The organism is Frankia sp. AgB1.9 (genome assembly GCF_016786355.1).
Classification (GTDB): Bacteria; Actinomycetota; Actinomycetes; order Frankiales; family Frankiaceae; genus Pseudofrankia.
In genome coordinates this window covers 1-45616 of record NZ_JADWYX010000073.1, presented here as the reverse complement: position 1 = coordinate 45616, position 45616 = coordinate 1, and the positions used below count along the sequence as shown (strand labels likewise).

The 45616-nt window shown below is 72.5% G+C and carries 40 protein-coding genes and 1 pseudogene; 29 read left to right on the top strand and 12 right to left on the bottom strand.

The window, feature by feature from the left end; all coding sequences use genetic code 11:
- Positions 1 to 1019, bottom strand: a 1019-nt coding sequence (locus tag I6A60_RS26025; protein ID WP_305038814.1) for a BTAD domain-containing putative transcriptional regulator, incomplete at its 3' end; no start/stop codon positions are given.
- A 388-nt stretch (positions 1020 to 1407) separates the two neighbouring features.
- Between I6A60_RS26025 and I6A60_RS26020 the strand changes: the two genes are divergently transcribed.
- Both I6A60_RS26020 and I6A60_RS26015 read left to right on the top strand, forming a co-directional pair.
- Positions 1408 to 1809, top strand: coding sequence for a VOC family protein (locus tag I6A60_RS26020; RefSeq protein WP_203021242.1), 402 nt, complete (start codon positions 1408 to 1410; stop codon positions 1807 to 1809).
- A 143-nt stretch (positions 1810 to 1952) separates the two neighbouring features.
- Positions 1953 to 2384: a heme-binding protein gene (locus I6A60_RS26015; RefSeq protein WP_374113399.1), complete on the top strand. Its 432-nt coding sequence runs from the start codon at positions 1953 to 1955 to the stop codon at positions 2382 to 2384.
- A gap of 63 nt (positions 2385 to 2447) precedes the next feature.
- Here I6A60_RS26015 and I6A60_RS26010 read toward each other — a convergent pair whose 3' ends face one another.
- Positions 2448 to 3794: an amidohydrolase gene (locus tag I6A60_RS26010; protein ID WP_203055719.1), complete on the bottom strand. Its 1347-nt coding sequence runs from the start codon at positions 3792 to 3794 to the stop codon at positions 2448 to 2450.
- Between the two features lie 111 nt (positions 3795 to 3905).
- Between I6A60_RS26010 and I6A60_RS26005 the strand changes: the two genes are divergently transcribed.
- The 3 genes from I6A60_RS26005 to I6A60_RS42020 all read left to right on the top strand — a co-directional run bounded on the left by I6A60_RS26005 (position 3906) and on the right by I6A60_RS42020 (position 6403).
- The gene (locus I6A60_RS26005) at positions 3906 to 4397 is read left to right on the top strand and encodes a hypothetical protein (protein ID WP_203023831.1); all 492 of its coding nucleotides are present in this window, start codon (positions 3906 to 3908) and stop codon (positions 4395 to 4397) included.
- Between the two features lie 89 nt (positions 4398 to 4486).
- Positions 4487 to 6064: an ATP-binding protein gene (locus I6A60_RS26000; RefSeq protein ID WP_203023830.1), complete on the top strand. Its 1578-nt coding sequence runs from the start codon at positions 4487 to 4489 to the stop codon at positions 6062 to 6064.
- Between the two features lie 57 nt (positions 6065 to 6121).
- Positions 6122 to 6403, top strand: coding sequence for a hypothetical protein (locus tag I6A60_RS42020; RefSeq protein ID WP_238436256.1), 282 nt, complete (start codon positions 6122 to 6124; stop codon positions 6401 to 6403).
- Between the two features lie 33 nt (positions 6404 to 6436).
- Here the strand turns inward: I6A60_RS42020 and I6A60_RS25995 are convergent.
- Positions 6437 to 7426, bottom strand: a pseudogene (locus I6A60_RS25995) (DUF222 domain-containing protein); the annotation flags it as partial.
- A gap of 514 nt (positions 7427 to 7940) precedes the next feature.
- On the opposite strand from I6A60_RS25995, the gene I6A60_RS25990 reads away from it, so the two are divergent.
- From I6A60_RS25990 to I6A60_RS25945, 10 genes are all read left to right on the top strand, one after another.
- A complete protein-coding gene (locus tag I6A60_RS25990) occupies positions 7941 to 8237 on the top strand; it encodes a hypothetical protein (RefSeq protein ID WP_203023829.1) in 297 nt (98 codons plus the stop codon).
- A gap of 1 nt (position 8238) precedes the next feature.
- Complete coding sequence (locus I6A60_RS25985) at positions 8239 to 9318, top strand: FAD:protein FMN transferase (RefSeq protein WP_203042438.1); 1080 nt, start codon at positions 8239 to 8241, stop codon at positions 9316 to 9318.
- Positions 9315 to 9977, top strand: coding sequence for a ferric reductase-like transmembrane domain-containing protein (locus tag I6A60_RS25980; protein WP_203023827.1), 663 nt, complete (start codon positions 9315 to 9317; stop codon positions 9975 to 9977). The genes I6A60_RS25985 and I6A60_RS25980 overlap by 4 nt, the downstream gene beginning before the upstream one ends.
- On the top strand, positions 9974 to 11302 hold the full coding sequence (locus I6A60_RS25975; RefSeq protein WP_203055718.1) for an NADH-ubiquinone oxidoreductase-F iron-sulfur binding region domain-containing protein: 1329 nt from the start codon (positions 9974 to 9976) through the stop codon (positions 11300 to 11302). Before I6A60_RS25980 ends, I6A60_RS25975 begins: the two co-directional genes overlap by 4 nt.
- Positions 11303 to 11328: 26 nt before the next feature.
- Complete coding sequence (locus I6A60_RS25970; RefSeq protein WP_203024425.1) at positions 11329 to 11640, top strand: ferredoxin; 312 nt, start codon at positions 11329 to 11331, stop codon at positions 11638 to 11640.
- A 213-nt stretch (positions 11641 to 11853) separates the two neighbouring features.
- Positions 11854 to 12657: a PadR family transcriptional regulator gene (locus tag I6A60_RS25965; protein WP_203024424.1), complete on the top strand. Its 804-nt coding sequence runs from the start codon at positions 11854 to 11856 to the stop codon at positions 12655 to 12657.
- An 89-nt stretch (positions 12658 to 12746) separates the two neighbouring features.
- Positions 12747 to 13484 (top strand): NeuD/PglB/VioB family sugar acetyltransferase, encoded by a 738-nt coding sequence (locus tag I6A60_RS25960; RefSeq protein ID WP_203024423.1) that lies wholly within the window; start codon positions 12747 to 12749, stop codon positions 13482 to 13484.
- A gap of 244 nt (positions 13485 to 13728) precedes the next feature.
- Positions 13729 to 15954, top strand: a complete 2226-nt coding sequence (locus I6A60_RS25955) for a serine/threonine-protein kinase (protein WP_307873875.1) — start codon at positions 13729 to 13731, stop codon at positions 15952 to 15954.
- Positions 15955 to 16005: 51 nt separating this feature from the next.
- Positions 16006 to 17847 carry a glycosyltransferase family 2 protein gene (locus I6A60_RS25950; RefSeq protein WP_307873874.1) on the top strand — a complete coding sequence of 614 codons (1842 nt, stop codon included), beginning with the start codon at positions 16006 to 16008 and terminating at the stop codon, positions 17845 to 17847.
- Positions 17844 to 18944, top strand: coding sequence for a glycosyl hydrolase (locus I6A60_RS25945; RefSeq protein ID WP_203024420.1), 1101 nt, complete (start codon positions 17844 to 17846; stop codon positions 18942 to 18944). Before I6A60_RS25950 ends, I6A60_RS25945 begins: the two co-directional genes overlap by 4 nt.
- Before the next feature lie 139 nt (positions 18945 to 19083).
- Here the strand turns inward: I6A60_RS25945 and lon are convergent, their stop codons facing one another.
- The 4 genes from lon to I6A60_RS25925 form a co-directional block, all read right to left on the bottom strand.
- Positions 19084 to 21540: an endopeptidase La gene (gene lon, locus I6A60_RS25940; protein ID WP_203024419.1), complete on the bottom strand. Its 2457-nt coding sequence runs from the start codon at positions 21538 to 21540 to the stop codon at positions 19084 to 19086.
- A gap of 139 nt (positions 21541 to 21679) precedes the next feature.
- Positions 21680 to 22723, bottom strand: coding sequence for an NAD(P)-dependent alcohol dehydrogenase (locus I6A60_RS25935; RefSeq protein WP_203024418.1), 1044 nt, complete (start codon positions 22721 to 22723; stop codon positions 21680 to 21682).
- 25 nt (positions 22724 to 22748) lie between these two features.
- Positions 22749 to 23546: a hypothetical protein gene (locus I6A60_RS25930; protein WP_203024417.1), complete on the bottom strand. Its 798-nt coding sequence runs from the start codon at positions 23544 to 23546 to the stop codon at positions 22749 to 22751.
- Positions 23543 to 24922: a M20/M25/M40 family metallo-hydrolase gene (locus I6A60_RS25925; RefSeq protein WP_238436254.1), complete on the bottom strand. Its 1380-nt coding sequence runs from the start codon at positions 24920 to 24922 to the stop codon at positions 23543 to 23545. Before I6A60_RS25925 ends, I6A60_RS25930 begins: the two co-directional genes overlap by 4 nt.
- A 177-nt stretch (positions 24923 to 25099) precedes the next feature.
- On the opposite strand from I6A60_RS25925, the gene I6A60_RS25920 reads away from it, so the two are divergent.
- Positions 25100 to 25405, top strand: coding sequence for a hypothetical protein (locus tag I6A60_RS25920; RefSeq protein WP_203024416.1), 306 nt, complete (start codon positions 25100 to 25102; stop codon positions 25403 to 25405).
- Positions 25406 to 25593: 188 nt separating this feature from the next.
- Positions 25594 to 25926, top strand: a complete 333-nt coding sequence (locus I6A60_RS25915; protein ID WP_013425727.1) for a metalloregulator ArsR/SmtB family transcription factor — start codon at positions 25594 to 25596, stop codon at positions 25924 to 25926.
- 97 nt (positions 25927 to 26023) lie between these two features.
- On the opposite strand, the gene I6A60_RS25910 is transcribed toward I6A60_RS25915, so the two are convergent.
- The gene (locus I6A60_RS25910; protein ID WP_013425728.1) at positions 26024 to 26236 is read right to left on the bottom strand and encodes a DUF3073 domain-containing protein; all 213 of its coding nucleotides are present in this window, start codon (positions 26234 to 26236) and stop codon (positions 26024 to 26026) included.
- Positions 26237 to 26538: 302 nt separating this feature from the next.
- On the opposite strand from I6A60_RS25910, the gene I6A60_RS25905 reads away from it, so the two are divergent.
- Positions 26539 to 26931, top strand: a complete 393-nt coding sequence (locus tag I6A60_RS25905; RefSeq protein ID WP_203024415.1) for a DUF2237 family protein — start codon at positions 26539 to 26541, stop codon at positions 26929 to 26931.
- 31 nt (positions 26932 to 26962) lie between these two features.
- Here the strand turns inward: I6A60_RS25905 and I6A60_RS25900 are convergent, their stop codons facing one another.
- Positions 26963 to 27391, bottom strand: a complete 429-nt coding sequence (locus I6A60_RS25900) for a cold shock domain-containing protein (RefSeq protein WP_203024414.1) — start codon at positions 27389 to 27391, stop codon at positions 26963 to 26965.
- A 188-nt stretch (positions 27392 to 27579) separates the two neighbouring features.
- Here I6A60_RS25900 and I6A60_RS43685 point away from each other — a divergent pair, with 188 nt between their 5' ends.
- The gene (locus I6A60_RS43685; RefSeq protein WP_203024413.1) at positions 27580 to 29775 is read left to right on the top strand and encodes a diguanylate cyclase domain-containing protein; all 2196 of its coding nucleotides are present in this window, start codon (positions 27580 to 27582) and stop codon (positions 29773 to 29775) included.
- 16 nt (positions 29776 to 29791) lie between these two features.
- Here the strand turns inward: I6A60_RS43685 and I6A60_RS25890 are convergent, their stop codons facing one another.
- Positions 29792 to 31372 carry a carboxylesterase/lipase family protein gene (locus I6A60_RS25890; RefSeq protein ID WP_203024412.1) on the bottom strand — a complete coding sequence of 527 codons (1581 nt, stop codon included), beginning with the start codon at positions 31370 to 31372 and terminating at the stop codon, positions 29792 to 29794.
- Positions 31373 to 31484: 112 nt separating this feature from the next.
- Here I6A60_RS25890 and I6A60_RS25885 point away from each other — a divergent pair, with 112 nt between their 5' ends.
- From I6A60_RS25885 to I6A60_RS25845, 9 genes are all read left to right on the top strand, one after another.
- Positions 31485 to 32471: a malate dehydrogenase gene (locus I6A60_RS25885; protein ID WP_203024411.1), complete on the top strand. Its 987-nt coding sequence runs from the start codon at positions 31485 to 31487 to the stop codon at positions 32469 to 32471.
- Between the two features lie 158 nt (positions 32472 to 32629).
- Positions 32630 to 34255, top strand: coding sequence for an L-glutamate gamma-semialdehyde dehydrogenase (gene pruA, locus I6A60_RS25880; protein WP_203024410.1), 1626 nt, complete (start codon positions 32630 to 32632; stop codon positions 34253 to 34255).
- Positions 34256 to 34456: 201 nt separating this feature from the next.
- Positions 34457 to 35611: a methylenetetrahydrofolate reductase gene (locus I6A60_RS25875; protein ID WP_238436252.1), complete on the top strand. Its 1155-nt coding sequence runs from the start codon at positions 34457 to 34459 to the stop codon at positions 35609 to 35611.
- A 125-nt stretch (positions 35612 to 35736) separates the two neighbouring features.
- The gene (locus I6A60_RS25870; RefSeq protein WP_203042404.1) at positions 35737 to 37014 is read left to right on the top strand and encodes an amidohydrolase family protein; all 1278 of its coding nucleotides are present in this window, start codon (positions 35737 to 35739) and stop codon (positions 37012 to 37014) included.
- A gap of 3 nt (positions 37015 to 37017) precedes the next feature.
- Positions 37018 to 37776, top strand: coding sequence for an ABC transporter ATP-binding protein (locus I6A60_RS25865; protein WP_203025293.1), 759 nt, complete (start codon positions 37018 to 37020; stop codon positions 37774 to 37776).
- Positions 37777 to 37781: 5 nt separating this feature from the next.
- Entirely contained in the window at positions 37782 to 38711 is a 930-nt protein-coding gene (locus tag I6A60_RS25860; protein WP_203025292.1) for an ABC transporter permease, read from the top strand.
- Between the two features lie 122 nt (positions 38712 to 38833).
- Entirely contained in the window at positions 38834 to 40063 is a 1230-nt protein-coding gene (locus I6A60_RS25855) for an ABC transporter substrate-binding protein (protein WP_203025291.1), read from the top strand.
- A gap of 120 nt (positions 40064 to 40183) precedes the next feature.
- Positions 40184 to 41548 (top strand): FAD-binding oxidoreductase, encoded by a 1365-nt coding sequence (locus tag I6A60_RS25850; RefSeq protein ID WP_203025290.1) that lies wholly within the window; start codon positions 40184 to 40186, stop codon positions 41546 to 41548.
- A 128-nt stretch (positions 41549 to 41676) separates the two neighbouring features.
- On the top strand, positions 41677 to 42981 hold the full coding sequence (locus I6A60_RS25845) for a serpin family protein (protein ID WP_203025289.1): 1305 nt from the start codon (positions 41677 to 41679) through the stop codon (positions 42979 to 42981).
- A 61-nt stretch (positions 42982 to 43042) separates the two neighbouring features.
- Here the strand turns inward: I6A60_RS25845 and I6A60_RS25840 are convergent, their stop codons facing one another.
- Both I6A60_RS25840 and I6A60_RS25835 read right to left on the bottom strand, forming a co-directional pair.
- Positions 43043 to 43507 (bottom strand): NUDIX hydrolase, encoded by a 465-nt coding sequence (locus I6A60_RS25840; protein ID WP_203025288.1) that lies wholly within the window; start codon positions 43505 to 43507, stop codon positions 43043 to 43045.
- Entirely contained in the window at positions 43500 to 44249 is a 750-nt protein-coding gene (locus I6A60_RS25835) for a GntR family transcriptional regulator (RefSeq protein ID WP_203025287.1), read from the bottom strand. The genes I6A60_RS25840 and I6A60_RS25835 overlap by 8 nt, the downstream gene beginning before the upstream one ends.
- Before the next feature lie 542 nt (positions 44250 to 44791).
- On the opposite strand from I6A60_RS25835, the gene I6A60_RS25830 reads away from it, so the two are divergent.
- Positions 44792 to 45616: adenosylhomocysteinase (locus I6A60_RS25830; protein ID WP_238436251.1), on the top strand; the 825-nt coding region annotated here is incomplete at its 3' end.

Genomic DNA, 45616 nt, shown 5'->3' with positions numbered 1-45616 from the left:
GGGCGGGGGGGCGCGGCGAGGTGTATAAGAGACAGGAGCAGCGCCGACTTGCCGACGCCGGCCACGCCGCTGACCAGGACCACGCCGGCCTCCAGCGCCGAACCGCCGGCGGACGGGTCGTCCGCCACGCCACGGGCCGCGCAACGGGCCAGCAGCTCCGCCAGGAGACCCAGCTCCTCGTCGCGGCCGACGAGACCGTCGTCCAGCGGTTGGCCCGACTCGGCCCTGCCCAGCTCGGCCCGGACCGGCGCGTCCGGTGGCCGGGCCAGGATCTCAGCTCGCAGCGCGAGCGCCTCGGGGCTGGGGCCGACGCCCAGCTCGCGGCGCAGCGCCCGGTCCATCCGCTCGAACTCGCGCAGCGCCGCGTGCCGCTCGCCCCGGCCGGCCTGGCCGCGGATCAGCGCCAGGTACGCCTCCTCGTCGGCCGGGTCCTCGGCGAGCAGCTCCTCCCAGCGGCCGGCGGCGCGCAGCAGCCGGGCGTACAGCAGCCGCAGCCGGTCCCGCTCATCCTGCGTCCACTGCTCGTACAGGTCGTCGGGCAGCAGCTGGCCACCGTAGGCGTCGGCGGCCGTGGCGGCTCCCAGCGGGTCTGCGGCCGGTTGCGCCGTCTCGTCACCGCCGTCCTGGCGCAGGGCCCGTTCGGCGAGGTCACGGAAGGCCCGGGCGTCGACGGTCACGTCCCGGTCGGGGCACAGCGCGAAGGTGTCGCCGCGCAGCTGGATCGCGTCCGGGCCGCCCAGTGCCCGGCGGGCGTAGTGGGTCGCCTTGTGCAGCCGGGGCGCCGCCTCGTCGACCGGGAGGCCTGGCCACAGCGTCGCCAGGACCTGCTCGCGGTGCAGCCGCCGGTCGGGCGCCAGGGCGAGCAGCTTCACCAGCGCGGCCGCGTGCCGGCGCCGCCATGCCTGCGCGGGAACGGGCACGCAGGCGGCGGGTTCCGGCTGGCGCGGCCCACCCGCCTTCGCGGCCCGGCCGGGGGCGACGGGCGGGCGGCAGAGCAGTACCTGAAAGCCGCCGAGCATCCGAATCCGAACCGCCGGGGGTGCGACGGCAACCGAACCCGAAGCCGAAATCGCCCGAGCCAACTCCATGACTTGATTGTCGGCGGTCCTCCCTGCCTTCGACCCGCGCCGAAGGGGCGGGCCCAGTCGCCTTCGCGACATCAACTGCCCAGGTCAGCGCCGCGGCGCCGCGGGCCCGGGCGGCCGGCGCCGGGTCGCGCGGCCGTCGTGGCCAGCACTTTTCCAAGGCGTCTTCCCCAGGTCTTCCCCGGCCGGCGCCGTGGCCTTCCCGGGGCAGGCCGGGCGCCAGCCCGCACGAGGAAGTGCGCGGGAAGTGCCGGTTCCTAGCGTCTGCGCCGTGCCGCTTCGCCAGTAGGGCCGGAGCGAACCCGAACGAGAGGCCACGTCCATGACGTCCTTTCCCACCGTCAACCACGTCGCCGTCACGGTGAGCGACCTCGCGACCAGCGTTCCCTGGTACAGCCGGCTGTTCGGCACCGACCCGGTGCTCGACGAGGACACGGGGCCGTTTCACCACGTCGTCTTCGCCCTGGCCGGCGGTCAGCAGCTGTTCGGGCTGCACTACTTCCCGGGCAACGCCTGGGCGGGCGAGTTCAGCCCGCGGCGGGTCGGCCTCGACCACGTCTCCTTCGGCTGTCTCAACCGCGCCGAGCTGACCGCCTGTCGGGACCGCCTCGACGGGCTGGACATCAAGCACGGCGAGATCGTCGACTCGCACTACGGATCAGGCCTGGCGTTCAAGGACCCGGACGGCATCGCGCTGGAGTTCTTCGCCCCGCCGTCGGCGTAACCGGGCAGCAGCGGACAGGTGGGCCACGTGGCGCGCGCGAGTTCGGCGCGTCGGCGGACCTAGCGTCGTGAGCTGGGCATTCCGCCCGGACACGTCGACGCCGCCGGGGGCCAGGCCGCCGGTGGCTGCTAGGGGGGACCGTGATCTTGTCACTGGCCGACGCGCGGCGGGTCATCGCGGCGGGCGAGCGGCGGGCGCACCAGCTCGGCCAGCCGATGAACATCGCCGTCGTCGACCGGGACGGCAACCTGGTCTCCCACGTGCGCATGGACGGGGCGTGGACCGGCAGCGTCGACGTGTCCATCCGCAAGGCCGTCGACGCGTGCCGGACCGTGCCTCGGGTAGCCAGTGGCCGGGTGTTCGACCTCGCGGCCACCGGCGCTCGCTGGGACTCCCCCAACGGTGGCCCGCGCCAGGACGACGCCCGGCCTGGTGCCAGGCGGGACGGCGGTCCGCCCGCGGCCGGCGGCGTCCCGCTGCTGCGCGACGACGCCGTCGTCGGCGCCGTCGGCGTCAGCGGCGGCTCGCCCACCCAGGACCATGCCGTCGCCCAGGCCGCCGTCGCCGCGCTGTGACCCGCCGCCGGCGCCGCACCTGACCTGCCGCCGGCGCCGCACCTGACCTGCTGGCTCCCTGGCTCAGGTCAGCGCGGCGCGGCGGGCGAACAGTTCCTCGGCGGCGGCCTGGGCACGGGAGCGGATCGCGGCCTCGTCGGCCGTGAGGAGCCTCCCGCCGGCGAGCAGCCGGCGGCCGGCGGCCCAGACGCTGTCGACGTCCTGGCCCGACGAGGAGAAGACGAGGTGCGCGGCCACGTTGGCGTCGGCACCCGACAGCAGCGGCGTCGTGTGCAGCTTGCGCAGGTCGACCATGATGACGTCGGCGCGCTTGCCGGGTTCGAGGCTGCCGGTGAGCTCGCCGAGGCCGAGGCACCGGGCGCCCTCGATCGTCGCCATCGCGAGGATGTCCCACGGGTCGCCCGCGGTTGGGTCGAGCCCGACCAGCTTCTGCAGCAGCGACGCGATCTTCGCCTCCTCCAGGATGTCGAGGTTGTTGTTTTCCTTTTCCCCGTCGCTGCCGATGCCGACGGTGACACCGGCGGCCCACAGCTTCGGCACCGGCGCCGGCCCGGACGCGAGCTTCATGTTCGACGCGGGGCAGTGCGCGACCCGGGTGCCGGTCGCGGCGAGCAGGTCGATCTCGGCGTCGTCGAGCCAGACACAGTGCGCGACGACGGCACGGCCGCCGTCCAGCGCGCCGCGTCGGGCGATCTCCGCCAGCGGCCGGTGCCCGTACCGGCGCAGCGACTCCTCGACCTCCCAGCGGCTCTCGCTGGAATGCACATGCAGGCCTGTGTCGTACTCGGCGGCGAGCGCGGACGCGTCGGCGAAGGCGCGCTCGGTGCAGTAGAAGAGGTGCTCCAGCCCGACCCAGGAGCGGACCCGGCCGTCGTAAGACTCCCGGTGCTTCGCCAGCAGCGCGCGGGTCGAGTCGATCGACTCGAAGTAGTCGTAACCGGTCTCGTCGGCCACGTACGGGACAAGAGTCGCCCGGATGCCGAGCTCGCCGGCCACCCGCGCCGAGCCGTCCAGGAACCGCCACATGTCCATGACCGACGTCGTGCCCGACCGCAGCGCCTCGGCGTAGCACAGCCAGCTCGCGGCCTCGGCGATCTCGGGGGTGAGCGCCCGGTGCGCGGGATCGACGTAGGTCTGCAACCAGTCGAAGAGGGCGAGCCCTTCCGCGGTCCCGCGCAGCAGGCCGGAGTGCAGATGGCAGTTGTGCAGGCCTGGGAGCACCGCGAAGCCGGTCGCGTCGATCACCTCGACGTCCGGGCCGGCGGCCCGCGGGTCGGCGTCGAGCTCCTCCACGGTCCCGACGGCGACGATCTCGACCCCGTCGAACAGCACCGACCCGGGCTGCAACAGCCGCCGCCGACGCTCCGGCGCCATCGGCAGCACAACCCCGCCCCGCAGCAACGTCCCCATGACGCCTCATTCAGCCGAGCCGGCGGGGCCCCGGCAAGCCCTCGGGGGCCTACTGCGTCGAACGCCACCCCCGCGACCTGCCCGGAAACGTCCCTTGGAGAGGATTGCCGGATGACCTCGAACCGGCGGGCCGCACGGATACACCGATCCGCCCTCCTGCTGGCCGCGTCCGCCGTGCTGAGCGTCGCGACCGCGGGCTGCGGCTCCTCCGGCCCGGCACCCCAGGCCGTCGCGCCCTGCCCGCTGCTCACCCCCGCGGAGATCAGCGCCGCCGTGGGCTCGACCTTCGGTCCCGGCAAGGCACAGGTCTCCGTCAGCAACTCGAAGACCCTCGGCTGCTGGTTCACCTCGCCGAAGGGCTACGCCAGTCTGTGGAGCTGGCGCGGCGCCGGGCCGGGCGCGAGGTCGGCCCCCAGCTGCGACAGAAAGCTCGAACAGGCCGACGGCACCGGGTATCGCGCCCTCGTCTGCACGAACGGCGCGAACATCCAGACCGTCTACGTCTACAAGGGCAACTACTACCTGAGCCTGGAGATCGGCGCCGACGCCCGACCGGGCGCGGCCCGGACCCTCGGCAGGCTGGCCGCGACTCGCCTGCCCTGACGCACCGGCGGGCCGATGATCCGTAGTCTGTGATGATCCGTAGTCTGTGGGGAAACGGTCCCTGACCGCGAGCGTGAAGGGGGCAGGTCGTGACACGCCGGTTCAACACGTCGGGGCCGTGCCTGCCCGACCTGCATTACATGATCCCGGCTCTCACCCGCCTGCCAGCGGCTCCGGCACTGGTGGACGAGTCCGAGTACTTCGTCGTCCACGCGCCCCGGCAGACGGGCAAGACAACCGCACTGCGAGCGCTCGCCACCGAGCTGACGGCGAGCGGCAGGTACGCGGCGCTGCACTTCTCCTGCGAACTGGCGGAAAGCACGGGAGACGACTATGCGGCGGCGCAGCGCGCGATCCTTTCTGAGATCGAGGAACGCTCCGACACCGCGTTGCCACTCGAACTGAAGCCGCCGCGCTGGCCCGATGGTCCCGACGAGAGCATGCTGCGCCGCGGGCTCACCGCGTGGGCCAAGGCCTGTCCGCGTCCGTTGGTGCTGTTCTTCGATGAGATCGATGCCATCCAGGGGCAAAGCCTGATCAACGTGCTCCGCCAGCTTCGCGCGGGTTTCACCGAAAGGCCGAACGCTTTCCCCGCCTCAGTAATCCTCTGTGGCCTACGGGACGTCCGCGACTATAAAGCCGCCTCCGGCGGCGACCCGAGCCGGCTCGGCACCGCCAGCCCGTTCAACGTCAAGGTGGAGTCGCTGCGGCTGGGCGACTTCACCGAGGACGAGGTGCACAGCCTTTATGGCCAGCACACCGCGGACACCGGCCAGGAGTTCACCCCCGATGCCCTGAGCCGGGCCTTCGAGCTGACCGCCGGACAGCCCTGGCTGGTCAACGCGCTGGCCCGGGAGGTCGTCCGCAACATGGCCGTGCCGGTGGACGTGCCCATCACCACCGCCCATCTGGACCGGGCCAAGGAACGGCTCATCCTGGCGCGGGCGACCCATCTGGACTCGCTCGTCGACAAGCTCACGGAGCCCCGGGTCCGCCGGGTCATCGAGCCGATGCTCGCCGGTGAGCTGACGAAGGTCGATCCGTACGACGACGATCTCAGCTATGTCCGCGACCTCGGCCTGATCAAACAGACCGACCCCGTCCAGGTCGCGAACCCGATCTACCGGGAAGTCATTCCACGGGTGCTCGCCGCCGGGGTGCAGGCGAATGTGACGGCGAGCCCGAGCTCGTTCGTCCGGGCCGACGGCCGGCTCGACTTTCGCGCGATCCTCGAGTCGTTCGCCGGCTTCTGGCGCGAGAACGGCGACATGCTCGCCGCGGCCCAGCTGTACCGCGAGGCCGCTCCCCACCTGATCCTGATGGCCTTCCTGCAGCGGGTCGTGAATGGCGGGGGCTATGTGGACCGCGAGTACGGCGTCGGCCGCGGCCGGGTAGACCTGCTCGTGCGCTGGCCCTACACCGACGCCGACCGCAACGCGGCCCTGCAGCGCGAGGCCCTGGAGATCAAGGTTCACCGCCCCGACAAGGGTGACCCCACCCGCGACGGCATCGGCCAGCTCGACGCCTACCTCGACGCCCTCGGCCTCGACACCGGCACCCTCGTCATCTTCGACCGCCGCCCAACCGCCGCCCCCATCGCCCAGCGCACCCAGTTCGGCATCGTCACCACTCCCCGGGGCCGCCCCGTCACGCTGCTGCGCGCCTGATTGCGTCCCCCGCGACCGGCCCACGACGTCCGGAGGCTCCCAACTCCCGGTGTAAAGATGGTCGAGATCGCGGTGGAGCGGATTTCGGCGGGGCTGGCGTACCGGATCGACGAAATACGGCGGCACAAAGCTCGGATGACCGTCGGAGCCCATCACCACGACCCATTCACCCCGATGGACCACCCTGTGATGGAAAGGGCACAACAGCACGGTGTTACCGAGGTTGGTATCACCGCGAGCAGCCCATGGAACGATGTGATGGGCGTCCGCCCAGGCCGCAGGCTTCGGGCATTGCGGGAAGGCACACCCGCCATCCCGCGCGACCAGCGCTCGGCGTAGCCAGGGCGGCACGATGCGACGGGTGCGGCCAAGCTCCAGAGGCATACCTTCCTTGGAGAGCAGGATGTGGGTCAGGTCCGCGTCGCAGCCGAGCCGTTCGAGCGCGGCACGGGAAAGCGGCATCCCGTAGCCCGTAGCGGCCGGCGCGCCGCCCGGCCGGCCCAGCAACCCGTCGACCGTCGTGATGACAGTGAGATGCGGACGGGTCCCCCGAGACAGCGGCAGCGTGCCCGTGGCCAGGACTCGATCGATGATCTCGACCAGGGCGTCCGCTCGCAGCTGGGGAACCGTCCGGCGGTCCTCCGGGCTCTCGCCGAGCGGGCGAGGCTTGGCGAGTGGTTCAAGCGCGGCGCGCATCGCCGCCGCGGCTTCGGCGTCCAGCGTTCCGGTGACGCGGGTGGTTCCGTCGGGCTGGTCGGTGAGGTGCAGTTCGCGGCGGCGGGCCTGGTCGCCGTCGTCTCCGGGGTCGCTGCCTGGAGGGTGAAGCTCGTCGCGGATGCGGGCACGAATGGTCTTGCCGAGAATGGCGAGCTGACCCGCGTCGAGAACCTCGGCCTGGGCCAATAGGAAAGTCTCGACCCAGTCGCGCTGTTCGGTCGGGGTGTCGGGAGGCAGGGAGTTCAGCGCGGCGACGATGGCGTCCGCCTGGCCATGGCTGATCACGGCGCTGGTCAGGGCGGCGCCGACCCGGGGATACGTCGTGTCGAGGTCGCGGGCCAGGCCAACGGTGCGGCGAGCCTCCGCGGCCCGCAGCTTCAGTTGCTGGCGCAGGAGATCCTCGACGGTGGGCAGATACTCGTCGCCGAACACCGGGCGCAGGTCTCGCCCGTGTATCTCGCGGACCGCGGCCAGTTTTAACGCGGCCAGCAGCCGTGAGGCCCGTTCGGCGCTGTCCAGGACCGCCAGCACCTCGCTTTCAGTCAACGCCCACAGGTTCGCGCCGGTCAGTTTCTCCAGAGCGACACCCACGTCATCCAACTCGGCGAGCGTGTGGTGTCGCGGACTCCTCGCTCCTATCGACATGCCCCAACGAAATCACGGTGTCGAACAACCGTCCAACCCGCGTTACCCACAACTCCCTGGACACTATTTGACGAATCCCGAGAAAGATGCCTCGTCGGATCGGCAGATTACGACAGCCATGAGAAAGCAATCTTTCTGGCAAGCGGTAAGCACCAGGATTCAGAGAACCGACCTCCAGAGCCGGAAGACGGCGCATCACAGCCCACCTGAACGCCACGCAGACCCCATCACGGCAAGCCCTGCGCGCCCGGGGCGCGGACAGGCGTGCGCCACCGCCACCCCACGCACCAGCGGCACCAGCACAGGCAGGCACCCGCACTGGCACTGGCACTGGCACTGGCACTGGCGAGCCTGATCGCCTCCGCACAGAGATTTCTCAGCCATCTCCAAGGGTTGAGGCTCACCCTGGAGAGGTAGGCAACCGTTGCACGCGCACCGATGCCCGACAGGCCCGACTGGGCCCGGCGGGCCTGGGGCGGGGACGGTCCGCGAGCAGCCGACGGAGGGACAGTCCATGGCATCGCGCGACGCGGCGGCCCGGCCGTCCCGGGAGGACGGCCTGCGCCGGACGGGACGAGTGACGACCGGCGTGGTCGTCGCCAGTGCCGCCGCCGTGGTCACGTTCGGTCTCCTCGCCCACGAGCACAGTGCCGCCGCAGCCAGCACCTCCAGCAGCGACGACCAGACGGGCAGCGGAACCGGGACGACGTCCCAGGACGGGACGCTCCTCGACAACAGCGGCGGCTCCGGCCTGGTCTCGGGCGACAACGGCTCCGGCGGCGCCTTTCACGGCCAGACGGGCGGCAGCTGACATGCCCGACCGAACGCCGCGCCCCGCCCCGGTCGAGGTCGACCCTGAGCCCAGGCTCCAGCCCGAGCCGGCCTCGGCCGAGTGGTCGGTCTGGAGCACGAAGGCCCGCCTCGTCGTCACCGACCCGGCGACGCTCGACGAGGCGCACCGGATCGTCGTCGACCAGCTCGCGGCGGTGGACGCGGCCGCCAGCCGGTTCCGGGACGACTCGGAGGTCAGCCGGCTCGCGGCGGCCGGCGGTGAGCCGCGCCGGGTCAGCCCGGTGCTCGCCGAGCTGATCGGCGTCGCACTGACCGCGGCCGCGTCGACCAACGGGGATGTCGACCCGACGCTCGGCGGCCCGCTCGCCGCGCTCGGCTACGACCGGGACATCGCCCTGATCCCCGTCGACCGCCGCCGCCCGGCCCATCGCCGCCGCCGGGACCACCCAGACGAGCCGGGCGAGAGCGCGACAGCCGGCCTGGCGGTCCGGCGCGGGCCGGCGTGGCGGCGGATCACGCTCGACGGTGACCAGGTCACCGTCCCGGCGGGCATCCAGCTGGACCTGGGCGCGACCGCGAAGGCACACACCGCCGACCGCTGCGCCGCCCTCGTCGCCGACCGGCTCGGCACCGGCGCGTTGGTCAGCCTGGGGGGCGACCTGGCTACCGCGGGGGCGCCGCCCGCCGGTGGGTGGCGGGTGCACGTCCAGGACCGGCCGGGCGAGCCGGCCGGCTCGGTGACGCTCGCCGCCGGCGGCGCGCTGGCCACGTCGAGCACGATCGGCCGGCGCTGGCGGCGTGAGGGCCGCGTCCTGCACCACATCCTCGACCCGCGTACCTGCCGGCCCGCGCCGGTCGTCTGGCGGACGGTCACCGTCGCCGCGACCAGCTGCCTGGCCGCGAACACGGCGACGACCGCCGCGCTGGTCCGGGGCCGGGGCGCCGTCGGCTGGCTGACCGCGCTCGGCCTGCCGGCCCGGCTGGTCGGCGCGGACGGCGCGGTCGTCACCGTCAACGGCTGGCCCGACGACGACCCGACGCCGACCGACTGGCTGCGCACCGGCCCGCTGGCGCTGTCGCGCTCCGAGGCGGCCCGATGAGCCAGAACGTCCTCTGGTACACCGCTCGCGGTACCGGGCTGACGCTCCTGCTGGTGCTGACGTTGACGCTCGTGCTCGGGATCGTGGCCAGGAAGGGTCAGCCGGCGGCGGGGCTGCCGGGCTTCGCGCTCGCGGCCGTGCACCGCAACGCGAGCCTGCTGGCGCTGGCCCTGCTGGTGATCCACGTGACCACGCTGGTGCTCGACCCGCTGGCCCACATCGCGGTGATCGACACGGTGGTGCCCTTCGCCGCCGGGTACCGGCCGCTGTGGGTCGGGCTCGGGACCTGCGCCGCCGACCTGCTGCTCGCGGTGGTCATCAGCAGCCTGCTGCGCCAGCGGATCGGCGTGCGGGTCTGGCGCGGCGTCCACTGGGCCGCCTACGCCGCCTGGCCGGTGGCGTTCATCCACTCGCTCGGGGCTGGCACCGACGTCGGCACCTGGTGGCAGCTCACCGTCGCGGTGGTCTGTTCGCTCGCGGTCGTGCTCGCCGTCGGCTGGCGCTGCTCGGCGTCCTTCCAGGCCGACCGGGCCGGGGCCGCCCGGCCAGCCGCGACCGTCCCGGCCCAGCCGATGCCCCGCCCGCTCGGCCAGCTCTACCAGCCGACGGTGCCCCGGCCGAACGCCGCGGGCCCCGCCGGCGGGGAGCTGGCCCGATGACCACCCCGACCGAATCCGGCCCGGCTCCGGCGACAGCGTTGTCGCCGGAGCCGGGAAACGGCGGTCGGCTGCTCGCCGCGGGCGCGGCGAGTCTCGCCGAGCACGTGGCCCGGCTCGGACCGGTCCCCTACCGCGGCCGGCCGGCACAGCTGGTGGACGAACTGCGCGCCGCCGGCCTGACAGGCCGGGGCGGGGCCGGCTTCCCGATGTGGCGCAAGCTCGCCGCCGCGCTCGGTCCCGACGCCGCCGGCGGGCCGGACGCCGCGGGCGGCCAGGCGTGGAGCGGGCCGGCGAGCGTCGTCGCGAACGCGGCCGAGAGCGAGCCGGAGAGCGCCAAGGACGCCTGGCTGCTCACGCGCGCGCCGCACCTGGTGCTCGACGGCCTGGCGCTGGTCGCCGAAGCGGTCTCCGCCGCCGACGCCTACGTGTACGTGAAGGCCGGCCCCGCGGCGGAGGCGGTCGGCCGGGCGCTGGCGGAACGTCGCGCCGCCCGCGTCGACCAGCGGCCGGCCGAGGTCAGGCTGGCACCGCCGGGCGTGTTCGTCGCCGGCGAGGCCTCCGCCGCCGCGGCGGTCGTCGACGGCGGTGCGGCGAAACCGTTCCCCCAGTTCGTGCCGCTCGCCGCGCAGGCACCCCGTGGCGCCGGCCGCCAGGGCCGGTTGCGCAGGTCGCTGGTCGTCTGCAACGCCGAGACGCTGGCCCACCTGGCGCTGCTGGCCCGCCACGGCGCGGCCTGGTTCCGGGAGCGCGGCACCGTCGATGAGCCGGGCACGATGCTCGTCACGGTCGGCGGGGCTGTCGTGTCCCCCGGGCTGGTCGAGGTGCCGATCGGCGCGACGCTCGCCGAGGTCGTCGGGCGCGCCGGTGGCGCGGCCGAGCGGCCGGGCGCGATCCGGGTCGGCGGGTACGGCGGTTCCTGGCTGTCGGCGGACCGGACACCCGACGTGCCGTTGTCCCGCGCGGGACTCGCCGCCTGGGACGCCGCCCCGGGGCCCGGACTCGTCCACGTGCTGCCGGCGCGGGCCTGCGGCCTGGCGGAGACCGCCCGCCTCGCCGGCTACCTGGCCGCACAGAGCGCCGGCCAGTGCGGCCCGTGCCGCGCTGGGCTGCCGGAGCTGGCCGCGGCCGCCGGGCAGCTGGCCGGCGGCGGTGGCCTGACCGGCTCCTGGGCACGGCAGGCGGCCGAGGTCGCCGAGCTCGTCGACGGCCGTGGCGCCTGCCGCCACCCCGACGGCGCGGCCCGGCTGGTCCGCTCCGCGCTGCGCGTGTTCGCCGCCGACCTGCACGCCCACGCCGCCGGCCGCTGCGCCGGCTCCGGCGGCTGATCTCTCCCGTTCGGAAAGGACCGACCATGCAGTCAGCCTCCTCTCGCACGTCCGGGCCCAGCCTGGTGCCGACCGGGTGGATGCTCGGCGTGGACTGGTCCGTGTGCGACGGCCGCGGCTGGTGCGTCGAGCTGCTGCCCGAGCTGCTGGTCCAGGACCGCTGGGGTTACCCGCTTGCCCAGTCCGACGCCGAGCGGGCCGTGGCCGCCCGCGACGGGGCGCGCGGCACCGGCCGGCCGGCCCGCGAGATCCCGGTCCCCGACGACCTGGCTCCGCACGCGCAGCGCGCCGTCGAGACCTGCCCCCGGCTGGCACTACGCCTGCGTCGCGCGTCCTAGCCTCGAGTGCCTTGCTTTAAGTTCTAACGCGATATATCGTGAGCGTGTCGCTGGAAGACCGGCCCGCTCTGATGGGCCACGGCCGGATGGCCGGCGGCACCCGCGGTCCGGCGTCCCGGTCGCGCTGACGGCCCACCGGCCGCCCGCCACCCGGCGCCCACCGCACACCTTCATCAAGCGCGCCTGGCGCGCACCTCATCAAGGAGAAACCTCATGAAGTCCCACCACCACAGATCAGCTCCGGATGGATCCGGCGCTGACCCACGGCTGCACCACGGCCCGTTCCGCCGGCACGGCCACTGGCACGGGCACCACCCGGGTCCGGGCATGGGCCCGGTTCCAGGCGACCTGGGCCCGATTCCCGGCCCGCCCCCCATGGGCCCCGGCCCCGGTGCCGGTCCCTGGGGGCCCGGTCCCTGGGGACCGCGGCTGCGGGCCGGCCACCGCGGCGGCGGAGGCGGCCGCGGCCGCGCCGGTCGCGGCGACGTACGCGCCGCCGTCCTGTTGCTGCTGGCCGACGGCCCGCGGCACGGCTACCAGCTGATGCAGGCGATCGCGGAGCGCACCGGCGGCGCCTGGCAGCCCAGCCCCGGCGCGGTCTACCCGACGATCAGCCAGCTCGAGGACGAGGGCCTGGTCACGGTCACGGCCGACGGCGGACGCCGGCTGGTCACGATCACCGAGGCCGGGCAGGCCCACCTCGCCAAGAACCGGGACACGATCGGCGACCCGTTCGCGGCGTTCACCGCCAGGGCCGGCCGTGCCGGCGGCGTCGACCTGCTCGGCGCCGTTCAGGAGCTGTCCGGTGCCGTCTGGCAGGTGGCCCGAGCCGGCGACGCGGGCCAGACCGCCGCCGCGCACAAGGTGCTCACCGACGCCCGACGTGCCCTCTACCTGCTGCTCGCCGGCGAGCCGTCCGACGCCGCCGGGACCGACGCCACCGGGACCGGAGCCGCTGCGGCCGAGGCCCCCGCCGCAGCGCAGGAGCCACCGGCGAACGAGACCCCGGCCGAGTAGTCGCCAGCCGGCTCGGCCGCTCGGCCGGGCCGGCCCGGTGGCTTCCGGGCCGGCGACCCGAGAACCATCAAGGCCGTATAAAGGACACCATGACCTCCGCCGGGCCCATACCTCTCCTGATCGTTGGCGCCGGCGGACTGTCGCGGGAGGCGGCCGAGGCCGCCCGCGCGTCCGGCGATCACCACGTCGTCGGCTTCCTGGATGACAACCCGTCGCTTTGGGGCGCGCCGATCGGCGGCGCCCAGGTGCTCGGCGGGATGGACCGGGTCGCCCAGTACCCGCGGGCCCGGCTGTTGCTCGGCCCGGGAACCGGCCGCTCGCGCGCGGTGCTGCGCCACCGGCTGGAGGAGATGGGGGTGACGGGCGACCGGTACACCAGCGTGATCCACCCGCGGGCCGTGATCCCGCCGTCGTGCGCGGTCGGCCAGGGCTCGATCCTGCTCGCCGGCGCGGTGCTGACCGCGGACGTCACCCTCGGGCAGCACGTCGTGGTGATGCCGAACGTCGTGCTCACCCACGATGTCGTCGTCGAGGACTACGCGACCGTGTGCGCCAACGCGTCACTGGCCGGCAGCGTGCGGGTCCGGGCCGGGTCCTACATCGGCCAGAACTGCACGATCCGCGAGGGCCTGACGATCGGCGCCTGGTCGCTGGTCGGGATGGGCGCGGCCGTGACCCGGGACGTCGGCGACGCGGAGGTCTGGGCCGGAGTGCCGGCCGAGCTGATCCGCCCGTCCGCCGGGCCGCCACCGGTCTGGACCGGGCCCGCGCCGGCCCGGGCCAGGGGCCGCTACGCGTTGCCCGGCCCGCCGAGCCGGGGTGTGTGACGCGGCGCGGACCGCCGATCTCGCGCGCAGCATTTCGCTACCCAACGCATTGAAACAATGACTCTGAGCGAAGCGTTGGGCCGCGAGAGGAATGCGTTCCGCTAGGTGCCGGCGGTGTCGCCTTTGGCTACCACAGCACCCGGCAGCGGGGTTATCGGATTCTTGACCAAGCACGGGCCCGGGGGACGTTCGCCCCGCCGATCGGCGCAGGTAGAGTCTCGACAGGGCCTAGGAGTCGTGGTCCGTGGCGCGCGGGAGGGAGCCGGCCTTGGAAGCATTGGGGCCGAACGACCCGACGACCGTTGGTAACTATCAACTCGCGGCCGTATTGGGCAGCGGCGGTATGGGACGAGTCTATCTGGCCTTCTCGCCGAGCGGGCGCCGGGTAGCGATCAAGATTATCCGCCCTGATCTCGTCCAGCAACGACACATCCGGCTGCGGTTCGCCCGCGAGGTAGCAGCTTCCCGGGCCGTGAACGGTTTCTTCGCGGCGGGTGTCATCGACGCCGATCTGGAAGCCAATCCGCCCTGGCTCGCCACCGCCTTCATTCCGGGCCCGTCTCTCAACGCCGCCGTCCGTGACGCCGGGTCGCTTCCGGTCGCGTCGGTGCGTGCCCTCGGGGCCGCTCTGGCGGAGGCCCTTTCGGCCGTCCATTCCGCCGGCCTGATCCATCGGGACCTCAAGCCGGCGAACGTGCTGCTGGCCCCCGACGGTCCCCGGCTGATCGATTTCGGAATATCGGCGCTCGAGGACTCCGGATCGCTCACTCATGCCGGCGCGGTTATGGGCTCGCCCGGCTACATGTCGCCGGAACAGATAAACGGCGAGACGGTGACAACGTCCACCGACATCTTCGCGTTCGGCGCGGTCCTCACGTTCGCGGTCACCGGAACCGGTCCGTTCGGGGTCGGTTCGCTGCCGTCGATGCTCTATCGCAGCGTGCACAACCCGCCGGACCTCACCAAGGTCCCGGACGAGCTGCGTCCCCTGCTGGCTCGCTGCCTGGACAAGGACCCGGCGCGGCGGCCCGATCTGAACACCATTCTGCGGGAGCTGACCGGGGGCCGGCCCGCCGCCGACATGTTCCCGCCGGGCTGGCTGCCCGCCGCCCTCTCGAAGACGCCGATCCCGACCGGGCCTATGCCGATACAGCCGGTAGGGCCGACGCCGACGCCGATCGGCACGACGCCCGTCCCGATGCCCTGGCTGGAGGACAGCCCGGTCCCGGTGGCGGCACGCGAGTCCCGCCGGACGCCGAACGAGGCCACCAGGGAACTGACCATCCCGTCCACGCCGCCGGTGCGGACCAGCGGGCTGCCGACCCAGCTGGCGTCGGTGCCGTCCGTGCCCTCCCTGGGCCGCACCACTCCCGAGCCGGCCGCCGAGCCGGCCCGGCAGGGGCCGAGCCGCCGCCTGCTCCTGGGCGGGGCGATCGGCGTCGTCGCGGCCGCCGCGGCCGGGACCACCGCCTGGCGCCTGCTCGACGACGGCGGCGGCCAGCCGGCTGCAGCCGCGAGCCCGCCCGGGACCGTCCGCTGGCGTCTCTCCACGACGGGCACCGTGCTGGGCCGTCCCCGGATCGCCGGTCACCTGGTGTACGCGGGCAGCAACGACGGAACCCTGTACGCGGCCCAGATCTCCAGCGGCAAGCAGGTCTGGAAGTTCACCACCGGTGGCGCGATCGGATCCACCCCGCTGGCCCTCGGCGGAATCGTCTACCTCGGCGGCGACGACGGCTACCTGTACGCCTTCGACGCCGCGACCGGCCGCACGCGCTGGAAATACCACACCGACGGGATCGTGCACTCCCCCGTCGCCGGCGGGGGTCTGGCGTACGTCGGCAGCGCCGACGCCCACCTTTACGCCCTGGACGCGACCAGCGGCGCGTTCCGGTGGAAGTTCTCGGCCCAGAACGACACCCATTCACCGGCCCTGGCCGGCGAGACCGTGTACGTCGGGAGCAGCGACACCAACCTGTACGCCGTGGACGCCTTCTCGGGAAACCCGCGCTGGGCGTTCCCCACCAAGGGCGCGGTCTCCGGCCAGCCCGCGGTGCTGGGGGGAATCGTCTACTTCGGCAGCACCGACGGAAGCCTGTACGCGGCCGACGCGGGCTCCGGGAAACAGGTCTGGCAGTTCGACGGCGCGTCCGTCGGCGCCGGTCCGGCCCTGGCGAACGGCACGGTCTACGTCGGCGGCGCCGAGCGCAGCCTGTACGCGCTCAACGCCACGACCGGCAAGAAGGTGTGGACCTTCCCCGCCTCGGGGGACGTCGGCGCACCGGTCGTGGTGGACGGGACCGTCTACTTCGGCACCGGCGACGCCAACCTCTACGCGGTGGACGCCGCGACCGGCGCCCAGCGAGGGAAGTTCGCCGCCGCCAGTGGCGTGCACTCGGTCGCGGTCGCCGACGGCACCGCGTACTTCGGGACCGACGACAACAACCTGAACGCGGTCAGCGTCCGCTGAAAAGGGGGAGGACGCTTGGCGGTCGCCAGGCACAGAGCCGCGCGGCGACTGGTGAGAGGCACCCGTCGTAGCACCGCGGTGCGGGTCGCCTATGCCCGCTGCGCCGAGGCCTGTGGGCCGCTGACCACGCCGCGGGGCGACAACCCGCGGGTGGAGTTTCGCTCCGTCGTGCCGCCGGGCCGCCGGTTAGCCCTGGCGCTGCTGTTCCTGTTCACGGCGCTGGTGAACCTGATCTTCGTCGGCTGGCTGCTGCTGCCCGCGCACGTGCCCGGGGCTGGCGTCGCCGGCGCGGGCGACTGGCGGCTGTTCCTGGCGCGCGTGAGCTTCTGCCTCGTCGTCCTCGTCGAGGTCATCAGGATCGTCCAGGTCTCCATCATCGGGATACTCGCCTGGTACGCCCGGGATCCGGTGCCCCTCGTCGCGCCGCCCGGGCTGCGGGTGGCGGTGCTCACGACGATCGTCCCCTCGAAGGAACCCGTCTCCGTCGTGGCGAGAACGCTGGGCGCGATGCGGGAGATCGCCTATCCGGACGGCTTTCTGACCGCCTGGATCCTGGACGAGGAGAACGATCCCGAGGTTCAGCGGGTCGCCGAGGACCTGGGCGTCCTGCATTTCAGCCGGCGCGGCCGCCCGGAATACAACCAGCCGGCCGGGGAGTTCCGGGCCAGGAGCAAGGCTGGAAATCACAACGCCTGGCGCGCCGAACACGAGCGCCACTATGACGTGGTGGCCCAGATGGACCCCGACCACGTCCCGCTCACCTGTTTCCTGGAACGCACCCTGGGCTATTTCCGCGACCCGGACGTCGCCTTCGTCGTGGCGCCCCAGGTCTACGGGAACATGCTGGAGAACCTGGTGGCGCAGGGCGCCTCGATGCAGCAGTACCTGTTCAACGGGGTGATCGAGCGCGGCGGGAACGGCCTCGACGCCCCGCTGCTCATCGGTACCAACCACCTCTACCGGCCGGCGGCCTGGCGACAGATCGGTGGCTACCAGGACTCGATCATCGAGGACCACCTGACCAGCATGCGCGTCCAGGGGACGATCAACCCGGCGACCGGGAATCCCTGGAAGGGCGTCTACACGCCCGATGTGATCGCGATCGGTGAGGCGCCCACCACCTGGACCGACTACTTCAACCAGCAGAAGCGATGGGCGTACGGCGTCTGGGACGTCAAGCTGCGCCGCCGGGCGAAAGCGGGAATCAGACTGCGGGCCCGCCAGCGCCTGCTGTACGGAATGGTCCAGTTCTACTACCCGAGCGTCGCGACGAGCCTGTTGTTCGGCAGCCTGGCGACGGTCGGCTACCTCGCTTTCGGCGCCTCCGCGGTCCATCTGCGCGGGGGGTCGTGGCTCACTCTGTGGATGGCCGCCCTGGGCAGCTGGGTCAGCATGTGGCTGTGGCTGCGCCGGTTCAACCTCGCCGAACACGAGAGACATGAGATCGGCATACCGGGCATGGTGCTCGCGCTGTTCGCCGGGCCGATCTACCTGTCGGCCGCGTTCGCGGCGGTGCTGCGCCGGCGTCTCGTCTACGCCGTGACCGCGAAGGGCGAGCTGCGCAGCACCGAGTCGCTCCGGACCTTCCGGCTGCACCTGGTCTGGGCCGTCGTCGCCGCGACGCTGCTGTGCGTCAACCTCGGCGTGAACCACCGGCACTTCGCCCCGCCGCAGCTCTGGGCGCTGCTCGCGCTGCTGGTCGGGCTGTCGCCACCGTTGCTCTCCGTGCGCCGGACGATCGCCGCGCGACGCAGGGGCCCGGCGGACGGTGGGCCGCCCAGGACGGTCCCGCCGCGCGCCCGCATGCACGTCGCCGCGGACCCGATGGAGTCCCAGCTCCTGCTGACGGCCCGGCTCGCCGAGGAAAGCTCCGTCACGGAGAACGGCCAGTGAGGCTGACGGTGCCGCGGGTGGTCGCGGTGGTCCTCGTCGTCGTGCTCGCCGGCTACGTCTTCCGGGTGGCCCCACACCTGTCCGGGCCCCGCCGGCCCGGGGCGGCGGTCCCGGCGGAGCTTCTGGCACCCTCCACCGAACTGGCCGCGGCGCCGACCCAGTTCCCGGAGCCGGGAAAGACCTTCGTCGGCATCATGACGACCGCCGGGGTCCACAGCTTCACCAATCTCCTCGACTTCACCCAGAAGACGAGCTACAAGCCCCGGGCCTACCAGTTCTCCGAGGGCTGGGCCGAGGACAAGTTCAATGCCAGCGACCTGAACAAGGTCGCGAGCCTTGGCATGATGCCGATCGTCGCGTGGGAGCCGTGGGACTTCTCCACCAAACCCCAGAGCGACAAGCTGCGCGGCGCCCAGCCGAAATACCGGCTCAGCAACATCATCGACGGCTCGTTCGACTCCTACATCCGCTCCTGGGCCCGCGGGGTCAAGACGCTCGACTACACGATCGGCCTGCGGTTCGCGCACGAGATGAACGGCTACTGGTATCCGTGGGCCGAACAGGCCAACGGCAACCAGCCGGGACAGTACGTCCAGGCCTGGCGCCACGTGCACGACATCTTCACGCAGGAGGGGGCGGCCAATGTGGTGTGGATCTGGAGCCCCAACGTCACCTATCCGAACTCCACCCCGCTCGCCGAGCTCTATCCGGGCGACGCGTATGTGGACTGGGTTGGTTTCTCCGGCTACTACGGCACCGTGGGCAACGAGACCTACAAGTCCTTCGACGAGATCTTCGCGAGCAGCCTCGCCGAGGTCCAGACCGTCACCCAGAAGCCGATCGTGATCACGGAGACCGGCGCGGCCGACAACGCGGGACTGAAGGCCGCGTGGATCGCCCAGCTCTTCGCCTCGCTACCGCGGTACCCGGAGATCATCGGGGTGATCTGGCAGGAGTCTACGAAGGAGGTCGACTGGCGGGTGGCCGTGTCCCCGGCCGCCTCCCGGGCCTTCGCCGTCGGCGCGGCCAACCCGCGTTACGACGCGACCTGGCGGTGGACGAGCAGACCCGAGCTGACCCTGCCGCTGCGCCCCTGACCAGCCGAAAGCCCGGGAACCCCCAAATTGCAGAGTTCCCGGGCGATCGTCCTAGACGAGACGCAACCCAGCTACAGACCCTGGACAAGCGTCCGCCGCGTACATCAACGCCACGTCCGAATCACGTTTGGGAGGGCGCTCAGCGCCCGACCAAGGCAGAGCGGTCGGAGGCGCGAAGCGCCGTCTCCGACCGATCGCCGTAGGCCGGCTCCAGGGCCAGGTCCAGGACCTCACGGACGTCCGAGACCAGGTGGACGGTGAGCGCGTCGCGCACCGCCGCCGGCACGTCGTCCAGGTCCGGCCCGTTGCGGCTCGGCAGCAGGACCGTGGTGATGCCGGCCCGGTGCGCGGCGAGCAGCTTCTGCTTCACCCCGCCGATCGGCAGCACCCGCCCGGTCAGCGACACCTCACCGGTCATCGCCACCTCGGCCCGGACCGGCCGGCCCGACAGCAGCGACGCGAGCGCGGTCGTCATCGTGACGCCGGCGCTCGGCCCGTCCTTGGGCACCGCTCCGGCCGGGACGTGGACGTGGACCCCGCGCTTGGCCAGGTCACCGACCGGCAGCTCCAGCTCGGCGCCGCGTGACCGCAGGTAGGACAGCGCGATCTGCGCCGACTCCTTCATCACGTCGCCCAGCTGGCCGGTCAGGGTCAGGCCGGAGGCGCCGGTCTCCGAGTCGGCCAGCGACGCCTCGATGAACAGCACGTCGCCGCCGGCGCCGGTCACCGCGAGGCCGGTCGCCACGCCGGGCAGCGCCGTCCGCTCGGCCGACTCGGGGGTGTGCCGCGGCCGGCCCAGGTAGCCGACCAGGTCCCCGGCGCCGACCGTGACCGGCGCGCGGGTGCCCGTCCCGTCGAGCGCGACCTGCGCGGCGATCTTGCGCAGCACCCGGGCGATCGCGCGCTCCAGGTCACGCACGCCCGCCTCGCGGGTGTACTCGCCGGCCAGCAGCCGCAGCGTCTCGTCCTCGAAGGTGACCTCGCCGTCGGCGAAGCCGGCCCGCTCGCGCTGGCGGGGCAGCAGGTGGTCCCGGGCGATGACGACCTTCTCGTCCTCGGTGTAGCCGTCGAGGCGGACCAGCTCCATCCGGTCCAGCAGCGGCCCGGGGATCGACTCGATCACGTTCGCGGTCGCCAGGAACAGCACGTCGGACAGGTCCAGCTCGACCTCGAGGTAGTGGTCACGGAACGTGTGGTTCTGCGCCGGGTCGAGCACCTCGAGCAGGGCCGCTGTCGGGTCGCCGCGGTAGTCGGCGCCGACCTTGTCGACCTCGTCGAGCAGCACGACGGGGTTCATCGTGCCCGCCTCGGTGATCGCCCGGACGATCCGGCCGGGCATCGCGCCGACGTAGGTGCGCCGGTGGCCGCGGATCTCCGCCTCGTCCCGGATGCCACCGAGGGCGACCCGGACGAACTTGCGGCCCATCGCGCGGGCGACCGACTCACCGAGCGAGGTCTTGCCGACCCCGGGCGGGCCGGCGAGGGCCAGCACGGCGCCGCTGCGCCGACCGCCGACGACGCCCAGCCCAGCGTCCGTGCGCTGGCGGCGGACGGCCAGGTACTCGATGATCCGGTCCTTCACGTCGTCGAGGCCGGCGTGGTCGGCGTCCAGCACGGCGCGGGCGCCGGCGATGTCGTAGGAGTCCTCGGTCCTGGAGCTCCATGGCAGGTCGAGGACCGTGTCCAGCCAGGTGCGGATCCAGCCGCCCTCCGGCGACTGGTCGGAGGTCCGCTCCAGCTTGTCGACCTCCTTGAGGGCCGCCGCGCGGACCTTCTCGGGAAGGTCGGCCGCCTCGACGCGGGCCCGGTAGTCGTCGGTGTTCTCGCCGTCGCCGCCCTCGCCGCCGCCGGAGAGCTCGCGCAGCTCCTTGCGGACGGCCTCCAGCTGGCGGCGCAGCAGGAACTCGCGCTGCTGACGGTCCATCCCCTCCTGGACGTCCTTGCGGATCGTCTCGGCGACGTCCAGCTCGGCGAGGTGCTCCCTGGTCCAGGCCAGCACCTTCTCCAGCCGGGTGGTGACGTCGGCGGCCTCCAGCAGCTCCAGCTTCTGGGCGGCGGTCAGGTAGGGGGCGTAGCCGGCGGTGTCGGCCAGCGCGGACGGGTCGTCGATCGAGGTCACCGAGTCGACCACCTGCCAGGCACCGCGCTGCTGCAGCAGGGTGGTGACGAGGGCCTTGTACTCGCGGGCCAGCTCGGCGAGCTTTCCGGTCGGGGTCGTGCCGGTCGGCTCGAGGATCGTCGCCTCGACCCACAGGGCGGCGCCGGGGCCGGTCGAGCCGGTGCCGATCCGGGCCCGCCCGACGGCGCGCACGACGGCGGCGGGCTCGCCGCCGGGCAGCCGGCCGACCTGCTCGATCACGCCGAGCGCGGCGACGGCGGCGTACTTCCCGTCGAGGCGCGGAGTCAGCAGCACCTCGGCCTTGCGGCTCGCGGAGCCACTGTCGGCGCCGGCCGGGGCGCGCGACTGGGCCGCGGCGCGGGCCGCGTCGACCGCGGCGCGCGTCTCGACGTCGGACAGGGCAAGCGGCACGACCATGCCGGGCAGCACGACCACGTCGTCGATCGGCAGGACGGGCAGCACACGGTTCTGAGTCACGTAGGCACATCCACTCAAGGTCGGAACGGTGGTCGGCAGACCCAATGAACTTGAGCCTGACCGACTAAAGTCACCGGAGCCGCCTGTTGTTCCTCCCGCCCACCCATCCCGCGTTCGCCCAGAGGCGAACGGCAAATGCCTAAATCGTCGAGGCGTCGATCACGAAGCGGTAGCGGACGTCGCTGGCCACGACACGGTCGTAGGCGACGTTGACGTCGGCGGCGGTGATCAGCTCGATCTCGGCCGAGATGCCATGCTCGGCGCAGAAGTCGAGCATCTCCTGGGTCTCCCGGATCCCGCCGATGTTGGAGCCGGTGAGGCTGCGGCGGGCCGCGATCAACGAGAACGCCCGGTACGCGCCGGGGTCGGCGGGGCCACCGACGTTGCACATCGTGCCGTCGAGCCGCAGCAGCGACAGGTAGGCGTCGAGGTCCAGGTTCGCCGAGACCGTGTTGAGGATGAAGTCCAGGCTGCCGCGCAGCTCCTGGAACGTCGCCGGGTCGCTGGTGGCCCGGTACCGGTCGGCGCCGAGGCGCAGGCCGTCCTTCTCCTTGGCCAGCGACTGGCTGAGCACGGTCACCTCGGCGCCCAGGGCGTGCGCGAGCTGGACGCCCATGTGCCCGAGGCCGCCCAGGCCGACGACGGCGACCTTCGACCCGGGGCCGACTTTCCAGTGGCGCAGCGGCGAGTACGTCGTGATCCCGGCGCACAGCAGCGGCGCGGCGGCGTCGAGCGCCAGGGCGTCGGGGACCCGAAGCACGTAGGCCTCGCGGACGACGATCTGCTGGCTGTAGCCGCCGTAGGTGGGCTCGCCGTCGTAGTCGGTGCCGTTGTAGGTGAACACCGGGTTCGGGCCCGTGCAGTACTGCTCCTCCCCCGCGACGCACGCGTCGCACCGCTCGCAGGAGCTCACGAAGCAGCCGACGCCCACCCGGTCCCCGACCGCGAACCGGGTGACGTCCGCGCCCACGGCCGCCACCACGCCGGTGATCTCGTGGCCGGGCACCATCGGGAAGATCGCCGGGCCCCACTCCTGGCGGGCCTGGTGGATGTCGCTGTGACAGATCCCGGCGAACCTGATGTCGATCACGATGTCGTCCGGGCGCGGGGCGCGTCGCGAGATCGTGGTCGGCACGAGGGCCGCGCCGGCGGCGGGGACGGCAAGCGCCCGTACGGTAGCCATGGTCTCTCCTTTGATGATCGTGGCGTCAGGTCGCGGGCGGTGGCGGCCCGGACGGGGAGGTGGACGGCAGGGGGCCGAGCAGCGCCAACGCGGCAGCGGCCATCGCGTGGGCGTACCGGGTCGCGCCGGCGGACGGGACCGGGCACCGCGTCATCGGCGCCAGCTCGATCGGGCAGAAGTGCACGCCGTCGGGGCTGCGCACCGTGACCTGACCGCCCGCCGGGCACACGTCGCCCAGGCCGCAGGGCACCGTCTGCGCGTACCGCCCGGCGGGGTCGGTGACGGCCCGGCCGGCGGGCACCACGGTCGTGTTCGGCACCTGCCCGGCGATCTTCTGCCAGAGCTGGTCCAGCGAGGTGAGCCCCTGCGCGTCGACGGTCTGGTCCCGTCTCGGTGGGGCCTCGACGAGCACGACGTGCGCGCCGTCGCGGGACAGCCGGGCGGCCGCGGCCAGGACGTCCGAGCGGTACGCGCTGGTCAGGTCCCGGCCCTTCATGCACTTCGTGCCGGTGTTGCCGGAGAAGGCCAGCACCGCGACGGTCGGGTGCCACCTGCGCGACTGCTTGCGGATGTCGGACAGCCAGTCGCAGGGCGCGGTGCCGCCGTAGGTGTGCAGGAGCAGCGACGTGCCGCCGGCGGCCGTCACGTCCGCCGCGAAGTCGTCCTGCGCCTCCCACGCCATCGAGTCGCCCCAGAGCGCGACCCGCCGCCCACCGGAGCTGTGGTGCGTGCTGTGACCCAGGACTCCCACCAGTGCCACCACGACCGCGACGATCAGCAGCCAGCCGATCGGCCCCGGGCGGCCGGCCGGTCCGCGGCTCAACTGGCGGCGAGGAAGCGGTCCAGCACGCGGGTGCCGAACTTCAGCGCCTCGGTCGGGACGCGCTCGTCGACGCCGTGGAACATGCCGGAGAAGTCCAGGTCGGGCGGCAGCTTCAGCGGCGAGAAGCCGAAGCAGCGGATGCCCAGCTGGGAGAACGACTTCGCGTCCGTGCCGCCGGACAGCATGTACGGGACGGCGCGGGCGCCGGGATCCTCGGCGCGCAGCGCGGCGGCCATCGCGTCCACCATCGGCCCGTCAAACGGCGTCTCGACCGCGCGGTCCAGCACGACCCACTCGCGCTGGATGTCCGGGCCGATCAGCTCGTCGATCTGGCGGACGAACTCGTCCTCGCGACCGGGCAGGAACCGGCCGTCGACACCGGCCGTCGCCTCGCCGGGGATCACGTTCACCTTGTGCCCGGCGTTGAGCTGGGTCGGGTTCGCGGTGTCGCTGATCGTCGCGCCGATCATCCGGGCCAGCCCGCCGAGCTTGGCGACCGTCGCCTCCAGGTTGTCGTAGTCCATCTCGATGCCGAGGGCGTCGCCCAGGGAGTCGAGGAACTGGTGGACGGTCGGGGTGAGCACGACCGGGAACCTGTGCTGGCCGATCCGGGTGACGGCCTCGACCAGCTTCGTGACCGCGTTGTCCGTGGAGAGCATCGAGCCGTGGCCGGCCCGGCCGCGGGCGGTCAGCTTCATCCAGGCCATGCCCTTCTCGGCGGTCTGGATGAGGTAGAGGCGCAGGTCGTCGCGGACCGTGTAGGAGAAGCCGCCGACCTCGCTGATCGCGTCGGTGCAGTCGGCGAACAGGTCCCTGTGGTTGTCCACCAGCCAGTGGGCACCGAGCGGCCCGCCGGCCTCCTCGTCGGCGACGAACGCGACGACGAGGTCGCGCGGGGGCTTGCGGCCGGTCCTGGCCCGGTCGCGGATGACCGCCAGGGTCATCGCGTCCATGTCCTTCATGTCGATCGCGCCACGACCCCACAGGCAGCCGTCGGCCTCCTCGCCGCCGAAGGGATGGTGCCGCCACTCGGCCGGGTCGGCCGCGACGACGTCGAGATGCCCGTGGATGAGCAGCGGCGGCCGGCTCGGGTCGGTGCCCTCGATCCGGGTGATCACGCTGGTCCGGCCCGGCTGCGACTCCAGCAGCGTCGGTTCGAGGCCGACGTCGGCGAGCTTCGCCGCGACGTACTCGGCGGCAGCCCGCTCGAAACCGTCGCCGTTGCCCCGGTTCGTCGAGTCGATCATCAGGAGGTCCCGGCAGAGCTCGACGACCTCGTCCTGCGCGCCCGTCGACGGCAGCGCCCGCGTCGCCGCCGCGACGTCGCCCGCCTGCCTCGTCTGGGTTCCGGAGAAGGTCGTGGATTCGCTCGCCATGGCGGTAAGTCTGCCCCGGGCTTCCCGCGCGTGCCGGATCGGCCACGTATCCAGCCAGGCCCCGGTAACCCGCTGGCAACATTGAGGAAGGTAAGGGGGCGAGACCCGCCACGTCCCGCGCGGCTTCGGACACGTGCCGCACGGGTACAGGGCCTGCGCCAGCACGAGGGGGGACTGATGATCGCCTACAGGTGTCCGCGCGCCGACCTGGGCTGCGACAGCGACTTCGTCTCATCGAGCGAGCTGGACAACCATCTGCGCTGGCAACACGGCTACCGGCGCTCCTCGCGGTACGCCGCCGCGTTCCGGCCGGCGCAGCTGCCGCCCGTCGGCGGGAAGGCCGCCGTGGCCGCGCTCGACGCCAGGCGGGCCGCCCGGGCCAGGCGGGCCGCGGCCGGCGCCCGCGGCTTCCGGCCGGCCGCGACGACGGGCGCCACCCGCGCGTCCGCCGGCCGCCTGCGCCGGCTCACCCGGCGCGGCTGACCGTCACCGGCCGCCTAACCTGACAATGTCGTAAGATTCGCAGGTGTTGCCTTCCCGTCGACCAAACTTTTCACCACGATCGTTCTGCACCGGGGGGCGGGCGGCTCACGCTGTTCGCCGCCCGCTGATCAGCTCCGCGGCTGGCCCGCAGCCGTCCGGCTGGGTATGCCGGCGAGGTGACTAGTCCGATGGCCACCCCGCTCTACGAGCTTAAGGCCCAGTTCTTCCGTTCCCTCGCCCATCCGGCCCGGATCCGCGTGCTCGAGCTGCTGCGCGAGGGGGAACGGTCCGTCGGCGAACTGGTCGGGGACGTCGGCCTGGAGGCGTCGCACCTGTCCCAGCAACTGGGGGTGCTGCGCCGGGCCGGGCTCGTGACCACCCGCAAACAGGGCACGACCGTCTACTACGCCCTGTCGACACCGCTGCTCGCCGACCTGCTCGATCAGACCCGCCTGATCCTCACCGGCGTGCTGAACGAACAGGCGGAGATCCTGCGGGACCTGCTCGACGCCCATCGCTGACCCGGTCAGCTCAACTCCAGGCAGACGAAACCCGGGCGTCCTGGGACGCCCGGGTTTCGCCGCTGGCTGATCGGCGTGAACGCTGATCGACGTGAACTCAGTAGGACGAGGCGCGCGCCTCGTCCTCCTCGTCCTCGTACTGGTCGCCCCAGCCGGCGTGGCCGTCCACGCCGTCCGTCTGGTCGCCGAAGCCGTCGTCCGACACGGCCCCGAGGTCGGCGCGCAGCCGGTCGAGATCGATGTTCGGCGACTGGTACTTGAGCTCCCGAGCGACCCTCGTCTGCTTCGCCTTGGCCCGACCCCGCCCCATGGCCCGACTCCCTTCCGCGGCGCGGGGGCCCCGCCGCCGCGCGTCGTGCTTGTCGCCCGTGCCTGCCGAACGTCCCACGAGCCGCCACCCGCGCGCGGTCTCGTCGTCAGTGGCCGACCGCTGAATACCTTACAACCTTCTCAGATTGTGAGCGTTGCGGTGACCGGCGTTGCGGCCTGCGCCACCTCCGGCGCCGTCGGTCTTTCCCGGCCGGTGCCACGCCGCGCCACCGCCCGCCCGGCGGCGGGTCAACCGGCGGGATCGGCGGTGGCCGAGTGCGGTGAAGATGCCACACTGAGGGCGTGACGGACGAGCGCAACGTCCTCGGCGGCCCGCTGGAGCCGTGCGGGACTGACCCGATGACCGGTTTCGCCCGGGATGGCTGCTGCAGCAGCGGACCGGAGGATCTCGGTAGCCACACCGTCTGCGCCGTGGTCACCAAGGAGTTCCTGGATCACCAGCGCGAGGTCGGCAACGACCTGTCCACGCCGCGGCCGGAGTGGGCCTTCCCGGGCCTGAAGCCAGGTGACCGGTGGTGTGTGGTCGCCGCCCGCTGGCTGCAGGCTTACCGGGCCGGGGTCGCCGCCCCGGTGGTCCTCGCGTCCACCAACGCCCGTGCCCTGGAGCTCGTCCCGCTCGACGCCCTGCGCGAGCATGCCGTCGACGTTCCCGCCGACCCCCGGTCGCTCACCTGACCGGCGGCCGCTCGGCGCGGTCCCAGGCTGCCTAGCCCTCGATCCAGCCGTTCTTCTCGGCCAGCCGGGTCATGCCGCGTCTGATGGCGAGGATCTGGGCGCCGGTGAGGGTCGGCTCGGTCTGCAGGAGGATCTCGGTGACCTCCCGGGAGAACTCCTTCGCCGACGGGACGTAGAAGAAGTCCTCGCCCTCGTCACCGGGCTCCCGCACGGCAGCGCCCTCGGCTGGCGCGCCGGGCGTGGCGGCACCGGGCGCGGACCGCACCAGCCGGGCACCCGTCGCCTTGGGCCCGCGATCGCCCTGCTCAACCTCGAACTCCATCATCACGCCCGCGGTCACGAGATGCTTGTCGACCAGCAGGTCGTTGGCGTGCAGGAAGATGTCCTCCCCGCCGCCGGTAGGCGCGATGAACCCGTAGCCCCGAACCTGATCGAACCTCAACACCCTGCCTGTACGCACACATCACCCCGTAAAACACCGAACACCGGACCGCTGACTGTGTCTCAGCTCCGCCGTCTCCAGCTCCGACGTCCCCAGCACCGACGTCTCCAGCTCCGACGTCACTCGCTCGGCTGCGCGCCGGCCGTCACACGGTCAACGCACGAGTCTAGCCGGTTTGCCCGTCGGGCCACGGGTACCCACCGTGCGTGTGCAGCCAGGGGGGACCCCAGGAGTCTGCCGGCCTGGTCGCCGGGCTGCTCCAGGACATCAGCGAGCTGACCCAGGCGCACCACCGGCTCCAGCTGCTCCTCGACAACGCGCCGGTCGGGCTGGCCCTGTTCGATGAGGACGGCCAGGTGCTGGCCTCCGGCGGCCTGGTTCCGGTGGCCACCGCGGCGGCGCTGGCGGTGGCCAAGCGATCGTCCGCGTTCGTGGCCCTGCGCCGCCAGCCGGACGCCCTGGCGCTGTTGAGACAGGCCCTGGACGGCACCAGGGGCCACGACGTGCTCAGCATCGCCGGACGCTGGCACTACGCCGACCTGATCCCGGTGTCGGACGGATCGGACCGGCCACGCGTCGTCGGCATCGTCGCGGACGTCAACGACCTGCACACGGCGATGGCGGAGCTGCGCACGCAGACGGACCGCCAGACCGCGATGGCCGACCTCGCGCAACGGGTCCTGGAGATCTCCGACGAGCAGGCCCTCTGGGATCTCGGCGTCAGGACTCTCACCGAGCAGCTCGACGCGGACGAGGTCACCATCGTGCCCCGGCGAGCCACGACGGGCGGGCCGCCCGACGCGGCGCCGAATGCGGCGGACGGCCCGGACGGCCCGTTCGGGCGGGCCGCGCCCGACGCCCAGGCCGCCGGCCACCCGCGCGACGACGCCCAGGATCTGCGGGCCATGTTGTGGCGCACCGACGCGACCGGGCGGGTACCCACCCGGCCGCGGCCTGACGATGACCGGCTGCCTCGGGAGCTGCGGGTGTCGGCGGGCCGGGTGGACGCGCCGACCGGCACGGTGGTCGTGCGTCGAGGGCGCGGGCTCGCCGCCGACGAGCAGGCGTTCGTCCGCTCCGCGGCGGCGCTGCTCGGCGCGGCCTCGATCCGGATCCGGATGGAGGAGGCCGCGCGCCACGCCTCCCTGCACGACGCGCTCACCGGGCTGCCCAACCGGGACGCGCTGCTGCGGCGGCTGCGGCGCGGCCTGCGCCGGGAACGGGCCGACGGCTGCCGGGTCGGCGTGCTGTTCATCGACCTCGACGGCTTCAAGGCGGTGAACGACACGCTTGGCCACCAGGCCGGCGACGAGCTGCTGCGGACGATCGGCCGCCGGCTGGCGCACGAGGTCCGCCCCGGCGACGTGGTCGGGCGGCTTTCCGGCGACGAGTTCGCGGTGCTGTGCGAAGGGGTGCGGGACGTCGACGACCTGGCCGTCATCGCGGAGCGGGTCCGGCGCTGCCTGTCCAGGCCGGTCGCGCTGCGCCATGCGGTCAGCGTCGGCGGCAGTGTGGGCCTCGCCGTCTCCGGGCCCGACCTCGACGACGCGGAGGACCTGCTGAACGCGGCCGACATGGCGATGTACGAGGCGAAACGACTGGGGCGCGGTGGCAGCGCCGCGTTCGACGGGCGGATCCGGGCGAACCTGGCCACCCGCCTGCGGGACACCACCGGCCTGCGGCGCGCCCTGTCCAGCGACGCCCTGATCCTGCGGTACGCGCCGGTCGCCGCTCTGGACGGCACTATCGTCGGCGCCGAGGCGCTCCCCTGCTGGCCCCACCCGGACAACGGCCTGGTCGGGCTGGACGCGATCGGCCCCATCGCGGCCGAGGCGGGCCTCACGGTCGATCTCGACCACTGGCTGGTCCAGGCCGTCGGCCGGACGGCGGGACCCGGCGGCCCCCCGCGCCAGCGGCCGCCGCGGCTCTACCTGCGGATCTCCGAGCGTGGCGCCGCCGACCCCGACCTGCGACACGCGCTCACCGCGCTGGCCGCCCGGGCCGAACCGGGCGCCGCGATCCCACACGTCCTGCTGCCCGACCGGTTCATCGAGCACGACCGGGGCCGAGCCGGCGAGGCGGTCGCCGAGCTGGTGGACGCCGGCGCGGCAGTGTGGTTCGACTTCACCGAGAACGGGCCGCTGCGGGCGGTGTCGAGACACACCCTGCCCGTGGCGGTCACCGGCATCAGGCTCGGAGACCTTCAGGTCCGCGACGCGGACAGCGACGTCAGGGTCGGGGCGATCCTCGCCGGGATCGTGCGGTTCGCGCACGTGATGAGGCTGGAGGTCGCGGCCAACGAGGTCAACCGGCCGGCTGAGCTGGCCGCCGTGCGCGCGGTGGGCTGCGACGTCGTCGAGGGGGCGGTGGTGGGCCCGCCGGCGCCAGACCCGCCCTGGTGACCAGCCAGCCCACGGGTCAGAGGAACATCGGGGACGGGGCGAACTCGGCCCGGATCTCCGGCTCCGGGTCTTCGACGAGCCGGGTCGGCCGGTCGAAGACCATCGTCGCGCGGTCCTCGGTCGTGTAGGCGGGCCAGTTTGGCAGGTCGAGGTGATTCGGGTCGCCCTCATGGGCGAACGCGATCCAGGCCCCGGCGACCTCGTCGACGAGGCGGTGCACGTCCGGGTCGGCGCCACCGATGCGGGCCCGGTCGTGGTTGTCGAAGACCAGCGGCAGGTCCAGGCAGTGCGGGGCGCCGAGGATGCCGTCGAGCACCGGGCTGCGCCAGGAGAGCAGGTAGGCGTGGACGGGTGCGGCGCCCCCGTCGGCGCGCCGGTCCGCGAGCAGGAACGTGCTGGTCTGGAAGCCGATGCCCTGGCTCCAGGCCCGCAGGAACGACGGCGTCCAGTAGGGCCGCAGCCGGCGCAGCAGCTCGACGCGCTCGTCGGTCCGCTCGCCCCACGCGTCGCGCAGCCCCGGCCTGACCTCGTCCATCGTGAACCCGCCGAACCGCGGGTGGAAGGCGGACATGAAGGCCGCCTCGTCGGCCGTGCAGCCGATCAGGACCGGCACGTCGCGGCCGGCGGGCGCGGGCCCGGGGTCGCCCGGGTGCGCCGGGATCGTCGTCCCGTCCAGAACGGGGGCGAAGCCCAGCGGGCCCGGTCCCGCGCCCGCCAGCGTGACCTTCGCCGCCGCGGTCATGAGCGCGGCGCTCGGCAAGTCCGCCAGCCGGTCCAGGTCGTGGCGCGGGTCCAGATCAAGGGCGCGCAACAGGGCGTGCGCGGCCCGGTCGGCCCGGTCGGCGGTGACGGCCCGCAGCGCGGGCCCGCTCTGGATCGCGGCCCGGTGCACCAGCCCGCGAGCGGCCGGCATGGCGAGCAGGTTCGAGACCTTCGCGCCGCCGCCAGACTGACCGAAGACCATCACCCGGTCGGGGTCGCCGCCGAACCGCGCGATGTTGTCGCGAACCCAGGCCAGCGCCAGCGTGATGTCGAGCAGGCCCGCGTTGCCGGAGCCGGCCCACCGGTCGCCACCCGTCTCGGCGAGGTGCAGGAAGCCGAGGACACCGAGCCGGTGGTTGACGGTCACGACGACGACGTCGCCACGCCTGGCCAGCCGGTCCCCCACGTACACGGCGTTGTTCGCGCTGCCGCTGGAGAACCCGCCGCCGTGCAGCCAGACCATGACCGGGCGGCGGGCGTCGTCACGGCCGGGCGTCCAGATGTTGAGGTTCAGGCAGTCCTCGCTGACCGGGCCCTGGTCGCCGCCGCCGGTCAGGTTGATCAGCGTGATGCTGCGCCGCAGGGTGGCCGACCGGTCGGCGCTCGGGTCGTCGGCGCCGTAGCGCGCTCCCAGCCGCAGCATCGACTGCTTGCACCGGGCGCCCCAGCGGGTGCAGTCGCGCACCCCGGCCCACGGCTCGGGCGGCAGCGGCGGCTGGAACCGCCGGCCGCCCGACGTCGGCCCGCCGTAGGGAACGCCCAGGAAGGCGAGCGTCCCGTTGTCCTCGACGCGCCCCGTCACCAGGCCGGCGGTGGTCTCCACGACGCCGGTCACGCGACCTCCAGGGCTGGGGACGGCCGGGCTGTGGCCGGCGCCACGCCCAACCAGGGGCCTACCCGGCTCGTGGGCGCGGCGGGAGCGGACGCAGGAGGATAGCATCCGGGCCATGGCACGTACACCCGTCAACGTAACCGTAACTGGCGCCGCCGGGCAGATCGGATATGCGCTCCTTTTCCGGATCGCGTCCGGCCAGCTCCTCGGCCCGGACACCCCGGTCAAGCTGCGACTTCTCGAGATCCCGCAGGCGGTCAAGGCCGCCGAGGGAACGGCGCTCGAACTCGCCGACGGCGCCTTCCCGCTGCTTTCCGGCGTCGACATCTTCGACGACCCGACAAAGGCGTTCGCGGGCGCGAACGTCGCCCTGCTGGTGGGTGCGCGGCCGCGTACGGCGGGCATGGAGCGCGGTGACCTTCTCCAGGCCAACGGCGGCATCTTCAAGCCGCAGGGCGCGGCCATCAACGCCGGCGCGGCGGACGACATCAAGGTGCTCGTCGTCGGCAACCCGGCGAACACGAACGCCCTGATCGCCCAGACCAACGCCCCGGACGTCCCGGCGGAACGGTTCACGGCGATGACCCGTCTCGACCACAACCGGGCGCTGTCCCAGCTGGGCGCCAAGCTCGGCGTCGGCGTCACGGACATCAAGAAGCTCACCATCTGGGGCAACCACTCGGCGACCCAGTACCCGGACGTCTTCCACGCCGAGGTCGCCGGCAAGCCGGCCGCCGACCAGGTCGACGAGAAGTGGCTCGCCGACGAGTTCATCCCGACCGTGGCCAAGCGCGGCGCCGCGATCATCGCCGCTCGTGGCGCTTCGTCGGCAGCGTCGGCCGCCTCCGCCGCGATCGACCACGTCTACACCTGGGTGAACGGCACGGCCGCCGGTGACTGGACCTCGATGGCGATCCCGTCGGACGGCTCCTACGGCGTTCCGGCCGGCCTGATCTCGTCGTTCCCCGTCGTCACCAAGGACGGCGCGTACGAGATCGTCCAGGGCCTGGAGCTCAACGAGTTCTCCAAGACCCGCATCGACGCCTCGGTGGCGGAGCTGGTCGAGGAGCGCGACGCGATCCGGTCGCTCGGCCTCGTCTGAGCCGACCTGCCACTCGCCACACCGACCTGCCACGCGCCACACGGGCATGACGGGCTGACTGCCCGCCGCCGGACCATTCCGTCCGGCGGCGGGCAGCGCCGCCCGGTGGCGCAGCGGCGGCCGGCGGGGTAGACCTCCAGGCACGACGGAGGTGGGCGATGGACGCGATCACGACCGTTCCGGTGCCGGTCAACGAGCCGATACGGACGTATCCGGCCGGGAGCGCGGCGCGGGCGGCGTTGGCCACGCGCTGCGACGAGCTGGCCGCCGGACCCACCGAGCTGACCGCCGCGATCGGCGGGGAGCGCCGGCCCGGTGGCGGCCCGGCCGTCGACGTCGTCATGCCGCACGACCACAAGCACGTCCTCGGCGCCTTCCACGCGGCCACCGAGGACGACACCCGTTCGGCGCTGGACGCGGCGCGGGCGGCGGCGCCGGGCTGGCGGGCGCTGGGCGTCGACGGCCGGGCCGCGGTGTTCCTGCGCGCGGCCGAGCTGCTGGCCGGGCCCTGGCGGGACACGTTGAACGCGGCGACCATGCTCGGGCAGAGCAAGGTCGCGCACGAGGCCGAGATCGACGCCGCCTGCGAGCTGATCGACTTCTGGCGGTTCAACGTCGCGTTCGCCCGGCAGATCCTGGCCGAACAGCCGGCCTCGTCGCCAGGTGTCTGGAACCGGGCCGACTACCGCCCGCTGGAGGGCTTCGTCTACGCGATCACCCCGTTCAACTTCACCTCGATCGCCGCGAACCTGCCGACCGCTCCCGCGCTGATGGGCAACGTCGTCCTCTGGAAGCCCTCCCCCACCCAGCAGCTCGCCGCGCACTTCCTGATGGACCTGCTGGAGGCCGCCGGTCTGCCGCCTGGGGTGATCTCGATGCTTCCGGGCGACGGCCGGGCCGTCTCCGCTGTTGCGCTGGCCGAGCCCGACCTCGCCGGCATCCATTTCACCGGCTCCACGGCGACCTTCCAGCAGTTGTGGCGCCAGGTCGGCGAGCGGATCGGGCAGTACCGCGGCTATCCGCGGCTGGTCGGCGAGACCGGCGGCAAGGACTTCGTGCTGGCGCACCCGTCGGCCGACCCTGCGGTGCTGCGCACGGCGTTGCTGCGCGGCGCGTTCGAGTACCAGGGCCAGAAGTGCAGCGCCGCGTCCCGCGCCTATGTGCCCCGCTCGGTGTGGGAGCGGGTCCGTGACGATCTCGCCGGCGCCACGGAGGCACTGCAGCAGGGCGACGTGCTGGACCCGGCGGTCTTCCTCGGCGCGCTCATCGACGCCCGGTCCTTCGCCCGGGTGACGGCGGCCCTGGAGCGGGCACGGCGGGTCGACTCGCTGACGGTGCTGGCCGGCGGGCAGGCCGACGACAGCCGCGGCTGGTTCGTCCGCCCGACGGTTCTCGTCGGTTCGGACCCGGCCGACGAGGCGTTCACGACGGAGTACTTCGGCCCGGTGCTCGCCGTCCACGTGTATGCCGATTCCGACTATGACCGCCTGGTGGCCGGCCTGGCCGAGCCGGCCGCCCACCGCTATGCGCTGACCGGCGCGGTCATCGCCGAGGACCGGGCGGCCGCCGTAGCGGCGTCCGAGGCACTGCGGTTCGCCGCCGGCAACTTCTACGTCAACGACAAGCCGACCGGCGCCGTCGTCGGCCAGCAGCCGTTCGGCGGCGCCCGCGCCTCCGGCACCGACGACAAGGCCGGCTCGCCGCTGAACCTGCTGCGCTGGACCGCTCCTCGGGCGCTCAAGGAGAACCTGCGCCCGCCGACGGACCACCGCTACAAGGCCTGACCGCGCCAATTCGTTCGAGTTATTGGCGCAACGCCGGGCCACGGCCACGGAAAGCACCGCCGTGAGTTCGGTCTGAAACTCAGTTTTGATAAATACGAAACCGAGTACGGCTGGGACTGCAGCACCCTTGTTCGTGTGATGGACATTGGGCCGCAAGCGACCGCCGCCTGGCGAGACGCCGCTGCCCGATGCCCGAAGACGATGGCGCACGGCCCCTGCGCCGGCGTCGGCACGGATGGCGCCTGTGAGGTACCCGGTTTCGGGACCTGCACGTTCCTCGGCGTCCGCGCCGCCGACTGGCCGTACGCGCGAAGCCTCGGCGCCACCCCTCCCGGCCCGGACGCGGGACTGAACGGCGTGGCGAACGCCAGTCCGCACCCTCGGGTCGCCGCGTTCCGCGCGGCGGCGGCGACCCGGCCGGTCGTCGTGGCGGACCTGCCCGCGGCGCCGCTGTCGGCGGCCAGCCTGCGGGCGAGCGCCGCGACGCTCGCCGGTGCGGCCGATGCCTGCCTGCTCGGCGATCACGGCGGCGCCCGGATCCAGTTCCCGCCGTCCTACCGGGCGCGGCTGCTCGCCGACGAGGGCCTGGCGGCCTGGGTGGGCCTCAACTGCCGGGACCGCAACAGGGTCGCGATCGAGGGCGAGATCGCCGCCTGCCTCGACGCCGGGGCGGTCGCGGTCCACTGCGTGACCGGCGACCACCCGGCCCTCGGCCACCGCCCGGACGCGGCGGCGGTGTTCGACCTGGACAGCGTCGACCTCGTGGCCCTGGCCGCCGCGGCGGCGGCCCGCGACGGCGGCGCGCTGTGCTCGGTGGCGCACGCCCCGGCTACCCCGCCGACCGACCGGCGACTGGCCCGGCTGCTCACCAAGATCGACGCGGGCGCCGACGTGGTGTTCGTCGACCACTGCGGCGGGGCCGGGCCGGTCGCGGACGCCGTCGGCGAGCTGCGCGCGGCCGGGTTCGGCGGGCTGGTGCTCGCCTGCGTCCCGGTCGTCACGAGCGCCGCGTCGGCGGCCGTCGTCGCCTCGTTCGCGGGCGACCGGCTGCCGGCCGGGTACCTCGACCGGATCACGGGCGGCGCCGCCGGCCTGACCGCGGCCGAGATCACCGAGATCGAGACCGCCGGGATCGCGGAGGGCACCGAGCTCGCCGAACGGATGCTGGAGATCCCCGGCGTCGACGGCGTCAACCTGTCCGGCGGCGCTCCGCCCGGCCACGAGGTGGCACTCGCCGCTGCCATGGCCGAGATCGCGCGCCGGGTACTGGGCGGCTCCGGGCCGCCCGCCCGCCGCCGGTCCCGCGCGCCGGCCGCGAGGGTGGGGACTGGTGCACCTGGTGCAACCGGCGCATGAGTGAATATGAACGAACCGCCTACGGACGGACACAGTCACCAAGCGAGACAGCCACCAGGCGGGACAGGCCAGACGGGAGACACGGTGGTCGGACGGCGACTCGGTACCGGCGGACGGAAGGTCGCATGAGCTGGTTGCGTTCCGCGCGGACGGCGATGGGTGAGACCGTCGACGTCGAGCTGGCGAACGGGGTGATCGCACAGGTCGTGCCCGCCAGCCCGGCCGGCGCGATCACGGCGGCCGGGGTGGGCCCCGGCGATGTCGACCTGTCCGGCCACGTGCTGCTGGCGTCGTTCGTCGAGCCACACGCGCACCTGGACAAGGCGCTGACCGCGTCGCTGGTCCCGAACCTCACCGGAGACCTGCTCGGCGCGGTCGCCGCGATGGACACGCTGCGGCCGATGACGACGCGGGCGGACATCATCGCCCGCGCCGAGGCGGCGCTGCGCATCCACCTCGCGTTCGGCACCACTCACATCCGTACCCACGTCAACGTGCTGACCGGGGTGGGCCTCGAAGGGCTCGAGGCGCTCATCGAGGTCAGGGAGCGCTGGCGCGGTGTGGTCGACCTGCAGCTGGCCGCCCTCGTCAACGACACGTCCGGGCCGCTGCTGCGGGCGGCACTGCGCCTGGGCGCGGACGTCGCCGGCGGCTGCCCGCACATGGAGGACGACCCGGACCGGGCCGTCGCCGCGTGCCTGGACGCGGCCGGCGAGGCCGGTGTGCCGATCGACCTGCACACCGACGAGACCCTCGACCCGGCGGCGCTGAGCCTGGTGACGATGGCCGACCTGGTCAGCCGCACCGGCTTCCCGCACCAGGTGACGGCGAGCCACTGCGTGAGCCTCTCGATGCAGCCGCTCGACCGGCAGGAGGAGATCGCCGAGCAGGTCGCCGCCGCCGGGATCGCCGTCGTCGCGCTCCCGCAGACCAACCTGTTCCTGCAGGGCCGCGGCCACCCGGTCGCGACACCGCGCGGGCTGACCGCCGTCGCGCCGCTGCTGCGGGCCGGGGCGACCGTCGCCGCCGGCGGCGACAACCTGCGCGACCCGTTCCACCTCGTCGGCCGGGGCGACGCCCTGGAGGTCGCGGCGCTGATGGTCATCGCCGGCCACCTCGACCCGGCCCGCGCGCTGCACACGGTCACCGAGGCGCCCCGCGCGGCGCTGGGCCTGCCGGCGGTCGACCTCTCCCCGGGCGCGGCCGCCGACCTCGTCGCGATCCCGGGCACCGACGCCCTCGACGCCCTGGGCGCCGCCGGCGTCGCCCGCACCGTCTGGCGGGACGGGCGGATCGTCGCCCACACCGTCGTGCACTCCGAGCTCGCCGTGCCACCGACGGTCCTGGGCGGCCCGGGGCCGGCACCGTCGCTGGCGAGCCTCTCCTCCGGATCGAAGGCCTAGCCGATGACGATGACGACCGAGCCCCGGCCCGGGGCCGCCACGGCGCTGCGCTTCGCCGGGGTCAGCAAGAGGTTCAAGGACGGGACGGTCGCGCTGGCGGCAGCGGACCTGACTGTCGCGCCCGGCGAGTTCGTCTCCGTCGTCGGCCCGTCCGGCTGCGGCAAGTCGACACTGCTGCGCCTGGCCAGCGGCCTGGACGACGTGACCGACGGCGAGGTCGACGTCCACTCGAAGTCCGTCGGCTACGTCTTCCAGGACGCCACCCTGCTGCCCTGGCGCAGCGTGCGGGACAACGTCCGGCTGCTCGCCGAGCTGGAGGGCCTGCCGAAGGCCGAGCGCGAGCAGCGGGTGGCCGCGGCGATCGAGCTCGTCGGGCTGGCCGGCTTCGAGAAGCACCTGCCGCACGAGCTGTCCGGCGGCATGCGGATGCGCACGTCGCTGGCCCGGTCGATGGTGCTCGCCCCGGACGTCTTCCTGTTCGACGAGCCGTTCGGGGCGCTGGACGAGATCACCCGGGAACGGCTCAACGACGAGCTGCTGCGGATGTTCACCCAGCAGCGGTTCGCGGCGCTGTTCATCACCCACTCGGTGGCCGAGGCGGTGTTCATGTCCAGCCGGGTGCTGGTGATGACCGCCCGGCCGGGCCGGATCAAGGCCGAGGTCAGCGTCCCGTTCGCCTACCCGCGCGTCCCGGAGATCCGGTACAGCGCCGAGTTCGCCGCGCTCTGCGGCGAGGTCTCCCGTCATCTCAGGGACGAGTGAGGATCATGTCGCTTGACTCCGTGACGCCGGCGGGCTCCGCCGGGCCGGTCGTGGCCGCCGCGCCGCCGGGGCCCGATGGCCTGCTGGTGCCGCACGCGGCCGACTTCGCCGTGGCCCAGGGCCAGGCGGGGGCCTTCCGGCTGCGCGGGGCGGTCGGGTTCGTCAACAAGTTCCTGCTGCCGCTGACCGTGTTCGCGGTGTTCATCGGCGGCTGGTACCTGGTGACCTGGCTCGCGCTCACGCCGCGGCAGCGCTTCATGCTGCCGTTCCCCCATGAGGTCATCAAGGTCGGCTTCTTCGACTGGTCGAACCTCAAGGCCATCCTGAACGCGCTGGAGTACACCTGCATCGTCACGTTCCTGGGCCTGGCCATCTCGATCGTGCTCGGCGTGCTCGCGGCGATCCTGATGAACCAGGCGAAGTGGCTGGAGAACGGGCTCTACCCGTGGGCGGTCGTCCTGCAGACGGTGCCGATCCTCGCGCTGACGCCGGTGCTGAGCTTCTTCTTCGGGTTCGCGCTGACCAGCCGGACGATCGTCTGCGTCATCATCGCGTTCTTCCCGATCGTGTCGAACACCTTGTTCGGCCTGCAGTCCGTCGACCGCGGCATGCACGAGCTCTTCTCGCTGCACCGGACCGGTCGCCTGACCCGGCTGTGGAAACTGCAGCTGCCCGCCGCGATGCCGGCGATGTTCGCCGGTTTCCGGGTCGCCGCCGGGCTCTCGGTGATCGGCGCGATCGTCGGGGAGTTCTTCTTCAAGCAGGGCAATGCCGGGCTCGGCACCAACCTGTCCGTGTACGAGTCGCGGCTCGAAGGCGAGCGGCTGTGGGCGACGACCATTGTCGCCAGCCTGCTCGGGATAGCTGTCTTCGTGTTCTTCGGCTGGCTCTCCCGCCGCGTCGTCGGCCGGTGGTACCAGCCCAAGCGAGGCTGAACCCCTCGTCTTCTCGCGGCGCGAGCATTCGCGGCGCGAGAACTCGCATCACCGCACCACAAGCTCCATGTCCATCAACGCCATCCCAGGCCGCAGCGCCTGAGGACGCAGGGGGAGACTCGTTGACCGTCTCATCTAGGTCCATTAGCGGGATCGCGCGCCTGGGCCGCGGCCGGCTCGTCGCCGCCACGGCGGCTGCTGCCACCGTCGCCCTGGTCGCCGCCGCCTGTGGCGGCAGCACCACCGGCGGCTCGTCCGGCACGCCGGCGTCCGCCGCCGCCGGCGGCTCGGTGCCAGCGCAGTACGACCTCAAGGCAGCCGGCTGCCCGAGCACGATCGTGCTGCAGTCCGACTGGAACCCGGAGTCGGAGCACGGCGGCCAGTACCAGCTGCTCGGCCCGAACCCGTCGATCGACACCAAGAAGAAGTCCGTCACCGGTGAGCTGGTGGCCCACGGCGGCGTCGACACCGGGGTGAAGCTGCAGATCCGCGCCGGCGGCCCGGCGATCGGTTTCCAGACCGTCACCTCGCAGCTGTACGCCGACAACAGCATCACGATCGGCTACGTCTCCACCGACGAGCAGATCCAGCTGTCGAAGACCCAGCCGACCGTCGCGCTGCTGGCCGGGCTCGAGAAGAGCCCCCAGATGATCCAGTGGGACCCGGCCACGCACCCGGACTTCAAGACCATCGCCGACATCGGCAAGACCGACACCAAGGTCCTGTACTTCCAGGGCGCGGCCTACATGGACTACTTCACCGGCTCCGGCATCCTGAAGAAGAGCCAGATCGACGGCTCCTACGACGGCACGCCGACGAACTTCGTCGCCTCCGGCGGTAAGTACGCCGTCCAGGGCTTCGCGACCTCCGAGCCGTACACCTGGTCGCACGAGGTCCGGTCCTGGGACAAGCCGCTGAAGTACCAGCTGGTCGCCGACGCGGGCTTCAACTTCTACCAGCAGGCCATCGGCGTGCGGGCCGACAAGGAAGCCGCGCTCAAGCCCTGCCTGACCAAGCTGATCCCGATCATGCAGCAGGCGATCGTCGACTTCGTCGGCAACCCCGGCTCGACCAACAAGCTCATCGTCGACCTGGTGAACAAGTACAACAACGGCTGGACCTACTCGGACGGCGTCGCGGACTACGCCGTCTCGACGATGAAGTCGCTGGGCATCATCGGCGACGGCGCCACCCCGACCCTGGGTGACTTCGACAGCGCGCGCGTCCAGCAGCTGATCGGCATTCTCACGCCGATCTACGACAAGGAAGGCAAGCCGGCCAAGGCTGGCCTCGTGCCGACCGACCTGTACGACAACTCGTTCCTCGACACGAAGATCGGCCTGACCTCCTAGGTCTGATCGTCTTCAAGAAAGCCCCGGTCCCGGTGGCCGCCCCTGCCAGGGCGGTCACCGGGACCTCCCGTATCCCGTATCCGTATCGCTGGAAGGCCCGTATCTCTGGAAAGGAGATGCATGGCGGAACCCACGGTCCGCCCCCGCTTCGAACAGGCACGGCTGCCCGAGCCGACGCCGGTCGATCCGGAGGCGGTCAAGAGCCTCGACGCCGAGCTGAGCCGGATCCTCGGCGCGGACACCGTCGCCCGGGACGACGCCGCGCGGCTGACCGCGTCGGCCGACTGGGCCCATATGAGCCCGGTGTTGGCGCCGATGCTGCCCGGCGGTGTGGCGGACCTCGTCGTCCGCCCGCCGGACGCCGACGGGATCGCGGCCGCGGTCGGCGCGGCGCACCGCCACGGGGTCCCGGTCACCGTCCGCGGGCAGGGCACCGGGAACTACGGCCAGGGCATCCCGCTGTTCGGCGGGCTGGTGATCGACACGTCCCGGGCGACGAAGGTGCTCGCCGTCGAGGACGGCTGGATCACCGCCGAGGCCGGCGCGTCGTTCGTCCTGATGGAGAAGGCCGCGCTGGCCACCGGCCAGGAGCTGGCCATCATGCCGTCGACGGTCGGCTCCACGATCGGCGGCTTCATCGCGGGCGGCGCCGGCGGCACCGGCTCGATCGCGAACGGCGCGATCTGGGACGGCTACATCCGCTCGCTGCGGGTCGTGCCGTGCACCGACAGCGCCATCCCGGTCGACGTCGGCTATCCGGACAACATCGCGCAGTCACACGCCTACGGCGTCAGCGGCGTCATCTCGACCGCCACCGTCGCCCTGCGCCCGGCGCGGCAGTGGACCGCACTGTTCACCTCGTTCCCCGAGCTGGACGGCGCCGTCGCGGCCGGCCTGGACCTGTTCGACCTGGAGCCGACGCCCCGGCTGCTGTCCCTGGACGAGGCGGGCGTCGTCGCCACCTACCGCCCGGCCGACCCTGCGATGCCGGCCGACCGGCTGTCCGTGCGTGGGATCGTCACCGAGGACAGCGTCGACGCGGCGACCGCGATCGTCGAGCGCCACGGCGGCCGGGTCGAGGCCGTCCGGCCGAAGGGGCCGGCGCTGGTGACGTCGCTGTCCTACAACCACACCACCTACCGGGTCCGGAAGGTCCGCCCGGAGCTCACCCACCTGCAGTGCTCGGGTCCCGGCCTGACCGGGCGGCGCGCCGAGGTGGCTGAGATCGCCCCCGAGTCGCTGCTGCACCTGGAGGGTTTCTTCCAGCCGGACACCGGCCGGCCCGACTGGGCGTCGATGCTGTTCCTGCGCTTCGACGATGTCGACACCCTCTACGACCGGATGGCCCGGCTCGCCGACGTCGAGGTCTACGTCAACGACCCGCACACCTGGATGCTGCACTACAACGTCGACCTCATCCGGGCGGCCGCGGCCCGCTTCGACCCCGACGGCCTGCTCAACCCCGGCAAGCTGCCGGCGGCCTGACTGTCGCCCCTCCCCCAGCCGGGTCGCGTTCCCGACAAGGCTGCTCGTCAGGTTCCCGACAAGGCTGCTCGTCAGGTTCCCGACAAGGACCGCGGAACCGGGCCGGTTGGGGCCGCGTCCAACCGGCCATGCTTGCGCGACGTGAGTTCCTGCGAGGCGCGGCCCTGGCCGCCGCCGGTCTCGGGGTGGGCACGCTGGCCACCGGGTGCGGATCGAACGGCTCCCCCAGCGGGACGGTGGCGACGGCCGACGACCAGCGCCGCGCGGCCGCGGACGGCCCCGCCCTCCCCGGGGCCGCCGCCGCCGTCACCGCCTTCAGCGCCGATCTGTACCGGCGGCTCTCAGCGGCCGCCACCGGCAACCTGATCTGCTCGCCGTACTCGGCGGTCATGGCCCTGGCCATGGCGCGCGCCGGCGCCGTCGGACGCACGGCCACCGAGCTGGACACCGTGCTGCACGCCCCGACGGCCGGTGGCGGCGACCCGCTGGGGCCTGGGTTGAACGCGCTGGCCCTGGCACTGGGCGCCCGGGCCGGCGCACGCAAGGACATGCACGGCGTGAAGGCGACGATCAGCCTCGACGTGGCGAACGCGCTCTGGGGCCAGGACGGCGAGAAGTGGGAGGAGCCGTTCCTGGCCACCCTGGCCCGGTACTACGGCGCGGGCATGCGGCTCGTCGACTACCGCGCCGACTCGGCCGGCGCCGCGAAAGCGATCAACGCCTGGACCTCGCAGCAGACCAAGGGCCGCATTCCCAAGATCGTCGACGGTCTGGACCCGTCCACCCGCCTGGTGCTCGCCAACGCCCTCTACCTGCGTGCCCCCTGGAACTCGCCGTTCGGCGACGCCCGGCCCGGGCCGTTCACCCGCCTCGACGGCTCAGTCGTCCAGGCGCAGCTGATGAACGTCGACGCGTACGACGCGGGCTACACGACCGGGCCTGACTGGCAGGCGGTCGACGTCCCCTATGCCGGCGGCGAGCTGGCGATGGCGGTGATCCTGCCCGACCAGGGCCGGTTCGAGGCGGTCCGCGCCGCCCTCGACGGGACCGCGCTACGCAGCCTGCTGACCGGCCTACAGGTGACCGGCATCCAGCTGGACCTGCCGAAGTGGACGACCCGCACCCACCTCCGCCTCGACGACGCGCTGGTCGCCCTCGGCATGCCCACCGCGTTCGGCGACGGCGCCGACTTCAGCGGCATGACCACGACCGAACGGCTTTCCATCGCCGCGGTCCCGCAGGAGGCCTTCGTCGCCGTAGACGAGCACGGCACCGAGGCCGCGGCCGCCACCGCCGTCGTCATGGGCGTCTCGGCGATCGTGGCACCGAAGCGCAAGGTGACCGTCAACCGCCCCTACCTGTACATCATCCACGACCGCCCCACCGGCACCCCACTCTTCCTCGGCCACGTAGCCGACCCGACCGCCGTCTGAGCCCGCAGCCCGCCGGGCCTCTCAGATCTTTGCTCCGCGCGCCGGCCCGGGCTCGCTCCGCTCAGACTCCAGCGCCATGTTCGAGGTATGTGGGGCCGCCGGAGGAGCGGACGGCGATGGCGGCTAGAACACGCCGGCTGAGGCGGGGCGGCAGGACAGCCGGTATATCGGCGACGGCCGTGAAGCTCCAGCCTGTCAGTTCCTCTGCCTGGAGCGCGATGTCGCGTTGCCAGCGCCGAGCCAGGGTGCCGCCGTCGAACAGAAAGAGGATCTTGTCGCCTTCGTCTGCGGCCGGCGCCCAGTCGACGACCAGGAGTCCGCCGATGGGCGGTTCAATCCCAAGCTCTTCGCGCACTTCGCGGATGCAGGCTGCTCGGGGCGACTCGCCAGGCTCGACATAGCCGCCGGGTACCTCAAAGCCTCGCTTGTAGGAGGGGTCGACAAGAAGCACCTGGTCGTGATCGTCGAAGAACAGTACTCCAGCCGCGACCCGGGGTGTCGCGATCGGCGGGGTTGCACTATTCATAGCGGTAGACCACCGGGCTTCGGTCGGAACGGATCGCGCGTCGGGTCGCTTCCAGGATGCGCTGGTCCTGGTTGTAGCAGCGGCGCCAGATCAACAGGACATGGGCGCCTCTCGGAAGGCCGAGTCGCGACCGTTCGTCGGAGGTGGCTATGCGTTCGGTGACAGTATCTTCCCAGCGGAGCACGTGGCCGGCGTCTGTCATCCGCGAGTACATCCCGCCCGGACCTGTGCTGAGTTGTCGCAGGATGGGCAACTCACCGGTGATCTGCGGAGAGAACCACGTGATGGCGATCTGGAGCGGCTCGCGCTGACCGTCGATCATCTGGCCCTGCGTGCGGTCGCGTTCCACAACGGGTGTGCCGATCGGCACCGCGAGCCAAGAAGCGACCTCAGCCGAGGCGCCGGTGTCGCGGATGACCGTGTCGGTGAAAGGCTCGGCCCCCGCTTCGACAACGCTGAGCAGAAAGCCACGCCAGACACCCTCCTGCCGCGTGACATCGGAAGCCTGACGAGTCATGCCCGCTGACGGGCCAACGATGGCGCCCCGGCCGGGCACCAACTCGATCAGGTCGCGGTCGGCGAGCATCGCCAACGCGCGCCGCACGGTCGAGATCACAACGCCGTGTTGGGCAGCCAGGTTGGCCCACGACGGCAGCCAGGTGCCTGGCTTGAGGGTGCCATTCTCGATCTGGAGCGCGAGAGCGTCCGCGAGTTGGGTTGCCTTCGCGGGCTGGCGCGGCATGAACGGTAGTCCCTTCTGTTACCCGTGGTCCGGTCCTTGATCGCTCATCTACAGACTACGGTCCGCCTACCCGCCTGGTGGTCCTCGCACGCCAGTTATGCATCGTAAGGGCTTGACGAGCCCCTACAACCTCCTTACGGTTGCCTAGACGGCAATCGGGATGGCGGACGGTCGGCCAGGGGCTGGCGCGTCGCTCGCGGCTAGCCCCTCGCGAAGGGACGATCATGGTGGAAGCACCTGTCCACGCAGCCCAGGAGGCGCGTGCGCCCGCCGTGGGCAGGGTGTCTGCCCCTGGTCCCGGATTGGTGAGCCGAGAGCCTTTGCGAGGGGCTAACGCGGCGCTGAGTTCGGAGCCGGCGGCACGGAAACGCATCGAAGGATACTTCCGTTCGGTCGGGCTACATTTCAGCGCAAGACCGGATGTGGCGGCGATGGTGGTGACGCATATGCTGCCGGACCGGCCATATTTTCTCGATGGCCTGGCAGGGCTCACTAGCGTGGGAGCGGTGCTGCCGAAGCCGCGATCGTGTGATGCCGCCACGATGGAGGCCATTGCATCGCGGTACCGCTGCGATTCCTTAGATCGGGAGCAGTTTCTTGACCGGAGCCTCGTTCTCGACTATCTAGAGAGTCGCGTCGGCGGCCGAGACGTCGTTCTGCTAGACATTGGCGGCTATTTTGCGCCGACTCTCCGGTACGTGACGGGCCGGTTCAGCGGTCACATTCTAGGTGTTGTCGAGGATACGGAGAACGGATACCAGAAGTACGTTGCGGCCGGGAAGCCTCCATGCCCGGTGGTGTCCGTCGCTCGCAGCCCTCTCAAGCTGCCCGAAGACTACCTCGTCGGCCAGTCGATTGTCTTTTCGACGGAATCGCTCCTCCGGTTGCACGGCGATATTCTGCACGGTGGCGAGACGTGCGTCATCGGCTACGGGAAGATCGGCCGTAGTGTCGCGAACACCCTGCGGGCAAAGTCTGTGCGGACGACCGTCTACGAGACTGATCCCGTGCGAGCTGTGGAGGCGATGTCGCACGGCTTCTCAGTGAGCGGGTCCAAGGCGGCGGCGCTGAGGAGGGCGCACCTGGTGGTCTGCGCGACCGGGCAGCGTGCACTGGTCGGCGACGACTTCGCTCGGCTGCGGCCGGGTGCGTACGTGGCGTCGGTGACGTCGTCGGATGACGAGCTTGATCTTACGAACGTCGTCCTGTCCTATGAAGAACGAATCCTCGGCCCGCACGTGACTCGCCTGTCGGCCGGTGGGCACTATTTCTACCTTCTGAACCACGGAAATGCCGTGAACTTCGTTCACGGCGCGACCGTCGGCCCCTTCATCTTTCTGGTGCAGAGGGAGATCCTGGCGGCGGTG

What these genes read in the sequence shown, in the direction of transcription:
- I6A60_RS26020 (WP_203021242.1), top strand. Translation starts at nt 1,408, where the DNA reads ATGACGTCCTTTCCCACCGTCAACCACGTCGCCGTCACGGTGAGCGAC.
- I6A60_RS26010 (WP_203055719.1), bottom strand. Translation starts at nt 3,794, where the DNA reads ATGGGGACGTTGCTGCGGGGCGGGGTTGTGCTGCCGATGGCGCCGGAG.
- I6A60_RS26005 (WP_203023831.1), top strand. Translation starts at nt 3,906, where the DNA reads ATGACCTCGAACCGGCGGGCCGCACGGATACACCGATCCGCCCTCCTG.
- I6A60_RS42020 (WP_238436256.1), top strand. Translation starts at nt 6,122, where the DNA reads ATGGTCGAGATCGCGGTGGAGCGGATTTCGGCGGGGCTGGCGTACCGG.
- I6A60_RS25990 (WP_203023829.1), top strand. Translation starts at nt 7,941, where the DNA reads ATGGCATCGCGCGACGCGGCGGCCCGGCCGTCCCGGGAGGACGGCCTG.
- I6A60_RS25985 (WP_203042438.1), top strand. Translation starts at nt 8,239, where the DNA reads ATGCCCGACCGAACGCCGCGCCCCGCCCCGGTCGAGGTCGACCCTGAG.
- I6A60_RS25980 (WP_203023827.1), top strand. Translation starts at nt 9,315, where the DNA reads ATGAGCCAGAACGTCCTCTGGTACACCGCTCGCGGTACCGGGCTGACG.
- I6A60_RS25975 (WP_203055718.1), top strand. Translation starts at nt 9,974, where the DNA reads ATGACCACCCCGACCGAATCCGGCCCGGCTCCGGCGACAGCGTTGTCG.
- I6A60_RS25970 (WP_203024425.1), top strand. Translation starts at nt 11,329, where the DNA reads ATGCAGTCAGCCTCCTCTCGCACGTCCGGGCCCAGCCTGGTGCCGACC.
- I6A60_RS25965 (WP_203024424.1), top strand. Translation starts at nt 11,854, where the DNA reads ATGAAGTCCCACCACCACAGATCAGCTCCGGATGGATCCGGCGCTGAC.
- I6A60_RS25960 (WP_203024423.1), top strand. Translation starts at nt 12,747, where the DNA reads ATGACCTCCGCCGGGCCCATACCTCTCCTGATCGTTGGCGCCGGCGGA.
- I6A60_RS25935 (WP_203024418.1), bottom strand. Translation starts at nt 22,723, where the DNA reads ATGGCTACCGTACGGGCGCTTGCCGTCCCCGCCGCCGGCGCGGCCCTC.
- I6A60_RS25925 (WP_238436254.1), bottom strand. Translation starts at nt 24,922, where the DNA reads ATGGCGAGCGAATCCACGACCTTCTCCGGAACCCAGACGAGGCAGGCG.
- I6A60_RS25920 (WP_203024416.1), top strand. Translation starts at nt 25,100, where the DNA reads ATGATCGCCTACAGGTGTCCGCGCGCCGACCTGGGCTGCGACAGCGAC.
- I6A60_RS25915 (WP_013425727.1), top strand. Translation starts at nt 25,594, where the DNA reads ATGGCCACCCCGCTCTACGAGCTTAAGGCCCAGTTCTTCCGTTCCCTC.
- I6A60_RS25910 (WP_013425728.1), bottom strand. Translation starts at nt 26,236, where the DNA reads ATGGGGCGGGGTCGGGCCAAGGCGAAGCAGACGAGGGTCGCTCGGGAG.
- I6A60_RS25885 (WP_203024411.1), top strand. Translation starts at nt 31,485, where the DNA reads ATGGCACGTACACCCGTCAACGTAACCGTAACTGGCGCCGCCGGGCAG.
- pruA (WP_203024410.1), top strand. Translation starts at nt 32,630, where the DNA reads ATGGACGCGATCACGACCGTTCCGGTGCCGGTCAACGAGCCGATACGG.
- I6A60_RS25875 (WP_238436252.1), top strand. Translation starts at nt 34,457, where the DNA reads ATGGCGCACGGCCCCTGCGCCGGCGTCGGCACGGATGGCGCCTGTGAG.
- I6A60_RS25870 (WP_203042404.1), top strand. Translation starts at nt 35,737, where the DNA reads ATGAGCTGGTTGCGTTCCGCGCGGACGGCGATGGGTGAGACCGTCGAC.
- I6A60_RS25865 (WP_203025293.1), top strand. Translation starts at nt 37,018, where the DNA reads ATGACGATGACGACCGAGCCCCGGCCCGGGGCCGCCACGGCGCTGCGC.
- I6A60_RS25860 (WP_203025292.1), top strand. Translation starts at nt 37,782, where the DNA reads ATGTCGCTTGACTCCGTGACGCCGGCGGGCTCCGCCGGGCCGGTCGTG.
- I6A60_RS25850 (WP_203025290.1), top strand. Translation starts at nt 40,184, where the DNA reads ATGGCGGAACCCACGGTCCGCCCCCGCTTCGAACAGGCACGGCTGCCC.
- I6A60_RS25845 (WP_203025289.1), top strand. Translation starts at nt 41,677, where the DNA reads ATGCTTGCGCGACGTGAGTTCCTGCGAGGCGCGGCCCTGGCCGCCGCC.
- I6A60_RS25840 (WP_203025288.1), bottom strand. Translation starts at nt 43,507, where the DNA reads ATGAATAGTGCAACCCCGCCGATCGCGACACCCCGGGTCGCGGCTGGA.
- I6A60_RS25835 (WP_203025287.1), bottom strand. Translation starts at nt 44,249, where the DNA reads ATGCCGCGCCAGCCCGCGAAGGCAACCCAACTCGCGGACGCTCTCGCG.